51 protein-coding genes (2 of these 51 only partly in view) are annotated in these 56,922 nt (G+C 62.5%); 26 read left to right on the top strand and 25 right to left on the bottom strand.

Going from position 1 to position 56,922, the window contains the following annotated elements:
• The 6 genes from HV822_RS09745 to HV822_RS09770 all read left to right on the top strand — a co-directional run.
• Positions 1-348 carry the 3' portion of a chemotaxis protein CheW gene (locus HV822_RS09745; protein ID WP_238869802.1) on the top strand. 189 nt of this gene lie to the left of the window's left edge, so only the last 348 of its 537 coding nucleotides appear in the window; the start codon falls outside the window, past its left edge; it ends in the stop codon at positions 346-348.
• A gap of 90 nt (positions 349-438) precedes the next feature.
• Complete coding sequence (locus HV822_RS09750) at positions 439-2,478, top strand: methyl-accepting chemotaxis protein (protein ID WP_238869803.1); 2,040 nt, start codon at positions 439-441, stop codon at positions 2,476-2,478.
• 56 nt (positions 2,479-2,534) lie between these two features.
• Positions 2,535-3,416, top strand: coding sequence for a CheR family methyltransferase (locus HV822_RS09755; protein ID WP_275419342.1), 882 nt, complete (start codon positions 2,535-2,537; stop codon positions 3,414-3,416).
• Positions 3,417-3,418: 2 nt separating this feature from the next.
• Entirely contained in the window at positions 3,419-9,874 is a 6,456-nt protein-coding gene (locus tag HV822_RS09760; RefSeq protein WP_238869804.1) for an Hpt domain-containing protein, read from the top strand.
• Positions 9,867-10,838, top strand: a complete 972-nt coding sequence (locus HV822_RS09765; protein WP_238869805.1) for a chemotaxis protein CheB — start codon at positions 9,867-9,869, stop codon at positions 10,836-10,838. The genes HV822_RS09760 and HV822_RS09765 overlap by 8 nt, the downstream gene beginning before the upstream one ends.
• A 32-nt stretch (positions 10,839-10,870) precedes the next feature.
• The gene (locus tag HV822_RS09770) at positions 10,871-11,344 is read left to right on the top strand and encodes a chemotaxis protein CheW (RefSeq protein ID WP_238869806.1); all 474 of its coding nucleotides are present in this window, start codon (positions 10,871-10,873) and stop codon (positions 11,342-11,344) included.
• Position 11,345: 1 nt separating this feature from the next.
• On the opposite strand, the gene HV822_RS09775 is transcribed toward HV822_RS09770, so the two are convergent.
• Together HV822_RS09775 and ompR are read right to left on the bottom strand one after the other, a co-directional pair.
• A complete protein-coding gene (locus tag HV822_RS09775; RefSeq protein ID WP_238873581.1) occupies positions 11,346-12,581 on the bottom strand; it encodes an ATP-binding protein in 1,236 nt (411 codons plus the stop codon).
• 68 nt (positions 12,582-12,649) lie between these two features.
• A complete protein-coding gene (gene ompR / locus HV822_RS09780; RefSeq protein WP_238869807.1) occupies positions 12,650-13,372 on the bottom strand; it encodes an osmolarity response regulator transcription factor OmpR in 723 nt (240 codons plus the stop codon).
• A 193-nt stretch (positions 13,373-13,565) separates the two neighbouring features.
• Between ompR and HV822_RS09785 the strand changes: the two genes are divergently transcribed.
• The 3 genes from HV822_RS09785 to gshA all read left to right on the top strand — a co-directional run bounded on the left by HV822_RS09785 (position 13,566) and on the right by gshA (position 17,956).
• Entirely contained in the window at positions 13,566-15,890 is a 2,325-nt protein-coding gene (locus HV822_RS09785) for a Tex family protein (protein WP_238869808.1), read from the top strand.
• A gap of 4 nt (positions 15,891-15,894) precedes the next feature.
• Entirely contained in the window at positions 15,895-16,299 is a 405-nt protein-coding gene (locus HV822_RS09790) for a PaaI family thioesterase (protein ID WP_238869809.1), read from the top strand.
• 79 nt (positions 16,300-16,378) lie between these two features.
• The gene (gshA, locus tag HV822_RS09795; protein ID WP_238869810.1) at positions 16,379-17,956 is read left to right on the top strand and encodes a glutamate--cysteine ligase; all 1,578 of its coding nucleotides are present in this window, start codon (positions 16,379-16,381) and stop codon (positions 17,954-17,956) included.
• A gap of 32 nt (positions 17,957-17,988) precedes the next feature.
• On the opposite strand, the gene HV822_RS09800 is transcribed toward gshA, so the two are convergent.
• Positions 17,989-18,393 carry a flagellar basal body-associated FliL family protein gene (locus HV822_RS09800; protein WP_238869811.1) on the bottom strand — a complete coding sequence of 135 codons (405 nt, stop codon included), beginning with the start codon at positions 18,391-18,393 and terminating at the stop codon, positions 17,989-17,991.
• Positions 18,394-18,602: 209 nt separating this feature from the next.
• On the opposite strand from HV822_RS09800, the gene HV822_RS09805 reads away from it, so the two are divergent.
• Positions 18,603-19,580: an NADPH:quinone oxidoreductase family protein gene (locus HV822_RS09805; RefSeq protein ID WP_083725006.1), complete on the top strand. Its 978-nt coding sequence runs from the start codon at positions 18,603-18,605 to the stop codon at positions 19,578-19,580.
• A gap of 251 nt (positions 19,581-19,831) precedes the next feature.
• Here HV822_RS09805 and trmL read toward each other — a convergent pair whose 3' ends face one another.
• The 5 genes from trmL to glnA form a co-directional block, all read right to left on the bottom strand.
• Positions 19,832-20,296 (bottom strand): tRNA (uridine(34)/cytosine(34)/5-carboxymethylaminomethyluridine(34)-2'-O)-methyltransferase TrmL, encoded by a 465-nt coding sequence (trmL, locus tag HV822_RS09810; RefSeq protein WP_238869812.1) that lies wholly within the window; start codon positions 20,294-20,296, stop codon positions 19,832-19,834.
• 444 nt (positions 20,297-20,740) lie between these two features.
• Positions 20,741-22,183, bottom strand: coding sequence for a nitrogen regulation protein NR(I) (gene ntrC / locus HV822_RS09815; RefSeq protein ID WP_238869813.1), 1,443 nt, complete (start codon positions 22,181-22,183; stop codon positions 20,741-20,743).
• 109 nt (positions 22,184-22,292) lie between these two features.
• Entirely contained in the window at positions 22,293-23,372 is a 1,080-nt protein-coding gene (gene glnL / locus HV822_RS09820; protein WP_238869814.1) for a nitrogen regulation protein NR(II), read from the bottom strand.
• Positions 23,373-23,673: 301 nt separating this feature from the next.
• A complete protein-coding gene (locus HV822_RS09825; protein WP_238869815.1) occupies positions 23,674-24,354 on the bottom strand; it encodes a DUF4124 domain-containing protein in 681 nt (226 codons plus the stop codon).
• 110 nt (positions 24,355-24,464) lie between these two features.
• The gene (glnA, locus tag HV822_RS09830) at positions 24,465-25,868 is read right to left on the bottom strand and encodes a glutamate--ammonia ligase (protein WP_238869816.1); all 1,404 of its coding nucleotides are present in this window, start codon (positions 25,866-25,868) and stop codon (positions 24,465-24,467) included.
• 311 nt (positions 25,869-26,179) lie between these two features.
• Here glnA and thiI point away from each other — a divergent pair, with 311 nt between their 5' ends.
• From thiI to HV822_RS09850, 4 genes are all read left to right on the top strand, one after another.
• A complete protein-coding gene (gene thiI, locus HV822_RS09835; protein WP_238869817.1) occupies positions 26,180-27,634 on the top strand; it encodes a tRNA uracil 4-sulfurtransferase ThiI in 1,455 nt (484 codons plus the stop codon).
• 479 nt (positions 27,635-28,113) lie between these two features.
• Positions 28,114-29,925 (top strand): translational GTPase TypA, encoded by a 1,812-nt coding sequence (gene typA / locus HV822_RS09840; RefSeq protein WP_238869818.1) that lies wholly within the window; start codon positions 28,114-28,116, stop codon positions 29,923-29,925.
• Between the two features lie 249 nt (positions 29,926-30,174).
• The gene (locus HV822_RS09845; protein WP_238869819.1) at positions 30,175-31,089 is read left to right on the top strand and encodes an alpha/beta hydrolase family protein; all 915 of its coding nucleotides are present in this window, start codon (positions 30,175-30,177) and stop codon (positions 31,087-31,089) included.
• A gap of 385 nt (positions 31,090-31,474) precedes the next feature.
• The gene (locus HV822_RS09850; RefSeq protein WP_238869820.1) at positions 31,475-32,392 is read left to right on the top strand and encodes an alpha/beta hydrolase family protein; all 918 of its coding nucleotides are present in this window, start codon (positions 31,475-31,477) and stop codon (positions 32,390-32,392) included.
• 56 nt (positions 32,393-32,448) lie between these two features.
• On the opposite strand, the gene HV822_RS09855 is transcribed toward HV822_RS09850, so the two are convergent.
• Positions 32,449-32,847 (bottom strand): YkgJ family cysteine cluster protein, encoded by a 399-nt coding sequence (locus tag HV822_RS09855; RefSeq protein WP_238869821.1) that lies wholly within the window; start codon positions 32,845-32,847, stop codon positions 32,449-32,451.
• A 134-nt stretch (positions 32,848-32,981) separates the two neighbouring features.
• Positions 32,982-34,334, bottom strand: coding sequence for a KamA family radical SAM protein (locus HV822_RS09860; protein WP_238869822.1), 1,353 nt, complete (start codon positions 34,332-34,334; stop codon positions 32,982-32,984).
• Positions 34,335-34,652: 318 nt separating this feature from the next.
• Between HV822_RS09860 and HV822_RS09865 the strand changes: the two genes are divergently transcribed.
• The 4 genes from HV822_RS09865 to HV822_RS09880 all read left to right on the top strand — a co-directional run bounded on the left by HV822_RS09865 (position 34,653) and on the right by HV822_RS09880 (position 37,597).
• A complete protein-coding gene (locus HV822_RS09865; protein WP_238869823.1) occupies positions 34,653-35,195 on the top strand; it encodes a DUF924 family protein in 543 nt (180 codons plus the stop codon).
• A gap of 100 nt (positions 35,196-35,295) precedes the next feature.
• A complete protein-coding gene (locus tag HV822_RS09870; RefSeq protein WP_238869824.1) occupies positions 35,296-36,120 on the top strand; it encodes a PhzF family phenazine biosynthesis protein in 825 nt (274 codons plus the stop codon).
• Between the two features lie 43 nt (positions 36,121-36,163).
• Positions 36,164-36,856 carry an META domain-containing protein gene (locus HV822_RS09875; protein ID WP_238869825.1) on the top strand — a complete coding sequence of 231 codons (693 nt, stop codon included), beginning with the start codon at positions 36,164-36,166 and terminating at the stop codon, positions 36,854-36,856.
• Positions 36,857-37,015: 159 nt separating this feature from the next.
• Positions 37,016-37,597 carry an NnrU family protein gene (locus HV822_RS09880; protein WP_238869826.1) on the top strand — a complete coding sequence of 194 codons (582 nt, stop codon included), beginning with the start codon at positions 37,016-37,018 and terminating at the stop codon, positions 37,595-37,597.
• A 477-nt stretch (positions 37,598-38,074) separates the two neighbouring features.
• Here the strand turns inward: HV822_RS09880 and HV822_RS09885 are convergent, their stop codons facing one another.
• The 3 genes from HV822_RS09885 to HV822_RS09895 all read right to left on the bottom strand — a co-directional run bounded on the left by HV822_RS09885 (position 38,075) and on the right by HV822_RS09895 (position 41,410).
• Positions 38,075-39,166 carry a polyamine ABC transporter substrate-binding protein gene (locus HV822_RS09885; RefSeq protein ID WP_238869827.1) on the bottom strand — a complete coding sequence of 364 codons (1,092 nt, stop codon included), beginning with the start codon at positions 39,164-39,166 and terminating at the stop codon, positions 38,075-38,077.
• Positions 39,163-40,215 (bottom strand): histone deacetylase family protein, encoded by a 1,053-nt coding sequence (locus HV822_RS09890; protein ID WP_238869828.1) that lies wholly within the window; start codon positions 40,213-40,215, stop codon positions 39,163-39,165. Before HV822_RS09890 ends, HV822_RS09885 begins: the two co-directional genes overlap by 4 nt.
• A 133-nt stretch (positions 40,216-40,348) precedes the next feature.
• Complete coding sequence (locus tag HV822_RS09895; protein ID WP_238869829.1) at positions 40,349-41,410, bottom strand: AraC family transcriptional regulator; 1,062 nt, start codon at positions 41,408-41,410, stop codon at positions 40,349-40,351.
• Positions 41,411-41,571: 161 nt separating this feature from the next.
• On the opposite strand from HV822_RS09895, the gene HV822_RS09900 reads away from it, so the two are divergent.
• Positions 41,572-42,702 carry an SLAC1 family transporter gene (locus HV822_RS09900; RefSeq protein ID WP_238869830.1) on the top strand — a complete coding sequence of 377 codons (1,131 nt, stop codon included), beginning with the start codon at positions 41,572-41,574 and terminating at the stop codon, positions 42,700-42,702.
• 76 nt (positions 42,703-42,778) lie between these two features.
• Positions 42,779-44,425, top strand: a complete 1,647-nt coding sequence (locus HV822_RS09905) for an FMN-binding glutamate synthase family protein (protein ID WP_238869831.1) — start codon at positions 42,779-42,781, stop codon at positions 44,423-44,425.
• On the opposite strand, the gene HV822_RS09910 is transcribed toward HV822_RS09905, so the two are convergent.
• Both HV822_RS09910 and HV822_RS09915 read right to left on the bottom strand, forming a co-directional pair.
• Positions 44,389-45,396 carry a DUF2891 domain-containing protein gene (locus HV822_RS09910; protein ID WP_238869832.1) on the bottom strand — a complete coding sequence of 336 codons (1,008 nt, stop codon included), beginning with the start codon at positions 45,394-45,396 and terminating at the stop codon, positions 44,389-44,391. The two genes, HV822_RS09905 and HV822_RS09910, sit on opposite strands and share 37 nt — an antisense overlap.
• A 1-nt stretch (position 45,397) precedes the next feature.
• Complete coding sequence (locus tag HV822_RS09915; RefSeq protein WP_238869833.1) at positions 45,398-45,826, bottom strand: hypothetical protein; 429 nt, start codon at positions 45,824-45,826, stop codon at positions 45,398-45,400.
• A gap of 90 nt (positions 45,827-45,916) precedes the next feature.
• Here HV822_RS09915 and pip point away from each other — a divergent pair, with 90 nt between their 5' ends.
• Positions 45,917-46,888 (top strand): prolyl aminopeptidase, encoded by a 972-nt coding sequence (gene pip / locus HV822_RS09920; protein ID WP_238869834.1) that lies wholly within the window; start codon positions 45,917-45,919, stop codon positions 46,886-46,888.
• A gap of 1 nt (position 46,889) precedes the next feature.
• The gene (gene dtd / locus HV822_RS09925; RefSeq protein WP_238869835.1) at positions 46,890-47,327 is read left to right on the top strand and encodes a D-aminoacyl-tRNA deacylase; all 438 of its coding nucleotides are present in this window, start codon (positions 46,890-46,892) and stop codon (positions 47,325-47,327) included.
• Between the two features lie 72 nt (positions 47,328-47,399).
• Here dtd and HV822_RS09930 read toward each other — a convergent pair whose 3' ends face one another.
• From HV822_RS09930 to HV822_RS09940, 3 genes are all read right to left on the bottom strand, one after another.
• A complete protein-coding gene (locus tag HV822_RS09930) occupies positions 47,400-47,744 on the bottom strand; it encodes a GlpM family protein (protein WP_238873582.1) in 345 nt (114 codons plus the stop codon).
• A gap of 179 nt (positions 47,745-47,923) precedes the next feature.
• Positions 47,924-48,511, bottom strand: a complete 588-nt coding sequence (locus tag HV822_RS09935; RefSeq protein ID WP_238869836.1) for a 2-hydroxychromene-2-carboxylate isomerase — start codon at positions 48,509-48,511, stop codon at positions 47,924-47,926.
• A 37-nt stretch (positions 48,512-48,548) separates the two neighbouring features.
• Positions 48,549-49,280 (bottom strand): SDR family oxidoreductase, encoded by a 732-nt coding sequence (locus HV822_RS09940; protein ID WP_238869837.1) that lies wholly within the window; start codon positions 49,278-49,280, stop codon positions 48,549-48,551.
• A gap of 108 nt (positions 49,281-49,388) precedes the next feature.
• On the opposite strand from HV822_RS09940, the gene HV822_RS09945 reads away from it, so the two are divergent.
• Positions 49,389-49,868, top strand: a complete 480-nt coding sequence (locus HV822_RS09945; protein WP_238869838.1) for a winged helix-turn-helix transcriptional regulator — start codon at positions 49,389-49,391, stop codon at positions 49,866-49,868.
• A gap of 1 nt (position 49,869) precedes the next feature.
• Here HV822_RS09945 and HV822_RS09950 read toward each other — a convergent pair whose 3' ends face one another.
• From HV822_RS09950 to HV822_RS09975, 6 genes are all read right to left on the bottom strand, one after another.
• Positions 49,870-50,202 (bottom strand): DMT family transporter, encoded by a 333-nt coding sequence (locus HV822_RS09950; protein ID WP_238869839.1) that lies wholly within the window; start codon positions 50,200-50,202, stop codon positions 49,870-49,872.
• Positions 50,203-50,333: 131 nt separating this feature from the next.
• The gene (locus HV822_RS09955; protein ID WP_238869840.1) at positions 50,334-50,714 is read right to left on the bottom strand and encodes a VOC family protein; all 381 of its coding nucleotides are present in this window, start codon (positions 50,712-50,714) and stop codon (positions 50,334-50,336) included.
• Between the two features lie 106 nt (positions 50,715-50,820).
• Positions 50,821-51,243: a GFA family protein gene (locus tag HV822_RS09960; RefSeq protein WP_238869841.1), complete on the bottom strand. Its 423-nt coding sequence runs from the start codon at positions 51,241-51,243 to the stop codon at positions 50,821-50,823.
• A 57-nt stretch (positions 51,244-51,300) separates the two neighbouring features.
• On the bottom strand, positions 51,301-51,930 hold the full coding sequence (locus HV822_RS09965) for an SDR family oxidoreductase (protein WP_238869842.1): 630 nt from the start codon (positions 51,928-51,930) through the stop codon (positions 51,301-51,303).
• Between the two features lie 47 nt (positions 51,931-51,977).
• Entirely contained in the window at positions 51,978-52,280 is a 303-nt protein-coding gene (locus tag HV822_RS09970; protein WP_238869843.1) for a DUF2845 domain-containing protein, read from the bottom strand.
• Positions 52,281-52,359: 79 nt separating this feature from the next.
• Positions 52,360-53,283, bottom strand: coding sequence for a hypothetical protein (locus tag HV822_RS09975; protein WP_238869844.1), 924 nt, complete (start codon positions 53,281-53,283; stop codon positions 52,360-52,362).
• A gap of 197 nt (positions 53,284-53,480) precedes the next feature.
• On the opposite strand from HV822_RS09975, the gene HV822_RS09980 reads away from it, so the two are divergent.
• The gene (locus tag HV822_RS09980) at positions 53,481-53,825 is read left to right on the top strand and encodes a hypothetical protein (protein WP_238869845.1); all 345 of its coding nucleotides are present in this window, start codon (positions 53,481-53,483) and stop codon (positions 53,823-53,825) included.
• A gap of 62 nt (positions 53,826-53,887) precedes the next feature.
• On the opposite strand, the gene HV822_RS09985 is transcribed toward HV822_RS09980, so the two are convergent.
• Positions 53,888-54,190, bottom strand: coding sequence for an antibiotic biosynthesis monooxygenase family protein (locus HV822_RS09985; RefSeq protein WP_238869846.1), 303 nt, complete (start codon positions 54,188-54,190; stop codon positions 53,888-53,890).
• Between the two features lie 159 nt (positions 54,191-54,349).
• Here HV822_RS09985 and HV822_RS09990 point away from each other — a divergent pair, with 159 nt between their 5' ends.
• Both HV822_RS09990 and HV822_RS09995 read left to right on the top strand, forming a co-directional pair.
• Positions 54,350-55,504 (top strand): helix-turn-helix transcriptional regulator, encoded by a 1,155-nt coding sequence (locus tag HV822_RS09990; RefSeq protein WP_238869847.1) that lies wholly within the window; start codon positions 54,350-54,352, stop codon positions 55,502-55,504.
• Positions 55,505-55,772: 268 nt separating this feature from the next.
• Positions 55,773-56,922 carry the 5' portion of a DUF637 domain-containing protein gene (locus HV822_RS09995; protein WP_275419430.1) on the top strand. 752 nt of this gene lie beyond the right edge of the window, so 1,150 of the gene's 1,902 nt are visible here — the first part of the coding sequence; the start codon lies at positions 55,773-55,775; its stop codon lies off the right edge, out of view.

Consider the following 56,922-nt stretch of genomic DNA (forward strand, 5'->3'; position numbering starts at 1 on the left):
ACCGCATTACCCCGGGTCAAGGCCTGGGTTCGCGGTGTGGCCAACGTGCGTGGCCGTCTTTTGCCGATTGTTGATTTGAGTCGCTTTTTTGGCGTGACCCCCGGTGCTGCACGCAAGCAGCGCCGGGTGTTGGTGCTGGATCGCGACGATCTGTTTGTCGGCTTGCTGGTAGATGAGGTGTTGGGGATGCAGCATCTGCCGGTGAATACCTTCAGCACCGAATTGCCCGAGCTGGAGGCGCAGGTACGACCCTATGTCGTCGGGGCGTACCGGGGAGAGCGCGAGGCGCTGGTGTTTAACTTTCGCGCCCTGGCACACGACCAGCAGTTTCTGGACGTTGCCATCTGATCGACATTGGCGCGGGTGCGGCTTTGCCGCGGCCGCGACGGGAGCATGTAGCCAGTAATAACAGCCGTAGGCCAGGTAGGGGCCAGTCATATGAAGATTATTGATACACAGACGCTGTCTTCCTTGCGCAGCAACCGCACGATACTGGGTCTGGGTGCCGTGCTGCTTATTTCGCTGGCGCTGCTGATCGCCAACTTCTTTTACCTGAACACGCAAAGCTCACGCGATACCGAATACATCGGTCACGCCGGTGAGCTGCGCGTTCTGTCCCAGGAAATTTCCAAGTCAGCGACCGAAGCCGCGACGGGTACGCCGGAGGCCTTCGGCCTGCTGCTGGCCGCGCGGAACGATTTCCAGCAGCGCTGGGATTACCTGGTGAACGGTGATCCGGCGGCCAACCTGCCGCCGATGCCGGCCAGCCTGCAGGCCCAGCAGGCCAAGGTACAGGCTGACTGGGACCGCATGCGAGCCAACGCTGACGCCATTCTGGCCAGCCAGACCACGGTACTGTCGCTGCATGAGGTTGCTACCACCCTGTCCGATACCGTGCCGCAGCTGCAGGTCGAATACGAAGACGTGGTGGACGTGCTGATCGCCAGTGAGTCGCCGGCTGATCAGGTGGCCATTGCCCAGCGTCAGTCACTGCTGGCAGAGCGTATTCTCGGCTCGGTAAACCGGGTACTTGAAGGGGACGAGGACGCGGTCATGGCGGCCGACAGTTTCGGCCGTGACGCCAGTCTGTTCGGCCGCGTGCTGCAGGGCATGCTTGAGGGTAACGCCAGCATTGGTATCACGCGGGTAAGCGACCCGGATGCCGCCAGTCGACTGCAGGAGATTCAATCGCTGTTCCGCTACGTATCGGACTCGGTTGATCAGATTCTGCTGACCTCCCCCGAGCTGTATCAGGTACGTACCGCCGCCAACGAAATCTTCTCTGGCTCCCAGCTCATGCTGGACAACCTGTCAGAGCTGAACCGCGGTTTTGAGGCGCGCGCCGACTCCCGAGTCGCCAACACCCTGTTGGGCTATGTGCTGGCGGCCATTGCTTTTGTTTGTCTGCTGCTGATCGGTATTCAGCTGACCCGCGATACCCGTGAGCGTCTGGCCGAAACCCGCGAAAAGAACGAGCGTAACCAGGCGGCGATTCTGCGTCTGCTCGATGAGATCGGTGACCTGGCCGACGGTGACCTGACCGCCCAGGCAACGGTCACCGAGGATTTCACCGGCGCCATCGCCGACTCCATCAACGAATCCATTGACCAGCTGCGCGCCCTGGTACAGACCATCAACGAGACCGCGCAGGAAGTAGAGCAGGCGGCCCAGGACACCCAGGGCACGGCCATGCATCTGGCCGAGGCCTCCGAGCACCAAGCGCAGGAAATTGCCGGCGCCTCGGCGGCGGTGAACGAAATGGCGGTGTCCATTGACCAGGTATCGGCCAACGCCTCCGAATCGGCGGCGGTAGCGGAGCGCTCGGTAGCCATCGCCAACAAGGGCAACGAGGTGGTACAGAACACCATCGTCGGCATGGATACCATTCGTGAGCAGATTCAGGACACCTCCAAGCGAATCAAGCGTCTGGGCGAATCGTCCCAGGAGATCGGTGACATCGTTAGCCTGATTAACGACATTGCCGACCAGACCAACATTCTGGCTTTGAACGCGGCGATCCAGGCCTCCATGGCCGGTGACGCAGGTCGCGGCTTCGCGGTGGTTGCCGACGAAGTTCAGCGTCTCGCAGAACGTTCATCGGCGGCGACCAAGCAGATCGAGGCGCTGGTTAAAACCATTCAGACCGATACCAACGAAGCGGTTATCTCGATGGAACAGACCACCTCCGAGGTAGTTCGTGGTGCGCGTCTGGCGCAGGACGCCGGTGTGGCACTGGAAGAGATCGAGAAGGTATCGACCAGCCTGGCAGCCTTGATTCAGAACATCTCCAACGCAGCACGGCAACAGGCATCCTCTGCAGGCCACATTTCCAACACCATGAACGTGATTCAGGAAATTACCTCGCAGACCTCCGCCGGTACCACCACCACCGCGCGCAGCATTGGTGAACTGGCGAAACTGGCCGAGGCCATGCGCCAGTCGGTTGACGGCTTCACCCTGCCGCAGCAGGGCGACTAAGCTGAGTCGGGTGGCAGGGAGCTGCCACCCGGAAACGCCGAGTGCGAGGGTCACACGTGCAGACAACGCAAAACTGGTCGCTGCAGCAGCTGCCGGACATGGACACGCAGCAGTTTCGACAGTGGCAGACATTGCTCGAGGCGCGCACTGGCGTGTGCGTCAGCGATCAGCGCAAGACCTTTCTGCAAACCAGCCTGGGCGCGCGTATGCGCGAGCTGAACCTGCGTGACTACCAGGCCTACTACGAGCATGTGACCCAAGGCGCCGCCGGGGCCGTGGAGTGGTCTGCACTGATCGATCACCTGACCGTGCGTGAAACCAGCTTCATGCGCCATCGCCCGTCCTTCGATGCGGTTGGTCGCCACCTCGACCGGCTGCTGGAAGGCCGCCCGGCAGATCGGCCGCTGCAGCTGTGGAGCGTGGGTTGCGCCAGCGGCGAGGAGGCCTACTCGCTGGCGGTGATGGCCGAGCAGAGTCTGCGCAAGGCCAAGGCGTCGGCCAGCTACGGCATTTGGGCCACCGACATCAGTCTCAAGGCGCTGGAGCAGGGGCGTACTGCCATCTATTCCGGGCACCGGCTTGGCGGGCTGAACGAGCGCGAACGACGCGAGTGGTTGCAGCCGCTGGCCAACGACAAACACGAAGTGGCGTACGGTCTACGTGACCGGGTCTGCTTTTCTCGTCTGAACATTCTTGAACTGGCCCAGGCTCCGATTCAGGACCTGGATATCATCTTCTGCCAGAACCTGCTCATCTACTTCCGTCGCTGGCGTCGTCGCGACCTGCTGAACCTGCTGGCCAGACGCCTGGCTCCGGGTGGCATGCTGGTAATCGGACTGGGTGAAATCATGGACTGGAATAATCCCCTGCTCGAGCGTTTGCCTGATGATCAGGTACAGGCCTATGTGCGCCGGGATAGCATTGAACGTCTGGAGTGACTATGGGTGATCGGCATGATTATGTCGCGCTTGACTGGGTTAAGGGCGAGATATCCGAAACGCTAAATCAGGCGCGACAGGCACTTGAAGCCTTTGTCGAAAACCCTGAAGACTCGACTCGTCTGCGCTTCTGCCTGACCTATATTCATCAGGTCCACGGCACACTGCAGATGGTCGAGTTCTACGGTGCAGCGCTGCTGGCCGAGGAAATGGAGCAACTGGCCCAGGCGCTGATGAATGGCAGCGTTGGCCGCGAAGGCGAAGCGCTGGAAATTCTCATGCAGGCGATCCTGCAGATGCCAGCATACCTGGATCGCGTGCAGAGCGGTCGGCGTGATTTGCCGATGGTGCTGCTGCCGCTGCTCAACGATATGCGCACGGCCCGCGGCGACAAGCTGCTGACCGAAAACGCACTGTTCAGCCCTGAGCTGGAGGGGAGCGACAGCCCGGCCGAAAGCGACGACCTGGCCGACCTGAGCGACGAGCACACCGTGCGCCAGCTGCGCAAACTGCGTCAGGCGCTGCAGATGGCGCAGGCCGGCGTAATCCGCGGCCAGGATGTGCCCCTCAATAGCCGCCACCTGCGCAATGTGTTTGCCCGCCTTGAAGCGCTGTGCCAGGGCGCACCCTATGGCCGCCTGTGGGCGATCTTCGCCGGCGTGGCCGAAGGGCTGGAACTGGGGAGTATTGAGAACGGCGCCGCTGTGCGCCAGTTGCTGCGCCAGGCCGACCAGGAACTGCGCCAGCTGATGGGGCGTGGTGCCAGCGCCCTGCAGAGCAACCCGCCGCGCGAACTGTTACGCAACCTGCTGTTTTACGTAGCCAAGAGCGCCGACGGCAGCCCACGGCTGGATGCGCTGAAAGAGCGCTATCAGCTCAAGGGCACCTGGACCGATGAGCAGCGCGCCGCTGGTGACCGCCTGGTTGGTCCGGATCGCGAGGCCATGCAATCGGTAGCGCTGGCGCTCGGTGAAGAGTTACTGCAGGTCAAGGATCAGCTGGACCTGTTTGTGCGCAGCGACCGCACTCAGCTGGAGGGGCTGGAAAACCTGCAGCCGGTCATGAAACGTATCGCCGACACCCTGGCGATGCTTGGCCTGGGACAGCCGCGTCGGGTGCTGCTGGAGCAGATCGATCAGGTCGGCCGCTTGCTCAGTGGCGCGTCCGCCATGACAGACGCCGCGTTGATGGATGTCGCCGGTGGCATGCTCTATGTCGAGGCCAGCCTGCAGGGCATTCTCGGCCTGGAGCGCAACGAGCAGGGCGAGTCGCTGGATGGCGACATGCAGCGCCTGGCTGCCGCACAAGACATAGTCCAGGTGCACCAGCTGGTGGTGCAGGAAGCACGCAACGCGCTGGAAGAGACCCGCGAAGCCGTAAATGCCTTTATCGCCAATCAATGGGATCACAGCCAGCTGGCGCCCATCGATGACCTGCTTAATAGCGTGCGCGGCGGGCTTTCGATGGTGCCGCTGACGCGTGCCGCCGCCGCTGTTGCCGCCTGCCGTCGCTATATCCGTGAGCAACTGGTGGCTCGGCAGCAAGTGCCGGATTGGACCTCGCTGGATGCTCTGGCCGACGTTATCACCTGCGTTGACTACTACCTTGAGCGTCTGGCCGAAGACGATGCCGACCGTGGTGACAGCATTCTGGATGTGGCTGAAGAGCGCCTGCAATTGCTTGGCTATCACCCGGATCAACTGCCGGCGGAGCCCGCCGATGTGGGGCAGGACGACAGCGTGGAGCTGTCCGAGGACGCCGGAACCGAACTGGCAGCATCGCAGGCTGTAGCAGATACTCCCGAGCCCGAGCCCGAGCCCGAGCCCGTCGACGCCGCAGAGCCACCAGCTGCCGAGCCAAGTCGCGCCGCCGCCCTCAGCGATGACAGCGACGATGACGAGCTGGACCCTGAACTGGTCGAGATTTTTGTTGAGGAAGCCGGCGAAGTGCTGGACACCCTCAGCGAGTTTACCCCGCAGTGGCAGGCCGATCTGGATGACGCCAAGGCCTTGGGCGAAGTGCGTCGTGCCTTCCACACCCTCAAGGGCAGCGGGCGGATGGTGCAGGCCGGGGTGTTGGCCGAGTTGGCCTGGTCGGTCGAGAACATGCTCAACCGAGTTATGGATCGCAGCATCACGGCAAGCCCGGCGCTGTTCCGGGTGGTCAACGAAGTCCGCGCCTTGATGCCGCAGCTGGTTGAGGATTTTGCTGCTGGCCAGCAGCGTCCGCTGCCGGATATCGAGCGCCTGGCCGCCGACGCCGACGCGCTGGCGCGTGGAGATACTCCCACGCTTGATGCCTTACCGGTAGAAGCCGGTGAACCGGAACTGCTTGACGCGGCGCCCGCCGAGGACACACTGATTACCGAAGCCGAAGCCGAAGCCGAAGCCGAAGCCGAAGCCGAAGCCGAAGCCGAAGCCGAAGCCGAAGCCGAAGCCGAAGCCGAAGCCGAAGCCGAAGCCGAAGCCGAAGCCGAAGCCGAAGCCGAAGCCGAAGCCGAAGCCGAAGCCGAAGCCGAAGCCGAAGCCGAAGCCGAAGCCGAAGCCGAAGCCGACGGGATGGCGCCGCAGCCGCTGGATGTCGCGGCGCTGGACGATGTGCTGCCGCTCGACAGCGCGCCAGCTGACGAGCCCCTCGGGCAGACGCCGCAGGCCCAGGACTGGAGCGAGGCGTTGCCTGCTGCAGACGAAGACCACCCGCTTGACGTTGCTCCGACCGAGGACACCCTGTCGCCAGAGCCAGAGCCAGAGCCAGAGCCAGAGCCAGAGCCAGAGCCAGAGCCAGAGCCAGAGCCAGAGCCAGAGCCAGAGCCAGAGCTGGCAGCTGCCGGTGGCATGGACCCGGTGCTGCTGGATATCTTCCGCAACGAAACCCGCACGCATATCGACCAGATCAACGCGTATCTGGGCGAGTGCCGCGAGTACGGCCTGCCGCGCGCGCTCAGCGACGCGCTGCAGCGTGCCCTGCATACGCTCAAGGGCAGTGCGCACATGGCTGGGGTACAACCCATCGCCGTATTGGCCAGCCCGCTGGAAAAACTGTGCAAGGAGTTCAAGGCCAATCTGGTGTCAGCCGACGCCGCACTGGTCGATCTGCTGACTGACGCGGTGACCCTGTTCGAACAGGGGCTGCAGCAACTGGCGTACGACCCGCATGCACCCATTGCCGGCACCGACGACTTCCTGCAGCGCCTGCAGCAGCGCCACCAGCAGGGTCTGATGGCGCGAGAAACAGCGCGTGGCGAGCTGGAGGCCGGCGACAGCGCTGACCTGATGTCGATCTTCCTGACCGAGGGCATCGACCTGTTGCTGGACGTCAGTGACGAGCTCTCGATGCGCCAGACCGGGGCATCGCTTGAGCTGGACAGCGACGCTCTGGGCCAGGCGTTGGGCGCGCTGGTGGAGGTTGCCGGCGAGGTGGAGCTTGGCCCGCTGGAACAACTCGCCGACACGTTGCAGCAGGTCCACGAACGCCTGCATGGTGGGCTGTTGCTACTGGACGAGACGGTGCTACTGGCGTTGACTGATGGCCATGAGCGACTGATCAACATGATGGATCAGGTTGCCGCGCACCAGCACCTGTTGCCCGCCAGTCACGAGCTGCAGGCCTTGCAGGCGTTGATCCCTGGCGGCGTCGAAGCCGCCACGGCCCCAGTGTCAGCCAGCATGCTCGATAGCGGCACCTGGAACCCGGCTCAAGCCGGTACCGATGCCGAGCTGGTCGATATCTTCCTGGAAGAGGCGCAGGAAATTATCGACAGTGCCAGCGGCAGCCTGCAGCAGTGGATTGCCGACACCGGTAATACCATCGCAGTCGAGGCGTTGCAGCGTGATCTGCACACCCTCAAGGGCGGCGCGCGGATGGCCGAGATCCGGCCGGTGGGCGATCTGGCCCACGAAATGGAGTTTGTTTACGAAGGTCTGTGTGATCAGCGTTACCAGCCCAGCCCGGGGCTAATCGCCCTGTTGCATGCTTGCCACGATGCGCTGGCAGATATGGTCGAGGGCGTGGTTGCTGGTCGTCCGATCAGTGACGGCGCCGCGCTGATTGCTGCCATCAATGGGTTCCGCAAGAACCCTGGGCAAGAGCCTGCGTTGCCCGGCAGTGGCGTGGAGCCGGAAGCACCTGTGATGGCTGCTGCGCCAGTACCAGCGGCCAGTCCGGTGCTGCCGGGCATGCTGGCGATGTTTGTAGAAGAGGCGCGCGAACTGCTGGCGCCCTGTCAGACGTTGCTGCTGGAGCATGGTGATAATCCGGCCTCGGCAGCAGAGCTGCTGCACCGCGTTGAAACCCTCAAGGGCAGTGCACGCCTGGCGGGTCAGCAAGCCTTGGCCGATCAGGCGAAGCAGTTGGAAAGTGCCTTGCATGGCGGGTTGGCCAGCGCAGCGCAGCTGACAGCGCTGCAGCAAGCCGTAGACGCGCTGGCATTGGGTGCCGACTGGACGGCCCCGGCGCAGCCATCGGTAGCCCTCGCGCCGACACCATTGGTACCGGCCGAGACAGCACCTGCGGCCGCCGTGGTAAGCGATGGCCCCTCGCTGGCCGAGGTGAATGGTCTGTTGCGCGAGGCGATGGAAGCCAGCAGCCCTGGCCGTGCGGATGCCAGCAAGCGCAGCGCCAGCCAGGAAAGCGTCAAGGTATCGGCCAATCTGCTGGAGGAGCTGGTCAACCTGGCCGGTGAAACCTCCATCTTCCGTGGCCGTATCGAGCAGCAGGTGAGCGATGTCGGGCACCTGCTCGAAGACGTTGAAAGCACCATCGAGCGGGTACGTGACCAGTTGCGTCGCCTCGATATGGAAACCCAGGCGCAGATTCTGTCGCGCCACCAGGACGAGATGGGCGCTGGCTACGAAGACTTTGACCCGCTGGAAATGGACCAGTACTCACAGTTGCAGCAGTTGTCGCGCTCGCTGTTCGAGTCTGCCTCCGACTTGCTGGACCTGAAGGAAACCCTGGCGACCAAGAGCCGCGACGCTGAAACCCTGTTGTTGCAGCAGGCGCGGGTCAACACCGAGCTGCAGGAAGGCCTGATGCGCACGCGCATGGTGCCCTTCGAGCGCTTGCTGCCGCGCTTGCGCCGTGTTGTCCGCCAGGTGGCCGGTGAGCTCGGCAAGCAGGTGGAGCTGGTGGTCGGCAACGCCGAGGGCGAAATGGACCGCAGCGTGCTGGAGCGCATGATCGGGCCGCTGGAGCACATGCTGCGCAACTCGGTGGATCATGGTATCGAGCAGCCGCAGGTGCGCGGCCAGGCCGGCAAGGCACCGGAAGGTCGCATCTGGCTGGATCTGGCGCGTGAGGGTGGCGAGATTGTCCTGACCCTCAAGGACGACGGCGCCGGTATTCGTCTGGATGCCGTACGCAGCAAGGCGATCGAGCGTGGCCTGATGGACGCCGACGCGGAGCTGACCGATCAGGAAGTGCTGCAGTTTATTCTCGAAGCCGGTTTTTCCACTGCCGAGAAGGTCACCCAGATTTCCGGCCGCGGGGTCGGTATGGATGTGGTCAACGCCGAGGTCAAGCAGTTGGGCGGCAACATGGTCCTGAGCACAGACCCGGGTGCCGGCACCACCTTTGTTATCCGTCTGCCCTTCACCGTGTCAGTCAACCGCGCATTGATGGTGTACTCCGGTGAAGACCTGTACGCGATTCCGCTGAACACCATTGAAGGGATCGTACGGGTGTCCGGCTACGAGCTGGAAGCCTACTACGCGCCGGATGCACCGCCCTTCGAGTACGCCGGCAAGACCTACGACCTGCGCTATCTGGGAGACCTGCTGGTCACCGGCCAGCAGCCCAAACTGACCGGTCACAGCCTGCCGCTGCCGGTCATTCTGGTACGCGGTACCGAGCATAGTGTGGCGGTGCAGGTTGATGCCCTGGCCGGCTCGCGGGAGATCGTGGTGAAAAACCTCGGCAGGCAGTTCGCCGTGGTGCCGGGTATCTCTGGCGCCACCATCCTCGGCGACGGCCGCGTGGTGGTGATTCTCGATCTGCTGGCGGTGATTCGTGCGCAGCAGGCGCTGCACGCGCAGCAGCAGCTGGCGACTGAGCGTGTGGGTGATAGCGGGCAGTATGAAGAGCAGCGGCCAACGCTGGTGATGGTGGTGGATGATTCCATCACCGTACGCAAGGTGACCACGCGGCTGCTGGAGCGTAACGGCATGGAAGTGGTGACCGCCAAGGATGGGGTTGATGCCATCGCCAAGCTGCAGGACATCACGCCAGACATCATGTTGCTGGACATCGAGATGCCGCGCATGGACGGCTTTGAGGTGGCTACCCTGGTGCGTCACGATGAACAGCTGTCGCAGCTGCCGATCATCATGATCACCTCGCGTACCGGTGAGAAGCACCGTGAGCGCGCGCTGTCTATCGGGGTCAACGAGTACCTTGGCAAGCCCTACCAGGAAGCCCAGTTGCTGGAGGTGATTGCCGAGCTGGTAGCTGCGGGTGACTGAGACCACCCCGGCTATAGCGCTACTGGCTGGGCAGGCCGGCCAGCGCCAGCGCTTGGCGCAGGTGCTGGCGGACTTTGGCTACGCGGTGGTATTTGCCGATGAGCCGGCGAGCCTGGATGCCGGCGCACTGGCGCAGGTGCAGACTGACGCCTGGCTGCTGGAACTGGCTGAAGACTCGCCGTTGACCGACTGGCTGCTGGAGCATAGTGCCGTGCCCGTGTTGCTGGGTGCCGGCGAGATTCCCGCCGAGGAGAGCGAAGACTACCCCCGTTGGCAGCGGCGCCTGTATGGCAAACTGTTGCCGCTGCTGGGCGAGCCAGCGACTGGCCAGGCGCCAGGCCTGCCAAGCCCGCTGGTGCCTGCTGTGCGGCCGCAGCCGGCACCATGCGTCTGGGTGCTGGGCGCCTCGCTGGGCGGGCCGGCCGCGGTCAAGACCTTTCTCGATTGTCTGCCGGCTGACTTGCCGGTCGCTTTTATCTACGCGCAGCATATTGATGCCGGCTTTGAGCAGCAATTACCGCAGATTCTCGGCCGGCAGAACGACTGGCGCATCCTCAATTGCCAGCCGGGTGCGCACCTGCAAGCCGGCGAAGTGCTGGTTGCCCCGATTGCCCGCCGCCTGGCGTTTGGTGTCGATGGTGAGGTGCTGCTCAGCGACGCGCCCTGGCCCGGCCCCTATCGGCCTTCCATCGCGGCGGTGCTGGATGCGGTGTGCGATGGCTTCAGTCCGGCCTGTGGTGCGATTATCTTCAGCGGCATGGGCGAGGATGGGGTTGAGGCCTGCGGGCGCATGCGCCGTCAGGGTATCGAGGTGTGGACCCAGGACGCCGACAGCGCCAGTTGCTCAACCATGCCAGAGGCGGTGCGAGCCGCTGGCTTCAGCCAGCGTCAGGGCAACCCGGCACAGCTGGCGCAGGCGCTGCAGCATTGGCTGCGGCAGGAGTGGTCGGCGTTGGCCGGCTAGCAATCAATCAACGCAGCAAGGGAGTAGGGCGCATGTCTGAGGCGCTGGAGAGTATCAATGGTTTGATCGTGCCGCTGCTGAACGATCCGCTGCTGCTGCCAAACGTGGCGGTGGCCGAGCTGGTTGGCTACCGCCTGAGTCAGGCGGCTAATCAGGGGCCGGAGTGGTTCCTCGGCTGGACCCAGTGGCGCGACCAGCCGGTGCCGATGGTTGATCTTGATGCGTTGCGCGCCCAGGGAGGCGAACCGGCCGACGGCGCCCAGCCGCGCACCTTGATTCTGAACGCCCTGGGCGGCAGTGGTGCGCACTTTATTGGTTTGCGGGTGTGGGGGATTCCCCGTTCACGGCGACTGCTGCGCGAGGAGCTGCAGAGTCTTGAAGGGCCGTCCAGCTACCAGTTGCAGCGCGTCAGCGTAAGTGACGAGCCGCAGCCGCTGCTGATTCCCGATTTGCTGGCCGTGGAGCGGGCGCTGGAGCAGGCGGGCTTGCTGCGCCGTGCGTCCTGAGTCAGGCAGGGACTACAAAGCTCAGCCGTGCCTCGGTACCGCCACCCACCCGGTTGAGCAACTGCACACGGGCGCCGTGGCTGTCGGTAATGCGTTTAACGATGGCCAACCCCAGCCCGGTGCCCTTGGTCGAGCGGGCCTGGTCGCCACGGATGAACGGGCTGAACAGGGCATCGTTTTCCAGCGCTTCAACGCCCGGCCCGCGATCCAGCACACTGACCGTCAGTAGCCGCTGGCCGTCCTGGTTGTGCAGATAGGTGCACACCTCCACACCGCTGCCGCCGTGGACCAGTGCGTTGTCGATCAGGTTGATCAGCACTCGCTTCATCGACAGCCGCCGCAGGTTCAGGCTGGGTACCTCGGCCAGAAACAGGCGCACCACCTCGCCGTTACTATTCAGCGGCGCCACCACCTCACGTATCAGCTCGTTGATATCCGCCTGCTCGCTGGGCTCGGCGCTGCCGTCGCGGATGTAGCTCATGAACTGCTCGAGAATGGCGTCCATGTCTTCGATATCCCGGATCATGCCGTCGGTCAGCTCGGGTTCGGCGTCGGACAGCAGCTCGGTAGACAGGCGCATGCGGGTCAGGGGCGTGCGCAGGTCATGGGACACGCCAGCCAGCAGCATGGTGCGGTCGCGGTTGGCCTGCTCGACGTCCTGCGACATCTGGTTGAACGTGCGGTACACCTCGGAAATCTCCGAGGGGCCGCTGGTATCCAGCAAGCGCACAGTCTGCCCGCGGCCGATGCGCTGGGCGGCGCGCTCCAGCATTTTCAGAGGATGGTTCAGCTGGCGTACCAGCAGCCAGGCTGCTGCGGTCGACAGCATGCCGATCAGCGCCAGCCAGGTCACCACCAGCCAGATCCGCTGACCACGCAGCGGATGCGCGTAGAGTGGCACCTTGAGCCAGTAGTTGCCGTAAATTGGTTGATGAATCCAGATCGCGGGCTGGTTTTGGGTCTGCACCCGGACCTCGGTCTGGTCGCCTAGCTCGTCACGCAGCTGGTGGGTGAAGATGCCGGAGTAGGGCCAGTGCACTTCGCCCTGGGGCACCTGTTCGGGCACCATGATGCGGATACCGGTCATTTCCTCGATATCGTGGCGCGCAGCCGGGCCGCTGGCCCAGTAAGCGCGTACCAGCATGGCGGTGCCATGGCTGTACTGCCGGTCGACCAGCAGGTCTTCGTTGCTCAGCAGGTACAACAGGGTCAACACCTGTGAGAACAGGGTGACCATGAGTACCAACAAGATGGTACGGCCGAAGAAACTGCGTGGCAGCAGTGGGTGCCAGCCGGGGCCGCCCTTCACGTACTCTGGCCGTCCGGCACAAAGACGTAACCCACGCCCCAGACGGTCTGGATATAGCGCGGCTTGGATGGATCGGGCTCCAGCATGCGGCGCAGGCGAGAAATCTGTACGTCGATCGAGCGCTCCAGCGCATCCCACTCACGGCCGCGGGCCAGCTGCATCAGCTTGTCGCGGGTCAGCGGTTCACGCGGGTGGCGTACCAGCGCCTTGAGCACGGCGAACTCCCCGGTGGTCAGCATGTTGACCTCATTGCCTCGGGTCAGCTCGCGGGTGGCCAGATTGAGCGTGAACTCACCAAAGCTGACCTGATCATCGTCGGCGCTGGGCGCACCCGGCACCTGCGGCGCCTGACGGCGCAACACCGCTTTCATGCGCGCGACCAGTTCACGCGGGTTGAAGGGTTTGGGCAGATAGTCGTCAGCGCCGATCTCCAGGCCTTGAATGCGGCTGGTTTCGTCGCCCTTGGCGGTCAGCATGATGATCGGCGTGGTGTTGCCCTCGGCGCGCAGGCGGGCGCAGGCGCTCATGCCGTCTTCGCCGGGCAGCATCAGGTCGAGGACGATCAGTGAGTAGATTTCGCGGGCCAGCAGGCGATCCATCTGGGCGACATCCTCGACAGCCCGAACCCGATAGCCTTGCTCGCCCAAAAAGCGCTCAAGCAGTCGCCGCAGCCGTACGTCGTCATCGACAATCAGGATTTTTTCGCCTTCGCCTGTCATGGATACCTACCTGAATAAATGAGCTGGCATTGTGACCCAGGCCCCGTTACTTGCGGGCTGGCCATTGTTACAAGAGGTTTCTTTTTACCTTGTTATGCAGGCATCATCCAGCCGCTTGATGGAGGCCGACCAGAATGCCCTGTCTCGGTTATACTGCCCGGCCTGTTTTAGCTACCAGTGGAAGTGTCTCACCATGCAGAGTATTGCCGCGCGTATCGCCAGCGAGCTGACGGTCCGTCCCGAGCAGGTCGCCGCAACGGTCGCCCTGCTGGACGAGGGGGCCAGCGTTCCGTTTATCGCCCGTTACCGCAAGGAGGTAACCGGCAGTCTGGACGACACCCAGTTGCGTTATCTGGAAGAGCGCCTGCGTTATCTGCGTGAACTGGAAGACCGCCGCAGCGCGGTGCTGTCGAGCATCGCCGAACAGGGCAAGCTCAGCCCCGAGCTGGAGCGCGATATCCGTGAGGCCGATACCAAGACCCGCCTTGAAGACCTCTACCTGCCCTATAAGCCCAAGCGCCGTACTAAGGGCCAGATTGCCATCGAGGCCGGTCTGGAGCCGCTCGCCGACGCTCTGTTTGATGATCCGACGCTTGATCCCGAGCAGCAGGCCGCGGCCTTTGTCGATGCCGACAAGGGCGTGGCTGACGCCAAGGCGGCGCTGGATGGCGCCAAGTACATCCTCATGGAGCGCTTTGCCGAGAACGCCAGTTTGTTGGAACGCCTGCGCAGCGCCCTGCGCGAAGATGGCCGCGTGGCCTCGCGGGTGGTTGCCGGCAAGGAGCAGGAAGGCGCCAAGTTTGCCGACTACTTCGAGTACGACGAGCCGCTGAAAAAGGTGCCCTCGCACCGTGCGCTGGCGATTTTGCGCGGCCGCAACGAGGGTGTGCTGAGCATTGCCCTGGAGCTGGGTGACGCCGAGCCGGCGCCGGGTAGCCTGCACCCCTGCGAAGGTTTGGTGGCCGAGACCGTGGGCATCAGCAATCAGGGTCGTGCCGCCGACCGCTGGTTGAACGAGGTGGTGCGCTGGACCTGGCGGGTCAAGCTGCTGGGCCATCTGGAAACCGAGCTGCTGGGCGAGCTGCGCGAAGCCGCCGAAGACGAAGCCATTCGCGTGTTTGCCAGCAACCTGAAAGATCTGCTGTTGTCAGCTCCGGCCGGCCAGCGCGTCACCTTGGGGCTGGACCCTGGGCTGCGCACCGGCGTCAAAGTAGTGGTGGTGAATGCCACCGGCAAGTTGCTGGATACCGCAACCATCTTCCCGCATGCGCCGCGCAATGACTGGGATCGCTCCCTCGCGACCCTGGCCGCCCTGTGCAGCAAGCACGAGGTCAGCCTGATCGCGGTGGGCAACGGCACCGCCTCACGTGAGACCGACAAGCTGGCGGCGGACCTGATCAAGCTGTGCAGCGGTCAGAAGATGCAAAAGGTGATGGTCTCCGAGGCGGGCGCCTCGGTGTACTCCGCCTCCGAGCTGGCGGCCCGCGAATTCCCCGATCTGGATGTCACCTACCGTGGCGCGGTATCCATTGCCCGCCGCCTGCAGGACCCGCTGGCCGAGCTGGTGAAGATTGAGCCCAAGGCCATCGGCGTGGGGCAGTACCAGCACGACGTCTCCCAGGTGAAGCTGGCGCGTGGTCTGGACGCCGTGGTGGAAGACTGCGTAAACGCTGTCGGTGTGGACCTGAACACCGCCTCTGCCGCGCTGCTGACGCGGGTCTCCGGCCTCAACCCGAGCATCGCCCAGAACATCGTCGACTATCGCGACAGCAATGGCGCGTTCCGCAATCGCCGGGAGCTGCTCAAGGTCAGCCGCCTGGGCGAGAAAACCTTTGAGCAGGCAGCCGGCTTTTTGCGCGTCATGAGCGGCGATAACCCGCTGGATGCCTCGGCCGTGCACCCTGAAGCCTATCCGCTGGTTGAGCGCATCGCCGGCGACACCGGGCGCGATGTACGCGGTTTGATTGGCGACTCGGCCTTCCTGCGCAAGCTGGAGCCGGCGCGCTACACCGACGAGCGTTTTGGTATCCCGACCATCACCGACGTGCTGCGCGAGCTGGACAAGCCGGGCCGCGACCCGCGCCCCGAATTCAAGGCGGCGGAGTTCCAGGAGGGCGTCGAAAGCCTCAAGGACCTCAAGCCGGGCATGACACTCGAGGGTGTGGTGACCAACGTCGCCAACTTTGGCGCCTTTGTGGATATCGGCGTGCATCAGGACGGTCTGGTGCATATCTCCATGCTCTCGCAGCAGTTCGTCAAGGACCCGCGCGACGTGGTCAAGGCCGGCGACATCGTCAAGGTCAAGGTGCTGGAGGTGGACATCCCGCGTCAGCGCATCAGCCTGACCATGCGCCTGGATGACAAGCCGCAGCCGGCCAGCGAGCGCAGCGCCGGCGAACGGCCGCGCGGGCGCAGCAATGCGCCCCGTGGCAACAGCAACAGCAAACCCGGTCAGGCCAGCAGCAATGGCACCTTTGCCAACCTGTTTGCCAACGCCAAGAACCTGAAGAAGAAGTGACAGCATGAGCGATTTGCATCCAGCGCTGGCGGCCTTTTCCGCGCAGCGTAGCAGTGCCTTCACCGACCTGGTCGGTATCGAGTTCGCGGCGATTGAGCGTGGCCAGTGCAGCCTGCGTCTGGCGATTGAAGACAAGCACTTCAACTCCACCGGGCGGGTGCACGGTGGCGTGGTCTTCACCCTGCTGGATTCGGCCATGGGCGCTGCCGCGTTCAGCGTGCTGGAGCCGCACGAGGTGACAGCCACCATCGAGTGCAAGATCAACTACACCCGCGCAGTCACTGGCGGTGAGCTGGAGTGCACCGGCAAGGTCATGCACGCTGGCACCCGCACCGTAGTGGTGGACGGCGAGGTGTGGCAGGATGGCGCGCTGGTTGCCAAGTGTCTGGGCACCTTTGCCCGCATCTGACGGGCAGGGTTTAACGGCCTTTCTATACTGAACTGCATTGCCGCCTAGCCGGCGGCGACACTGCCAAAGGAGTGACACCTTGTCACCACTGCTGCGAAATCGCCTCGATCTGCTGGCGCAGCCGGCCTCGCACCCCCTGCTGACCGACTGTCTGCACGGTATCGAAAAGGAAAGCCTGCGTGTCACTGCCGACGGCAGTCTGGCCCATACACCGCACCCGGCGGGTCTGGGCTCGGCGCTGACCCATTCGCGCATCACCACCGATTACTCCGAGGCGCTGCTGGAGCTGATTACCCCGGTCAGTCAGCGTGTTGATGGCCTGTTCGCCCAGCTCGATGAGATTCACCGTTTTACCTACAGCCAGCTGGGTGACGAGCTACTGTGGACCGAGTCCATGCCCAGCCGCCTGCCGGCCAGCGACCAGGATATCCCGATTGCCTGGTACGGCACCTCCAATATCGGCACCCTGAAGAACGTCTACCGGCGCGGTCTGGCAGTGCGTTACGGCAAGGCGATGCAGTGCATTGCCGGCATTCACTATAACTTCTCCCTGCCGCCGGGGCTGTGGCAACTGCTGCAAAAGCAGGAGGGCGGGCAGCAGAGTGCGCAGGACAACCAGTCGGCGCGCTACTTTGCGCTGATTCGCAACTTCCGCCGCTATGCCTGGCTGCTGATGTACCTGTTTGGCGCCTCGCCGGCGGTGTGCGCCAGCTTTTTGCAGGGCCGTGATCATCGATTGGAGCCGCTGGGCGAGCGCAGCCTGTATCTGCCCTGGGCGACCAGCCTGCGCATGAGCGACCTGGGCTACAACAACAACGCCCAGTCGGGGTTGAACGTCTGCTACAACAGCCTGGATAACTACATTGCCAGCATGCTCAACGCCATCAGCCTGCCCTATGAGCCTTACGCGCAGCTGGGCACACACGATGCGAACGGCGAGTGGCAGCAGCTCAACACCAATCTGCTGCAGATTGAGAACGAGTTCTACAGCCCGATCCGACCCAAGCGTGTCACCAACAGCGGCGAGAAGCCGGTACATGCCCTGCGCGAGCGCGGCGTGGAGTACATCGAGGTGCGCTGCCTGGACATCGACCCGTTTGTGCCAATGGGTATCGAACCGGCGACGGCCTACTTCCTGGATGCCTTCCTGCTGTTCTGTGCACTGAACGACAGCCCGGATCTGAGTGACAGCGAGTGTGAGCACGCGGCCAGCAACTTCAACCTGACCGTTAAGCGCGGCCGCGAGCCGGGCCTGCGGCTCAACGATGGTGGTAGCGAACGCACGCTGGTCTCCTGGGGCGAAGCGCTGCTGGACGAGATTGCCGGCTGCGCCGCATTGCTGGATCAGGTCAAGGGCGGCAACGCCTGCGTCAGCAGCCTGCAGCAACAGCGTGCCAAGCTGCAGGATGCCAGCCTGACGCCGTCTGCGCGGGTGCTGGCGGCGATTGCCGAGCACGACAACAGCTTCTTCCGCTTTGCCCTGGCCCAGTCGCAGGCCCATGACCGCTACTTCCGTGAGCGTCCGCTCGACCCTGCTGTGCAGGCGGCCATGGCAGATGAGGCGGCCAGTTCACTGGCAGAGCAGGCGGCGTTGGAAGCCGCTGACGCAGTCAGCTTTGACCGCTTTGTGGCCGACTACATGGGCCAGTCGGCCTGAGCTGTCGGGCGGGCGCGCCCAGCGCCCGCCGCTTACTGCACGATCAGATTGGTAAACAGCAGGTCGTCTACCAGCGAGTCTCCCTCTTCCTCTTCCAGCACCTGCTGCACGGCGGCCAGCGCGTCGGCGCGCAGGGTCTCCTTGCCTTCCAGCGTGGACAGGTTTTCCGGCAGTTGTGCGCTGAACAGAAACACCAGGGCATTGCGAATCAGCGCGTCGTGATAGTGCAGCTTGTCGACCGCCGCCGGGTCGTCGGTGCGCAGGGCCACATCGGCCTTGAGATACTGGATGCGCGGTCCGCTGCCAAGGGTGCCGACAAAGGACGGCTTGAGCTCGACGTACTGAGCCTGTGGCGGTGGGGCTTCCTCTTCTTCGGCGTGGGCAGCGGGCAACAGGGCGCTCAGCAGCAGAGCGGCTAACAGGGCTTTGAGGTGCATGGCAGAAGGGCTCCTTGGATTCCGGCACAGCATAGCCGAGCAGCCGCCCCGCGCCAAATGCCCGCACTGCCCGACAAGCGTCGGTGGAAGGCATCAGGGACGATGCCCATGTTATGCGTAGCTATCAGCTCAAACCATGTTCGTTGACCCCTAGCCCGGTGAAGCGACTAGACTGACGCCATTCATGCACGCACACCTGGGAGATAAAAATGAAAGCGGTTCTGTGCAAGGCTTACGGTCCGGCCAGCAGTCTGGTACTGGAAGAAACGACCGATCCGGTCGCCAAGAAGAACGAAGTCGTTATCGACATTCACGCCGCTGGCGTCAACTTCCCCGATACCCTGATCATCGAGGGCAAGTACCAGGTCAAGCCGCCGTTCCCGTTCTCGCCGGGTGGTGAAGCCGCTGGCGTGGTGGCCAGTGTGGGCGAAAGCGTCAAGCACCTGAAAGTGGGCGATCGCGTTATGGGCCTGACCGGCTTCGGCAGCTTTGCCGAGAAGGTTGCCACCGACGCCATGCGCGTGCTGCCGATGCCCGATGACATGGACTATGTCACCGCCGCCGGCTTCAGCATGACCTACGGCACCTCCATGCACGCCCTCAAGCAGCGTGGCGAGCTCAAGCCGGGCGAAACCCTGCTGGTACTGGGCGCTTCGGGTGGCGTGGGTCTGGCTGCGGTTGAAATCGGCAAGGCCATGGGCGCCCGCGTGATCGCCGCCGCCTCCAGTGCCGAAAAGCTGGAAGTAGCCAAGGCCGCCGGCGCCGACGAGCTGATCAACTACAGCGAAGTCAGCCTGAAAGACGCGGTCAAGGAACTGACCAACGGCCAGGGCGCCGACGTGATCTACGATCCGGTGGGTGGCGACCTGTTCGACCAGGCGGTGCGCAGCATCAACTGGAAAGGCCGTCTGCTGGTAGTTGGCTTTGCCAGCGGCCGTATTCCGGAGTTCCCGATCAACCTGGCGCTGCTCAAGGGCTCGTCCATCGTCGGCGTATTCTGGGGCGCCTTTGCCGCCCGCGAGCCGCAGGCCAACCTGGAGAACTTCCAGCAGCTGTTTGCCTGGCACAGCGAAGGCAAGCTCAAGCCGCTGGTCTCCCAGACCTTCGAGCTGAACGAGTACGAAGCCGCGCTGGACATCCTCAGCTCGCGCAAAGCGGTCGGTAAGGTGGTCGTCAAGACCCGTTAAGGCCAGCCGAAGGCTGGCCCTGGCGGCAAGCCACAAGCTTCAAGGAAAACCCGCGCGGTGTTGAATCGCGCGGGTTTTTCTTTGGCTCGGGATTGCACTCAAAATCATGGAAAAGGCTTGACTGCTCCTCAGCCCAACTCACCCTGATGCAGCTTGCAGCTTGCAGCTTGCAGCTTGCAGCTTGCAGCTTGCAGCTTGCAGCTTGCAGCTTGCAGCTTGCAGCTTGCAGCTTGCAGCTTGCAGCTTGCAGCTTAGAGCGCGCCATCGTAGCCGAGTTGCCGCCACGCCTCGTAGATCAGAATCGCTGCGCTGTTCGACAGATTCAGGCTGCGGCTGTCAGGGCGCATGGGAATGCGCAGCACCTGTTCCGCGGGCAACGCCTCGCGCACTTCAACGGGCAGGCCGCGACTCTCCGGGCCGAACAGAAACAGGTCGCCGGCAGCGAACTGCACCTCGCTAAAGTTCTGTGTGCCCTTGGTGCTCAAGGCAAAGACGCGATTGGGCTCTACCGCGTGCAGACAGGCATCGAGGTGGGGATAGGTTTTAACCGCGGCAAACTCGTGGTAATCCAGCCCGGCGCGACGCAGGCGCTTGTCGTCCAGCTCAAAGCCCAGCGGTTCGATCAGATGCAGTTGGCAGCCGGTATTGGCGCACAGACGAATGATATTGCCGGTGTTGGGCGGGATTTCGGGTTCAAGCAGGGCGATATGGAACATGGTGACGGCTACGCAAGGGCGGAGCGCTAGGCTACCCGGTTGAAGCGGCAAGCTTCAAGCCGCAAGCCGCAAGCCGCAAGCCGCAAGCCGCAAGCCGCAAGCCGCAAGTAGTCCGTGGTGTCGCGGGTGTTGGTGTCTGGTTGGGGTGGCTCAAGGCTCAAGGCTGAAGGCTTGAGGCTGGAAGGGTTGGAGCGGCGTGGGTGGTTGGATGGCGTGCAAGCAGCGAAGATACGGCCCACTCCTTGGGTGGCTTCAGATGAAGAGTCCGGCTTCCAGCCTAAAGCCTTCAGCCTTCAGCCAGGGGGGGCTTGCGGCTTGCAGCTTGCCGCTGCTTTTATCGCAGGCATAAAAAAAGGCGACCCCAGCCTGCCTGAACCGAGGTCACCCCAAATACACCCATTAGTCATTTAGCATCAAGCGTGCCAGTTTTGCTGCGGGCGTACTCTATTCGCTTTCATCGTCGTCTGAACCGTCCACATTCATGTCCAGTTCCTTGATCTTGCGGGTCAGCGTATTGCGGCCCCAGCCCAGTAACTGCGCGGCATCGCGGCGTCTGCCGGCGGTGTGCTTGAGGGCGGTTTCGATCATGATGCGCTCGAATGACGGTACGGCAATGTCCAGCAGGTTGGTGACGCCTCGGGCCAGTTCCTGATCGGCCCAGGTGCGCAATCCGTGTTCCCAGTGGCCATCTGGCGCACTGTCCTGGTGCTGGGTGAGCATTTCCGGGGGCAGGTCTTCAATCAGCACCTCGCGACTGGACGCCATCACGGTGATCCAGCGGCAGGTGTTTTCCAGCTGGCGCACGTTGCCCGGCCAGGGCAGGTTGCGCAGGTAGTCCTGGGTCTGAGGCTTGAGTACCTTGGGTTCTACCGCCAGCTCCTGCGCGGCGCGGGCAAGGAAGTGCTGGGCCAGCGCGGGGATGTCTTCGCGCCGTTCCGACAGCTTGGGGATATGGATGCGGATGACGTTTAAACGGTGGAACAGGTCCTCACGAAACTTGCCGGCCTGCACCAGGCCTTCGAGGTTCTGGTGGGTGGCGGCGATGATGCGCACGTCCACCTTGATCGGTGTGTGACCGCCAACCCGGTAGAACTCGCCGTCGGCCAGTACGCGCAGCAGGCGCGTCTGGGTTTCGGCTGGCATGTCACCAATCTCGTCGAGAAACAGGGTGCCGCCGTCGGCCTGCTCAAAGCGGCCACGGCGCTGCACGGCGGCGCCGGTAAAGGCGCCCTTTTCGTGGCCGAACAGCTCGGATTCCATCAGGTCCTTCGGGATCGCGGCCATGTTCAGCGCGATGAAGGGGTTGCGCGCGCGCGGGCTGTGGCGGTGCAGGGCGTGGGCAACCAGCTCTTTACCGGTACCGGACTCGCCATTGATCAGTACGGTGATGTTTGAGTGCGATAGGCGGCCAATGGCGCGAAACACCTCCTGCATGGCCGGCGCCTCACCGATGATCTCGGGAGTGCGGGTCTGCAGGGTTTCCTCGTCCTGGGCGTCCTGCTCGTGGGTGTGTGCCAGGGCGCGGCGCACCAGGGCAACGGCCTCGTCGACGTCAAAGGGTTTGGGCAGGTACTCAAAGGCGCCGCCCTGATAGGAGGCAACCGCGCTATCGAGGTCCGAGTGGGCGGTCATGATGATGACCGGCAGGCGTGGATAGCGTTCGCGTACGGTGGCCAGCAGCTCCAGGCCGCTGGTGCCGGGCATGCGGATGTCACTGATCAGCACGTCCGGGTGTTGGCGCTGCAGGCGCGTGAGCGCGGCGTCTGCGCTGTCGAAGGCGACCGGCTCCAGTCCTTCCTGTTGCAGAGCCTTTTCCAGTACCCAGCGGATGGAGCGGTCGTCATCGACGATCCAGACGTTTTCGGCACGATTCTGTGAGCGGGTCATAAAACGGGTCTCCAGTTCCGGTACTACCGGCAGGCGGGTGTGCCTGCAGGTGTAGGCAGGTTGTCAGGGTGGCGCGCGGCGGGCGCACTACAGGCAATAGGGGGCATGCTCAGTCGCTCCCGTCCAGTTCCAGTGGCAGGAACAGGGTGAATATGGTTTGTCCGGGTTCGCTGTCGCACTCGATCAGGCCCTGATGCTGGCTGATGATGTTCTGCGTGATGGACAGGCCGAGTCCGGTGCCATCTGCACGGCCGCTGACCATCGGATAGAAAATGCTTTCGACGATGTCGGCCGGAATGCCCGGGCCGTTGTCGATCACCTCGACCCGGCAGACCAGTCGATAGCGCGTCTGGCCGATGGTGAACTGGCGCAGCGTTCGAGTGCGCAGGGTGATCTCGCCTTGCTCCAGAGGACCGGCGGAAGCCAGCGCCTGCATGGCGTTGCGCACGATGTTGAGGAGCGCCTGAATCAGCTGTTCGCGGTCGGCCTGTACGTCGGGGATGCTGGGGTCGTAGTCGCGGCGGATGCGCAGCGCACCTTGGGTTTCGGCCTCAATCAGGCTGCAGACGCGCTCGGTGATTTCGTGCACGTTGATGGCGCGCAGGGCGGGCGGTCGATAGGGGCCGAGCATGCTGTCGACCAGATTGCGCAGCCGGTCGGCCTCTTCGATGATGACGTCGGTGTAGTCCTTCAGCGCCTCATCGGGCAGCTCGCGCGACAGCAGCTGCGCTGCGCCGCGAATGCCGCCAAGCGGGTTCTTGATCTCGTGCGCCAGGCCGCGTACCAGCACCTTGGTGACTTCCTGTTTGGACAGCTGGGCCTCTTCCTTGGTGATGCGCAGCAGACGGTCACGCGGATATAGCTCAATCAGCAGCCAGTTGCGATTGGCGGCGATGATCGGCGTGACCGAATAATCGACCATCAGGCTTTGGCCGTTGCTGAGGGTCAGCTGGGCTTCGCGCTTGGTAAAGGGGTGGCCCTGCTCGACGGCGTTGTGCAGTGACTCCAGCGCCGCAGCGGTGTCGGTGAACAGGTCTGCGACCGGCTGCTGATAGACCCGTTGGCCGCTGACTGCCAGCAGCATTTCCGCAGCGGGGTTCATAAAACTCAGGCGCAGCTCGCCGTCCAGCAGCAGGACGGCGGTGGTCAGGTTGTCGAGAATCTGGCGTAAAAATCGGTCGGGCAGCATAGCGGTATCCGTGGTTTGCACAGGGAAATGCAAGAAGCGATCCAATTCAGGGCGCGTTGTTCCGGACCCTGGCAAACAATTGCCCGTTTCTGTGACGGCTTGCCGTTTGCCGCGCCTGTTGAGGGGGCAGGCCCCGTAGTGCGGGGTTCCAGCGCTGCTGACGGCAGCCGGGATAGGGTGCGTTGCTCGGTCAGGGGGGATAGCTGCGCATGGCGATGGTGCGCAAGGCGGTGCGCTCGACGGGCAGTATGCACCATAATGGTGCAAAAAGGCAGCCCGGCGCGCCGGGCTGTAGCAGTGCTCAGGGGGTGGTGGCAGGCGGGCGGGGTACGTTGGGCGCGGTCGGCGCTGCGGGTGCGGTGGGTGCCTGGTTGGCCGCGCCTACACGACCGGGCTGGTTCAGTGAGGTGCGCTGGACATGCAGCGTGATGCCAGTACTGGCGCTGATCTGCTCACCCTTGCTGTTGGTGACGACGGCTTCGACCAGATGTGAGCCGCGATCCAGGTTGGTGACGGTCAGGTTGGCTTCGGCCTGGCCGGCACCGGGCAGTGCCTGCTCGCTCAGACTGCCATCAATACGCGCGCGCAGCAGATGGCCGGCGCGCAGTGGCGGATTCAGCACGACGGTGAGCGTAACGTTGCCATCGTTGGCGCGTACGGCGGTGTCGTTGGCCGGGCTGGTGATTTCCAGTCGGCGGTAGCTGCCGGTGGGCGTGACGCTGTTGCCGGAGCCTGCGCTGCTACTGCTGGCACTGCTGCTCTGATAGGCGGGAATCGGCTTGGGCGCGTCCATGCTGTTGGGCGTGCTGACCTCAATGCGCTTGGCATTGGGGTTGGGTTTGTCGGAATAAACGGTATTGCCGTTGGCGTCTGTCCATGTGTACACATCGGCCCAGGCGGGCGTGGTGCAGAGCAGGGCGCTGCACAGGACGGCGAGTAGGGTGCGCGACATGATGGTGCTCTCCTTGAGACGAGTCTTCATGCTGGCACCGTATGCCGATGCTGGCAACTGCCGGTGTGATGCTGGCGACAGGCGTAAAAAAAGGGCGCCCGAGTGGGCGCCCCTTTTTGCGTGTTGCAACCGCAGCAGGATCAGACGCTGTAGTACAGGTCGTATTCCAGCGGGTGAACGAAGGTGCGAACCTTGATTTCTTCGGCGCTCTTGAGCTCGATGTAGGCGTCGATGAATTCGTTGGTGAACACGTCGCCCTTGGTCAGGAACTCGCGACCGGCGTCCAGGGACTCCAGTGCTTCCTTCAGGCTGCCGCACACCTGCGGGATCTGTGCGGATTCTTCCGGCGGCAGATCGTACAGGTTCTTGTCGGCTGCATCGCCAGGGTGGATCTTGTTCTGGATACCGTCCAGACCCGCCATCAGCAGTGCGGCGAAGCACAGGTAGGGGTTGGCAGCCGGGTCAGGGAAGCGAGCTTCGATGCGGCGTGCTTTCGGGCTGGAAACGTAAGGAATACGGATCGAGGCGGAGCGGTTGCGGGCGGAGTAGGCCAGCATGACCGGTGCTTCGAAGCCCGGGACCAGACGCTTGTAGGAGTTGGTGGACGGGTTGGTGAACGCGTTCAGTGCCTTACCGTGCTTGATGATACCGCCGATGAAGTACAGAGCGGTGTCAGACAGGCCGGAGTAGCCTTCGCCAGCGAAGGTGTTGTTGCCGTCTTTGGCGATGGACATGTGAACGTGCATACCGGAACCGTTGTCGCCGTACAGCGGCTTCGGCATAAAGGTAGCGGTCTTGCCGAACGCGTCAGCTACGTTGTGTACGCAGTACTTCAGGGTTTGTACTTCGTCGGCCTTCTTCACCAGGGTGTTGAACAGCACGCCGATTTCGTTCTGGCCAGCAGTCGCCACTTCGTGGTGGTGAACTTCGATGGTCAGGCCCATTTCTTCCATGGCGTTACACATGGCAGTACGGATTTCGTGGTCGTGGTCGACCGGCGGAACCGGGAAGTAGCCGCCCTTGACGCCCGGACGGTGGCCTTTGTTGCCAGTCTCGAAGTCGCCGTCAGTGTTCCAGGAGGCCTGCTCGGAGAAGATCTTGAACATGGAGCCGGAGATGTCGGACTTGAACTTCACTTCGTCGAAGATGAAGAATTCCGGCTCCGGACCAACGAATACGGTGTCACCGATACCGGTGGACTTCATATACTCTTCTGCGCGCTTGGCGATACCGCGCGGGTCGCGCTCGTAGCCTTGCATGGTGGAAGGCTCGATGATGTCGCACACCAGGATCAGCGTCGGCTCTTCGGTGAAGGGGTCCAGAAGGGCAGTGCTGTCATCGGGCATGAGGATCATGTCGGATGCTTCGATGCCTTTCCAGCCGGCAATGGAGGAGCCGTCGAACATCTTGCCGTCTTCGAAGAAGTCCTCGTTGACGTCACGGGCGGGCATGGTGACGTGCTGCTGCTTGCCCTTGGTGTCGGTGAAGCGCAGGTCTACCCACTTCACGTCATGCTCGTTGATCAGTTGCATCGCTTTCGACATGGTTTCCTCCAAAAGGAATCGTTTGCCAGACAGCAGGTCTGGCGCCTTTATATTACGTCCAGCGGCGGGGCCGCTGCTCGGTTGCATTACAAGTGAGCAAAAGGTGTGCCATTTCGGAGCATGGCCTGTGAACCCCTGTCTCAGGGGCCTTTTGCGGTAAAAGCCGGGGTCGCGCACCAATATCGAGCACCTTGTTGGTGCAGCCTGGTCTGGCTTTGCACTGTTTTGGTGCCTTTGCGTTCGACAGTTACCCAAGCGCGGTGCGCTGGCTGCGGGTATAATGCAGCGCTTTGCGCACCATATACCAGCCCATGAAACTGATCATCAAGTTCTTCCCCGAAATTACCATCAAGAGCCGCCAGGTCCGCAAGCGCTTTATCGCCCAGCTCAAAAGCAACCTGAAGAAGGTGCTGTCGGCGGTTGACCCCCAGGCGCGGGTCAACGGTAACTGGGACAGTCTGGAGGTCAATCTTGGCCCCGATCCGGCGCTGCAGCAGCGGTGTATCGAGCGGCTGCGCAATACACCCGGTATCTCCCACTGTTTTGAGGTGCATGAGTACCCGCTGGGCAGTATCGATGAGCTGATCGAGTTGTGCGTGGCCAACGTGGGCGAGCAACTGCAGGGCAAGACCTTCGCCGTGCGCTGCAAGCGCGTGGGTTCGCATCCGTTCTCTTCGCAGGATGTCGCAATCAAGGTGGGCAGCGCGCTCAATCGCCGCTGCGGGGCGGCCGGGGTGTCGCTGAAGGCGCCGGAGGTTGAGGTGCATGTCGAGATTCGCGATCAGAAGATATATCTGATTCAGGCGCGTCATGAGGGCATGGGTGGCTTCCCCTTGGGCACCATGGAGCCGGTACTGAGTCTGATGTCGGGTGGCTTTGACTCCACCGTCGCCAGCTACCAGATGCTGCAGCGTGGGCTGCTGCCGCACTTTGTATTCTTTAACCTCGGTGGTCGTGCCCATGAGCTGGGCGTGCGTCAGGTTGCGCACTATCTGTGGGAGCGTTATGCCACCAGCCACCGTCTGCGTTTTGTCAGTGTGCCCTTTGAGGGCGTGGTGGCGGAGATTCTGCAGAACGTCGAGAACAGCCAGATGGGCGTGGTGCTCAAGCGCATGATGCTGCGCGCGGCGGACCGGGTGGCTTACCGTCTGGGCATCGACGCGCTGGTCACCGGTGAGGCGATTGCCCAGGTGGCCAGCCAGACCCTGCCCAATCTGAGTGTGATTGATCAGGTCGCCGAGCGCTTTGTGGTGCGTCCGCTGATTACCACCAGCAAACTCGACATCATCGATATCGCGCGCCGTATCGGTACGCTGGAGTTTTCCAGCAGCATGCCGGAATACTGCGGCGTCATCTCCGTCGGACCGGCCATCCGTACCACGGTGCCGCGGGTTGAAGCAGCCGAGGCCAGCTTCAACTTCGAGGTCTTGTCGCAGGCGGTGGAGAACGCTGCGTACTCCGAATGCAGCGAGCTGGGCGAAATGATGGAGGAGGGCTCGCCGGTAGAGATCGTCGAGCAGGCACTGACCGGCCAGATCGTGCTGGACATCCGCCACCCGGATGAGCAGGAAGCCCGCCCGCTGCAGCTGGACGGTATAGAAGTGCAACCTGTGCCCTTCTACACCCTCAACAGCCGCTTCCCCGACCTAGACCCCTCCCGCGCCTACCTGCTGTACTGCGAGAAAGGCGTCATGAGCCAACTGCACGCGCAGTATCTGCTCGATGAGGGGTATGGGAATGTGCGGGTGTTGAGGCCGAAGCGCTAACAGCGCTTGGCTGGAGGCGGAAGGCTGGAGGCTGGAAGGTTCAGCTCACGCGAGCTATGGCCCCGTTGGTTGGCGAAGTTCAGACATGCTCGGAGCATATCTACTGACTTCGGCGTCTGTCTTCCCGCGTTTATCCTCCTTAGCATCCGCAACGCTGATGAGCAGAAAGGCCCGCGCGCTGAAGCTGAACGGTGTCGAAGTACGGCATCGCTTGGCTGGAAGCTGGAGGCTTCAGGCCGGGCGAGCTATGGCCCTCGTCGATTGACGAAGCTCAGGCGTGCTCGATGTTTCTCTGCTGACTCAATAGTTAGCCTTCCAGCCTTTAGCCTCAAGCCTTCAGCGAGCATCTCGCATTAGTCTTGCAGAATCCGCGCTCCGCGCTTGAACAAAAAACACCCACTGTAACCCCCGTCTCTGTATAATGCCCCCCTCTTTTTTTCAGTATGCCGGCTCGCGCCGCGCCACTCAGGACACTCACAGTGATCGAGAATCTCCGCAATATCGCCATCATCGCCCACGTTGACCACGGTAAAACCACGCTGGTTGATGCCCTGCTGCGTCAGTCCGGTACTCTGGATCGCAAGGAGCTGGATTCCGAGCGGATCATGGATTCCAACGACCAGGAGAAGGAGCGCGGCATCACCATTCTGGCGAAGAACACCGCCATTAAATGGAACGGCTACAACATCAACATCGTAGACACCCCCGGCCACGCCGACTTCGGTGGCGAGGTTGAGCGCGTTATGTCCATGGTTGACTCGGTACTGCTGCTGGTCGACGCGGTAGACGGCCCGATGCCGCAAACCCGCTTCGTCACCCAGAAGGCCTTCCAGGCCGGTCTGCGTCCGATTGTCGTGGTGAACAAGATTGACCGTCCGGGCGCGCGCCCTGACTGGGTGATCGATCAGGTGTTCGACCTGTTCGACAGCCTGGGTGCCACCGATGAGCAGCTGGACTTCCCGTTCGTTTACGCATCCGCGATTAACGGCATCGCCGGCATGGACCCGGAAGAAATGTCCGAGGACCTGACCCCGCTGTTCCAGACCATCGTTGACCGTGTTCCGTCTCCAGACGTTGACCTCGACGGTCCCTTCCAGATGCAGATCTCTGCGCTGGACTACAACAGCTTCCTGGGTGTTATCGGCATCGGCCGTATCCGTCGCGGCAAGGTCAAGACCAACACCCCGGTCACCTCCATCGACGCCAGCGGCAAGAAGCGCAACGGCCGTATCCTGAAGATCATGGGTCACCACGGTCTGCAGCGCGTTGAAGTGGAAGAAGCACAGGCGGGCGACATCATCTGCATCAGCGGTTTTGATCCGCTGTTCATCTCCGACACCCTGTGTGACCAGCAGAACGTTGAAGCCATGCCGGCGCTGACCGTCGACGAGCCGACCGTCAGCATGACCTTCCAGGTCAACGACTCGCCGTTCGCCGGGAAAGAAGGCAAGTTCGTTACCAGCCGCAACATCAAGGAGCGTCTGGAGAAAGAACTGCTGCACAACGTGGCTCTGCGCGTTGAAGAAGGCGACAGCGCTGACAAGTTCAAGGTATCCGGGCGTGGCGAGCTGCACCTGTCGGTACTGATCGAAACCATGCGTCGCGAAGGCTTCGAGCTGGGTATTTCCCGTCCTGAGGTAGTGATCAAGGAAATCGACGGCGAGAAGCAGGAGCCGTACGAGAACGTCACCATCGACATCGAAGAGCAGCACCAGGGTCCGATCATGGAGCAGATGGGTCTGCGCAAGGGCGACCTGGGCAACATGGTGCCGGATGGCAAGGGTCGTCTGCGTCTGGAGTACGTTGTTCCGGCGCGTGGCCTGATCGGCTTCCGTAACAGCTTCCTGACCATGACCTCCGGTACCGGCATCATCACCAGCACCTTCAGCCATTACGGCCCGGTCAAGCAGGGTGATGTTGCGCACCGTCAGAACGGCGTACTGGTCTCCATGGCAACCGGCAAGGCGCTGACCTACTCGCTGGAAACCCTGCAGGACCGCGGCAAGCTGTTCCTGGAGCCGGGTCAGGATATCTACGAAGGCCAGCTGGCCGGTATCCACAGCCGTGACAACGATCTGGTCATCAACCCGACCAAGGGCAAGAAGCTCGACAACATGCGCGCGTCCGGCAAGGATGAAACCATCCAGCTGGTACCGCCGGTCAAGTTCACCCTGGAGCAGGCGCTGGAGTTCATCGATGACGATGAGCTGGTTGAAGTAACGCCCAAGTCGATTCGTCTGCGCAAGAAGCTGCTGAACGAAACCGACCGCAAGCGCGCCAGCAAGGGCTAAAAGCCCGCGCGCTGCCTAAAAACCCCCGCCGGGCTTACCCGGCGGGGGTTTTTCTTTGTCTGGGCAAAACAGTTGGCCGGCGCTTTCTAAAGTGTGACAGGGTGCGTGCCACCTCACCTGAATGGGCGCTGGCTGCCGGGTAATGAGTGGATACAGTAGCAGACCCTTCTCGAATAGATTCTATTCGCAGAAATGCATCGCCGTAGTACAAAAACAATATTCGCACGATGATTCACGGAGACTCTACTCATGCCCTTCAACAAGAAAGGCCTTGCGACCCTGCTTGGCGCCAGCGCGCTGATGTTCTCGATGTCGGCCCTGGCCAACAACCCCGCACCAAACCCGGATCCGGGCGACGGCGGCAGCTCTGTCTATCAGCGCGGCCCAGACCCGAGCGTCAGCTTCCTGGAAGCCAGTCGTGGTCAGTACAACGTCGATGATCACCGCGTCTCAGGGCTGGTCAGCGGCTTTGGCGGCGGCACCATCCATTACCCGACTGGCACAACCGGCACCATGGGCGCTGTTGTGGTCATCCCGGGCTTTGTTTCGGCTGAGTCGTCCATTGACTGGTGGGGCCCCAAGCTGGCGTCCTATGGCTTCGTTGTGATGACTATCGACACCAACAGCGGCTTTGACCAGCCGGGTAGCCGCGCAACCCAGATCAACAACGCGCTGGATTATCTGGTTGGCCAGAACACCAGCAGCTCCAGCCCGGTACGCGGCATGATCGACACCGATCGTCTGGGTGTCATTGGTTGGTCCATGGGCGGCGGCGGCACCCTGCGCGTAGCCCGCGAGGGGCGGATCAAGGCGGCTATCCCGCTGGCTCCCTGGGACACCACCAGCTACTACGCAGGCCGTTCGCAGGCGCCGACACTGATCTTTGCCTGTGAGTCGGATGTGATCGCGCCGGTCTATCAGCACGCCTCGCCGTTCTACAATGCGCTGCCGTCCAGCATCGACAAGGCCTTTGTGGAAATTGACGGTGGCAGTCATTACTGCGGTAACGGTGGCAGCATCTACAACGACGTGCTGAGCCGCTTCGGGGTGTCCTGGATGAAGCTGCACCTGGACGAAGATGCGCGCTACAAGCAGTTCCTGTGTGGTCCGAACCACACGTCCGACTCGCAGATTTCTGACTATCGCGGCAACTGCCCGTATTAATAGAGCAGAGCAAAAACACCGGGCCTGATGTCAGGCCCGGTGTTTTTTCTGGCTGGTATTTGATTCAACTGATAATGCTACGTCCGCAAAGTTGTAAGTAGCGGATCACATATTTGGGTGGTTTGGCGTGGCGGTATAGTTGCTTTAATAATGAATGTTCGTTCTTTATTTGGCTGTATTTATAGGTATATCAGCAGCTTAGTTTTAATGATCAACTTGTGAGGCAATGCTGCTCTGTCGCCATCGGCGGCGAGCTTTTGTAGCGTCACATATATGGGTGATTTTTGTGCGTCTGTGAGTTTTGTTTAATCCGGCCTGACCCGTTGTCGATGTTTGCTGATATCGGCGGCGCAATAACAACAACGGAACAGGATGGATAATAACAATGAACTCCAAGCCCAAGTTTGCCCTGCGTTCAGCGCTTGCCGGTGCGGCGTTGCTCTGCGCACTGCCGGCCCTTGCCAATAACCCTGCACCAAACCCAGACCCGGGTGATGGCGGCAGCTCTGCCTACCAGCGCGGCCCGGATCCGAGCGTCAGCTTCCTGGAAGCCGACCGTGGTCAATACAGCGTGCGTACCAGTCGCGTATCCAGCCTGGTCAGCGGCTTTGGTGGCGGCACCATTCACTACCCGACAGGCACCACCGGCACCATGGCGGCGATTGTCGTGATCCCGGGCTTTGTTTCTGCCGAATCGTCAATCGACTGGTGGGGCCCTAAACTGGCGTCCTACGGTTTTGTGGTGATGACCATCGATACCAACAGTGGTTTTGATCAGCCGGGCAGCCGCGGGCGCCAGATCAACAATGCCCTGGATTACCTGATCGGTCAGAACAGCAGCAGCTCCAGCCCGGTGCGCGGCATGATCGACACCGATCGCCTGGGTGTGATCGGCTGGTCCATGGGCGGCGGTGGCACCCTGCGCGTTGCTCGCGAGGGCCGCATCAAGGCAGCCATTCCGCTGGCGCCGTGGGATACCACCAGCTACTACGCAGGCCGCTCGCAGGCGCCGACGCTGATCTTTGCTTGTGAGTCTGACGTGATTGCACCGGTCTACCAGCACGCTTCGCCGTTCTACAACGCGCTGCCATCGAGCATCGACAAGGCGTTTGTCGAGATCAACAACGGCAGCCACTATTGCGGCAACGGCGGCAGCATCTACAACGATGTGCTGAGTCGCTTCGGGGTGTCCTGGATGAAGCTGCACCTGGATGAGGATGCGCGCTACAAGCAGTTCCTGTGTGGCCCGAACCACACCTCCGACTCGCAGATTTCCGACTATCGCGGTAACTGCCCGTACTAATCCGTTGAGGTAAAAGCTGCATCGCAAGCGCCGCCCTTGGGGCGGCGTTTTGCATTTCAGGTCGGCTGCCCCTGATAGGCGCAGTAACCTGGGCGCGGGCCAATCTGCGGATGGTTGCGGCAGGTGGCGGGCCGGCGTTCGTAGACCGTGCAGCGACGGCTGCGGGTATCCAGATAGAGGCAGTCGCTATTGCTCATGCGACTGAGGGTAAAGACGCCGCTCTTGTGGTGAAAGCGCTCAACCACGCCGGCCTTTTGCAGGCGTTTGGCGATCTGCTTGAGTGGCTCGCCGCGCTCGAACTCATCCACCAGCTCCAGACGGATCAGGTCTTCCAGGTGAACTTCTACCGGCAGCGTGCAGCAGGTGGCGCGGCAGCTGTCGCACAGGCCCTTGCGGTATTTTTGCCAGGTATCGAGACGATCAACGTCTGCGGTGGGGATCAGTTGGGGCTTCATGCACGGACCTCGGGGGTGAGGTGCGCAGTATAAAAGAGCCCGGAGGCATGCTGAACCACCGGGCGCATTGCGTGAGGTGCGCAGATCAACGCCACAGGCCGCGCAGAGGCCGGCGGGGTTGATCGATGCTGGCCTCAGTCGTCGAAGAAGAAGCGTTCCTCGCCAAAGGCGGGCTCAAGGTGATTGAGCCAGGTGGCGTCTTCGTTGTACTTGGCAAAGAAGGGGCGCTGTACCCAGTCCGGGTTGCGGCCTTGAATCATGCGCAGCGCAATCACCTTCTCACCGTTGATTTCGGTGACGCCCTGGATTTCTACCTTGCCCGGATGTGAACTCATGGAGGGGCCGCGCGCGGTGCGGGCGATGCCCGAGACCTGCTGCATGGCGTCACGGTAGATCTGCCAAGCCTTGACCAGCGGCACCTCGAAGTAGTGGCGGGCGCCGGTGTCGCGCTCGACGAACATGTAGTACGGGATGATGCCCAACTCCACCTGGGTCTGCCACAGGCGTGCCCAGACCTCAGCATCGTCGTTGATGTGCGCCAGCAGCGGGCCCTGGGCGCGGATTTGCGCGCCGGTCTCGCGGATACGGCGAATAGCTTCACGGGCGATGGCCGGCTCCAGCTCCTGCCAGTGGTTGTAGTGGGCCATCAGCGCCAGGTGCTTGCCGGCGGCCTGAATCTCGCGGAACAGGGCGAGCAGGTCCTCGGCGTCGTCATCGGTAACCACGCGCTGGGGCCAGAAGGTCAGCGCCTTGGAGCCGATACGAATGGTGCGAATATGATCGAACTCCTCGCTCAACAGCGGCTCCAGGTAGGCGCGCAGGTTGCGGGTTTTCATCACCAGCGGGTCGCCGCCGGTGACCAGTACGTCGGTGACTTCCGGGTGGGCGCGCAGGTAGTCCTGCAACTGGTTGGATTCGCGGGCGGCGATCTTCAGGTCCTTGTCGCCGACAAACTGTGCCCAGCGAAAGCAGAAGGTGCAGTAGCTGTGGCAGACCTGACCGGAGCTGGGGAAGAACAGCACGGTCTCGCGGTATTTGTGCTGCAGACCCTCGACGACTTCGCCGTCCAGCATCGGGATGTTGTGTTCCAGCTGCCCGGCCGGGTGCGGGTTGAGCTCGGCGCGGATTTCACTGATCAGTACCTTGAGCTCGGCGGCCGGCAGCTCGCTGCGCATGGCCTCGGCCACGCGATCGTAGTGCTCCGGCTTGAGCATGCCACGCTGCGGGAAGGTGAGCTGAAAGATCGGGTCGGCCGGTACCTGGTGCCAGTCGATCAACTCGTCGATGACGTACTGGTTGACCCGGAACGGCAGCACGTTGGCCACCACCTGCATTTCAAAGCGCTGTTCGGCGCTCAGCTGTTGTAGCTGCGGAATCTGGTCCAGCTGCTTGGCGGTGTAGACCTTGAAGCGCTGGTGGCGTACCGCGTCGGCATCAAACTCGGACGCGGGGGGGGAAGCAATGGCGATGATATTGGATTTTGACATAGAGGCTATTCACACATTTATTGTCGAAAGCATTATGGCGCGCCAGCGGACGGGCCATGATCTGCAGCATGCCTGCAGTAAAAAACGCGATTAACGTCTGGAGTTAATGCATAAAAGTGCCGATCAGAGGTTCATCCTGAGCGGGCAATGTGATGGGCTGATGACTCAGCAGGCGCGCATAATACCCAAGATTTGAATTGATGTCTAAAAAGTGAACAGCGCGCCAGCTGTGGTTTATGCTGGCGGCAGGCGGCTGATAGGGCGTCTCCGGCTGCGGTTTGCCCGGGCCTGTAGTGAAAATGCCCAAGGGGGATGTGAGTGACGGCGGTGGAAGAGGTGATCGAGTTCTGGTTTGGTGAGCTCAAGCCGGTGCAGTGGTGGCGGGTAGACCCTGGCCTGGATCGTTTTATGCGCGAGCGATTTGCGTCGTTGCATGGGCGCGCCGAGCGTGGCGAGCTGATGAACTGGCGTGGTACGGCGCTGGGGCGGTTGGCCGAGATCATTGTGCTTGACCAGTTTTCGCGCAATATCTGGCGTGACACCCCACGTGCCTTTGCCAGCGATGGCATCGCTCTGGTACTGGCCCAGGAGGCGGTTGCTGCCGGCTATGACCAGCAACTGCCAATCAAGCTGCGCGCGTTTATGTACATGCCCTTCATGCACAGTGAGTCTCTGGTCATTCACGAGCAGGCGCTGATGCTGTTCAGTGCACCGGGTCTGGAGGACAACCTGCGATCGGAGCGTCAGCACCTGGAAATCCTGAAGCGCTTCGGCCGCTATCCGCATCGTAACGAGGTGCTGCTGCGACCCTCCACGGCCGCAGAGTCGGCCTTCCTGCGCACCGAAGGGCGCGGCTTCTGACCGGGGCGGCGCAACTGTACTCCTCTCTTCACCCTCGACTGTGCCGCTGCCCTGTGGCCCAGCCGGGGTAGGTTGACCCTTTTGCCGCTGGAGCTGCACGATGAAACTACCTCTTTATCAAGTCGACGCGTTTACCGATCGCCTGTTTGGCGGCAACTATGCGGCGGTTGTGCCGCTGTCATGCTGGCTGCCCGATACCCTGCTCCAGGCCATCGCGGCCGAGAACAATGTCTCGGAGACCGCTTTTCTGGTCGAGCAGCAGCCTGGCCACTTTGCGATTCGCTGGTTTTCACCGCTGGCTGAAATCGACTTCTGCGGCCACGCGACCCTGGCCAGTGCGCATGTTGTGTTCAGCCGTGACCCGGCTTGCCAGCAGCTGACCTTCAGCGCGCCAGCGGTGGGTGAGCTGGAGCTGCGCCGCGGCGAAGGTGGCTTGATTCAGATGTCCGCTCCGCGGCTGCCGCCGGTCGCGGTCTCGCAGGTGCCACCGGAGCTGCTGGCGGGGCTGTCGCTGCCGCCGGAGGAGGTGCTGGTCAGTGATCAGGCCTGGTTTGCGGTATACGCAGACGAACGCGCGGTGCGTTCACTGCAGGCTGACCCGCAGCTGCTGACGCGTCTGGCGCCGCGGGACGTGGTTGTTACGGCGCCAGGACGTGAGGTGGATTTTGTCTCGCGTTATTTCTGGCCCGCCAATGGTGGGCTGGAGGATATGGTTACCGGCTCCATCCATGCGGGGCTGGCACCGCTGTGGGCTGAGCGCCTGGGCCGGCGCACGCTGCGTGCCTATCAGGCCTCGGCGCGTGGCGGGTATCTGTACTGCGAGGTGGCGGATGAGCGGGTGCTGATCAGCGGGCACACGGTGCTCTATCTGGAGGGCGTCATTCACCTGCCAGACGGATTGCAGGGTGCTCAGAACGCCGGCTGAGGCTATGCTTGGACGGTATTCACCTTCATCAAGGAGTTAAACGATGATTCAACGCCAAGGTTTGGCGGCGACGCTGCTGCTGACTGGCCTGCTGGCTGGTTGTGCGGGCCTGTACGAGACCGACCAGTCCCCGCCTCCACCGCCCCCGGCTGAGCAGGGGTTGCCCAGCAACGGAGTGATGATCCTGCAGTGCGGCGGTATTCCGCTGCGGGTCACCCTGCACGATGAAGAGGCGCTGATCGAGGCCATGCAGGGGCAGTACATTCTTAAGCGCGTAGCCAGCGCGTCGGGCGCCCGCTATGTGGCACCGGATGACAGCACGACCAGTTTCTGGAACCAGGGAGCCAAGGGCATGCTTACTATCAAGGGCGAAACCTTTCCCGAATGCGAACCGGCCAGTGCGCTGGTGTTGCAGGCCGGTGAATGGGTGGTTGAGGACATCAATCGTCAGGGCATCATCGACAGCTCGCGGATGACGCTGCGCTTCGGTAACGACGGCCGTGTTTCCGGGCTGGCCAGCTGCAACAACTACGTAGGCGCCTATGAGCTCAATGGTCAGCAGCTTGGCTTCAGCCAACTGACCAGTACCCGCAAGGCCTGTGCACCAGCGCTGAACGGGCAGGAGACCAAGTTCCTGAAAGCACTGGAGAACGTCACTCGCTTCCACCTGGATAACACCGGCGCCCTGGTGCTGGAAACCAGCGACGGGGGGACGGTGACCGCACGTTTGCAGTAACCATAGGGGCTCTGCCATTTTGTTCGCCCGCCTGCCGCTGGCAGGTGGGTAAACGAAACCGCCCAGACCCTGGCGCCGTAGCCCGAACCCCGGGCTGCTGCCGGGATAAAGATAAAGGGACGCTGATAGATCCCTGACAATAATGAATGGAGTTCCGTGATGCTGTTGCTGATACTGGGTCTGCTGCTGTTTCTGGGCATGCACTCTGCCCGCCTGTTTGCCGCTGACAAGCGCGCCTCGTTCATTGCCAGCAACGGGCCGCTGGCCTGGAAAGGGCTGTACGCGCTGGTGTCGATTGTCGGTTTTGTGTTGATCATCTACGGTTACGGCCAGGCCCGTATGAGCCCGACCTGGCTGTGGATCTCGCCGGTCTGGACGCGCCATCTGGCCGCGCTGCTGACCATTCCCGCGTTTATTCTGATCGTTGCGACCTACATTCCCGGTTCCTGCATCAAGGCGCGCATCGGTCATCCGATGCTGCTGGGCGTGAAGTTCTGGGCGCTGGCGCATCTGATTGCCAACGGTTCGCTGGCCGACCTGTTGCTGTTTGGCGGCTTTCTTGCCTGGGCGACCGCGTTGTTCGTGGTTTCACGCAAGCGTGACCGGGCCGCCGGTGTCAGCTACGGCAAGGGCAAGCCGGTGATGGATGCGGTGGTGGTTGTGGTCGGCCTGGTCGCCTGGGCGGCTTTTGCCTTCTACCTGCATGGCGCCTGGATCGGGGTCAAACCGATGGGGGTGTGATTCCGTCAGACACGAAAAACCCGCAGTGATGCGGGTTTTTTGTTGGTTGATCGGGGGTTTTTGAGGTGATCTTCACTTTCGGTTGACTGCTTTCTGTACCGGGCTGTTGTCGAGCCAGCTTTTCGCCTTCCCGGCGAGCCAAGGGGGCTGCTTGCCCAGCCCCCCTTGGCGATCCCCCGGGGCACCCGACTACGCGGCCCTGCGGGTTCGCTGCGTTGCTCGATTTATCGGGGTGGCCGGCGAGGTGAGCCACAAAACTCGGGGGCTCCGCCCCCTCAGACATCCTGTGGCTCTTTTTCCCGACAAATCTGCGCTACTCGCCCGCGTAAACGGGACGAACCCCGGTGCCCACTCCACCATGCGAGCATGTGGCAAAACGCTCTGGATTTGTACTACGGCGTATCTCCTGTGCCTGATCGGAAAATCAACAAAAAACCGCATCACTGCGGTTTTTTGTTGGCTAGGACAGCTCCGGTCTTACTGCCCGGTCTTGATCCGGTTCCAGGCACGTGTGCGCACGCGCTCTGCAGACAATGGCAGCGGCTTGAGGGTGAACAGGCGAGCCTGTACCTCAGCCGGCGGGTAGGCGCCAGGGTTGTTGCGCAGGCTGTCGTTGACCAGTTCGGTGGCTGCCGCGTTGGGGTTGGCGTAGCCCACCAGGTTGCTGATCTCAGCTACTACCTCCGGCTTGAGCAGATAGTTGATAAAGGCGTGGGCGGCTGCCGGGTTGGGTGCGTCCTGCGGAATCGCCATCAGGTCGAACCAGACCTGTGCCCCTTCTTTCGGAATGCGGTACTCGACGTGCACGCCGTTGTCGGCTTCCTGTGCGCGGGCGTTGGCCTGCAGGATGCTGCCAGACCAGGCAACCGCAACGCAGATCTCGCCGTTAGCCAGATCGTTGAGGAAGCGCGAAGAGTTGAAGTAGCGCACGTAGGGCTGGATTTTGCTCATCATGGCGACGGCTGCGTCGTAGTCCTCGCGCTTGGTGCTGTTCGGGTCCAGGCCCAGGTAGTGCAGGGCGCCGGGCAGAATCTCTGAGGGCGAGTCGAGGAAGGCAACGCCGCATTCGGCCAGCTTCTCCATGTTCGCGGGGTCGAAGACCAGCGCCCAGGAGTCGACCGGGGCGTCCTCACCGAGCACCGCGCGCACCTTCTCCGGGTTGTAGCCGATACCGTTGGTGCCCCACATGTAGGGCACGGCGTACTGGTTGCCCGGGTCGCTGCCTTCGAGCACCTTCATCAGGTCGGCATTGAGGTTGCCGAGGTTCGGCAGCAGGCTCTTGTCCAGCGGCTGAAAGGCACCGGCCTGACGTTGCTTGGCGAGGAAGCTGTCGCTGGGCACCACCACGTCATAGCCCGACTGGCCTGACAGCAGCTTGGCTTCCAGCACCTCGTTGGAGTCGAAGGTGTCCAGTGTCGGGGCGATGCCGGTTTCGGTCTGGAAGCCGTCCAGCGTGGCCTGCGGGGTGTAGTCGAACCAGTTGTAGATCTTCACCTGGTCGGCGGCCAACGCACTGAACGACAGTGCGGCCAGCGGGGCGATCAGTCCCCATTTGTTTGCCAGTTTCATTGGGCTTCTCCCTGGGTGGTGACAGTCGCGTCAAAAGCGGTGAGGACGTTGACGGCGTTGATGCCGATTTCTTCCACGGCGTAGCCGCCCTCCATGACAAACAGCGTGGGCAGCCCGAGCCCGGCGATCAGCTCGCCCATTTTCAGGTAGTCGGGGCTGTCGAGCTTGAAGCTGGAAATCGGGTCGGCCAGGTAGGTGTCTACGCCGAGCGAGACGATCAGGTAATCGGCGCCGAACCCGGCGATCTGCCGCAGCGCATCGCGCAGCGCCTGCGACCAGGCACGCCAGTCGCTGCCGGCGGGCAACGGGTAGTTGTGGTTGTAGCCAAGGCCGGTGCCTTCGCCGCGCTCGTCGGCGTAGCCGGCAAAGCACGGGTACTCGTTGCGCGGATCGCCGTGAATCGAGGTGAATAGCACGTCAGGGCGCTGGTAGAAGATGTCCTGGGTGCCGTTGCCGTGGTGGAAGTCGACATCAAGGATGGCGACCTTACTGGCGCCTTGATCCAGCATGGCCTGCGCGGCGATGGCCGCGTTGTTCAGGTAGCAGTAGCCGCCCATGTAGTCGATACCGGCGTGGTGACCGGGCGGACGGCATAGGGCAAAGGCGCTGTGAGCCCCTGCACACAGGTGTGCCTGGGCGCTGAGCGCGACCTGCGCGCTGCTGTAGATCGCCTGCCAGCTGCCGGCGGTCAGCGGCGCACCGGCATCAAAGCTGTAGTAGCCAAGCTGGCCGTCGATGTCCTCTGGGCAGCGGGCTGGCATGCGGCGTGGCGGCCAGGCCAGTGGCAGCATGTCGTGCTCTCGGCCCAGTGCGCTCCAGCGCTCCCAGGCGTGCTGGATAAAGTCGACAAAATCCGGGCTGTGGATGCGCTTGATCGGTGCCAGGCCAAAGTCCTGTGGCCCGTTGATCGGCCCCAATCCGGTTCGTTTTACCTGCTCCAGCACCATATCGGCGCGTGAGGGCTTCTCGAAGCAGGGCATAAGCTGGCCGTTGTTCAGCTCGGCGTTGGCGTGGTGCTGACGATGGTCGTCGCTGTAGAACGTCTGCATGTGAAATCCTGTGGTTGGTGGCTCGGTTGCCATTGATCATGGAGCGCACTCGGGCCGCAGGAAATGCTGCAGAGGGACAGAAAAGGGATCGAAACGGACAGGCGTTTGACCGCCGAAATCCGTTTCGCTCAGCTCAGAACGGGGCGTGCCGGTGTTGCTGACTCTGCCGCCAGGCACGCGGCGTGGTGCCGGACCAGCGCTGAAACGCGTGGCGGAAACTGGCCGTTTCACTAAAGCCCAGCTGCTCGGCGATGGCGTAGACCGGTAGCTGTTCCCTGTTGAGCAGCAGCTTGGCGCGCTGAAAGCGCAGCCGGTCCAGCAACTGCTGGTAACCGCATCCGGAGCGCCGCAGGTGGCGCCGCAGGGTACGGGTGGTGCAGTGCAGCTGCGTTGCCAATTGCTCCAGCGTGGGGGGGGACTCCAGTTGCTGTTCCAGCTGGGCGCTGAGCTGGCTGACCAGGGGTGACGGCTCCGGGCGGAAGCTGTCCTGCACACTCTGGCAGTAGCGCCTGGCCTCAAGGTGCGTAACCGGCTCGGCGAGCGGCAACGGTGCGTTCAGGGTGCCCGACGCGAATACCAGGCGCTCGGCGTCCGCATTGCTCACTACGGGGCATTTGCCAAAGTAACGTGCATAGTCGGCGCTGTGTTCCGGCGCCTTGCTGCTCAGGTGCACCGCACTGAGCTGCAAATGCGCTCCCAGTGCGTCATCCAGCATGGCCTTGATCGATGACAGGCACAGCTCCACGTTGAACAGTTGCAGCGCCGGTGAGGCGTGATAGTCGTCAGCGCGCAGGGCCAACTGGCCGTCAGGTAGCGTTTCCAGCTGCAGGCGAAAGTAGCTGCCCAGCAGCACCGGAAAGGCCAGCATCACCTGCAGCGCATCAAGCAGGGTGGGGGCCGAGAGCATGGCGTAGCCCAGCTGCCCATAGGCCGAAACGCGCATGCGCTGGCCCAGTTTCAGGCCGACCAGCGGGTCGCCGGCCAGGGCCACGGTGTTGGCGAAGACCTGTTGCTCCTGCTCCGGTGTAATCAGCCGCGCGGGTGTTTGCAGATCGTTCGGGCAGAGCCCGGAGCCAGCCAGTAGCGGCTCGATGGGTTGCTGCTGCTCCTGCAGCCAGACTGCGATCAGGCAGGTGCTTTGCAGGCTGATCAGTCGGTGGTCTGGCGCCTGACAGGCAAGATCGGAAGGCGTCATGGTGTTGTTCTCGTGTGACTGCTTACTCTAGTCAAGCACAAAGAGTGCCAGCCGATGTGCCTCCTTTATTCGGTAAAGCCGATAACGAATACAGGAAATACGCGCTTATATCGATTTTAAAGGTGCTTAGAATGGTTTTGCATTTCGACCGGAGAGCCACCATGCCACGTCTGTATCCCAACCCCGCGCAGTTGCGCCCGCTGCATCAACTGGATAGCCCGCGCGAAGTCATCCGCCAATTCACGCCCAACTGGTTTGCTGTGGTTATGGGTACCGGCATTCTGGCTCTGGCCTTGCCGCAGCTGGGTGCTCCGGCACTGGGGCAGGGGCTGTGGGTGGCCAATCTGTTGCTATTCGCCTTGTTCTGCGTGCTCTACGCATTGCGCTGGCTGTGCTACTTCGACCAGGCGCGGCGCATCTTTGGTCATGCGACGGTGTCGATGTTCATCGGCACCATCCCCATGGCGCTGGCAACGCTGCTGAACGGGTTGCCGAGCTACGGTGTGGCGCTGTGGGGCGAGGAGGTGCTGGCGTTGATGCTACCGGTCTGGTGGCTGGACGTGGCGCTGGCACTGGCTTGTGGGGTAGGGATTCCGTATCTGATGTTTACCCGTCAGGAGCACAGCATCGATCAGATGACAGCGGTCTGGCTGCTGCCGGTGGTTGCCGCCGAGGTGGCCGCGGCCAGCGGCGGACTGATGATTCCCTTGTTGCCGCCGACCGACGCCTATGTGGTGCTGATTACCAGCTATGTGCTTTGGGCCTGTTCGGTGCCGGTGGCTCTGAGCATCCTGGTGATCCTGTTGCTGCGCATGGCGGTGCACAAGTTGCCGACACCCAATATGGCGGCGTCCAGCCTGTTGGCGCTGGGGCCGCTCGGTACCGGCGCATTGGGTCTGTTGCTGCTGGGAGATGACGCCAGCACGGTGTTTGCTGCCCAGGGGCTGGCTGGGGTGGGCGCCGTGGCGCAGGGGCTTGGTGTGATGGGTGGCCTGCTGCTATGGGGGCTGGGGTTGTGGTGGTTGTTGCTGGCGCTACTGATTCTGGGGCGCTATCTGCGCGACGGCATCCCGTTCAACCTGGGCTGGTGGGCCTTTACCTTCCCGCTGGGGGTCTATGCGCTGGCCACGCTGAAGTTGGCCGAGGTGCTGGAGCTGGTGTTTTTCAGCCTGTTTGGGCAGGTGCTGGTGGTCGCCCTGACGCTGCTCTGGCTGCTGGTGATGAGCAGCACCCTGCGCGGTGCCTGGCGTGGCGAGTTGTTTAATGCGCCTTGCCTTGAGGCGGTGCGGTAACGCACCGACCGTGCAGCCATGTCGGGTATATGCTATCAATCGTCAGGCCTGATGTACCGACGATAAGGACGGCTGCATGCGCCTCACTGCATTACCGCTACGTTTTCTCACCTGGCTGCTCTGCGTGCTGGGTGCCCTGTTTACTCTGGCCCTGACCCTGCTGTCGCCACTCTGGTGGCTGCTGGCCGCGCCGCTGCTGGCGCTGGCCCTGCTGGGGCTCTGGGATGTCTGTCAGCGGCGCCATACCATCAGCCGCAACTACCCGGTGCTGGCGCATTTTCGTTATTTTCTGGAATCCATCGGCCCGGAACTGCGTCAGTATTTCATTCAGTCCGATACCGACGAGTTGCCGTTCTCCCGCGAGCAGCGCAGTGTGATTTATCAGCGCGCCAAGAATGTGCTCGACAAGAAGCCCTTTGGTTCGCTCAACCGCATGAACGAAGAGGGCTACGAGTGGCTCAACCACTCGTTGGCGCCGGTGCGTATTGCCGACAGCAACTTCCGTGTGCGGGTAGGTAGCCACCCCGACACCACCCAGCCCTACGATGTCAGCGTGTTCAATATCTCCGCCATGAGCTTCGGCTCGCTGTCGGCCAACGCCATTCTGGCCCTTAACACCGGTGCCCGAAAAGGCGGCTTCTACCACGACACCGGCGAAGGTTCGATCTCCCGTTATCACCTGCGCCCGGGCGGCGACCTGGTCTGGGAGATCGGTTCTGGCTACTTTGGCTGCCGCAGCGCCGAGGGCGGCTTTGATGCGGAGCTGTTCGAGCGCAATGCGCGGTTGCCGCAGGTCAAGATGATCGAGATCAAGCTGTCGCAGGGCGCCAAGCCGGGCCACGGCGGTATCCTGCCAGGGGCCAAGGTGTCGCCGGAGATTGCCGAGGCCCGCGGCGTGCCCGTGGGCGAAGATGTGGTGTCGCCGGCCAGCCATTCTGCATTTTCCACACCGCTGGAGTTGATGGACTTTATCGGCCAGCTGCGGGCGCTGTCTGGCGGCAAGCCGGTGGGTTTCAAACTGGCGATTGGTCATCCGTGGGAATGGTTTGGCATCGTTAAAGCGATGCTGGAAACCGGTCAGCATCCGGACTTTATTGTGGTCGATGGCGGTGAGGGTGGCACCGGTGCGGCGCCGCTGGAGTTCATCAACCGCCTGGGTACGCCGATGACCGACGGCCTGCTGCTGGTGCACAACACCCTGGTTGGCGCCAACCTGCGCGAGAAGATTCACCTGGGCGCTGCCGGCAAAATCACCACCGCCTTCAATATCGCCCGCACCCTGGCGGTTGGCGCCGATTGGTGCAACGCGGCGCGTGGCTATATGTTTGCCCTCGGTTGTATCCAGAGCCTGAGCTGCCACAGCGACAAGTGCCCGAGCGGGGTCGCCACCCAGGACCCGAGCCGCAGTGCGCGGCTGGATGTGGCCGACAAGAGCGAGCGGGTTTATCACTTCCATCGCAATACCGTGCTGGCGCTGTCGCACATGCTGGAGGCGGCTGGTTTGCAGCACCCGAGCGAGCTGGGGCCGGAGCATGTTATTCGCCGCGTCTCGCGCTACGAGGTGCGCCCTTACAGCGAGCTGTTCGAGTTTCTCGAGCCGGGTGTGCTGCTCGATGGCCGCGCCGGGCTGCACCTGTTCAAGAAGTATTGGGCGCAGGCCCGCGCCGACAGCTTTGCGCCGCCGGATTACATGCTCAGGTTGCGCGAGACCAAGCTGCGCTGAGCCTGCTGCGCCAGCAGGGCAAAAGTGGCCAGCCAGTGGCTGCCCATGTAGTCGTCCTGCAGGTGATTCAGCGCCGCGTGCAGGTGCGCCTCGGCGGTGGCCTGCAGCTGCGGCACGCTCTGCGCCAGCAGAAACCAGCACCAGGCGCGGCTGAGGTTGAGGCCGTCCAGATGCGCCAGCTTGCCGTCGCTGCGCTCAACCACGCTGACGGGCTGGAACAGGGTGGCGGGCTGCCCGCTCGCCAGCTGCGGCAAGAACGCCGCCAGCCAGGGGCCGAAGGCCTCTGACGACATCAGCCGCTGCATCAGCACCGCCTGCTGCAGGCTGGGGGAGAGAAAGTCTTCACCACCGGGTTCGCCCCAGGCCGGGCAGGCCACGTCATTGGCAAACCACTCCAGACTACGTTGGTGCAGCAGCTCCGCCAGCGCCGGGTCCTGCGCGCTGCTGGCGTAGTCCAGGGCCAGCAGCAGGGCGAAGGCGGTGTTGTTGTGCTGACCGCTGCGAATCGGATAGGGCAGGCGCGGCAGGTAGTCCATCAGCCGCTCACGCACTAGCATCGCCAGCGGCTGCAGAGTGCGCGCCGCGTGGCTTGCCGCCGGCTCGTTGCTGATCAGCAGCTCTGCCTGTAGTTTCAGTAACCAGGCCCAGCCGTAGGGCCGCTCGAAGCCTGCGCCCTGACGTTCAAACGTCGCTATCTCGGCCGCGACGGCGGCGCTGTTGAACTGCTGCAGTCGCTGGCGGATGGCCTCTGCCTCGGCCAGCTGCGGCGCGGCGTTGAGCGCCTGCACCAGCAGCCAGTGGCTGTGCACGCAGGAGTGCCAGTCGTAGCTTCCGCAAAACAGCGGGTGGGCCTGCTCCGGGGGGAGCCAGTCGCTGGCGCTTTTGAGTTTTTGCGGGCCGCTATGGGGGTAGACCTGGGTGATATGCCCCAGAGCGATGCGCGCCAGCGCAGCGTAATCGGGCGTGTGCATCTCAGCGAACCGGCTGCCAGTCGAGGCTGCGCAGCAGCCACTCGCCGTCGTCGTCCAGCCACACCAACTTGAGATCGTACTGGCCGGCGCTATTGGGGATAAAACGCTCGGCGCCGGTCAGGGTGACACGGGCGCTACTGTCGGCGCGCTCCGGGTAGCCGGGATCGATGTCGGTTTGCTGGCTGGTCACCAGCACGCCGATGCGCTGGTTGCGCAAGAACATCAGCTGCAGAGTGCGCCCTGCCCATTCAGTGTCGTACTCGTCCTGGGCGCTGAATTCGGGGTGCAGTAGCGCCAGCACGGCGCTGCGGTCGCGCTCTTCAATAGCGCTCTGGAAGTCTTCAATGGCCTGATTCAGGCGTGCATCCGGGCTGGATGGGCCGCAGCCGGCGAGGCCGAGCAGCAGGGTCAGTGCAAGCAGCAAACGCATAGGTGACAGCGGCCTCGCGGGTCAGTAATGTGGGGCTTTCCAACGTGAGGTGAGCGGCGCCGGCGCCTGCTCAGGCCAGGGAGCCCCATCATGCAGCTGTTGTACCCGGAGATCAAACCCTACGCCCGCCACGAGCTGGCGGTAACACCACCCCATGTGCTCTACGCCGATGAAAGCGGTCAGCCGGACGGGCTGCCAGTGGTGTTTATCCACGGTGGGCCGGGTGCCGGTTGTGATGCCCTGAGTCGGCGCTTCTTCGACCCGTCGCTGTACCGCATAGTGACCTTTGATCAGCGCGGCTGTGGCCGCTCCACACCGCACGGCAGCCTGGAGCACAACACCACCGCTGACCTGGTGGCGGACATGGAAGCGCTGCGTGAGCACCTGGGCATCGACAAGTGGGTTCTGTTTGGTGGCTCCTGGGGCTCTACCCTGGCGCTGGCCTATGCCCAGGCGCACCCTGAGCGGGTAGTGGGCATGGTGCTGCGCGGCATCTTCCTGTGCCGTGAGCAGGACATTCACTGGTTCTACCAGGAGGGCGCCAGCCACGTGTTCCCGGACTACTGGGAAGACTACCTGAGCCTGATTCCGCAGGAAGAACGGCACGACATGGTTGCGGCCTACTATCGGCGCTTGACCGGCGACGATGAAATCTGCCGCATGCACGCCGCCAAGGCCTGGTCTGTCTGGGAGGGGCGCTGCGCCACCTTGCGTCCGAGCCCACAGGTGATCGAGCGCTTCAGCGATGCCCGCCGCGCCTACGCCATCGCCCGCATCGAATGCCATTACTTCGCCAACAAGACCTTCCTGGAGCCGGACCAGTTGCTCAACAACATGGAGCGTATTGCGCATATTCCGGGCATCATCGTGCATGGCCGCTACGACATGGTCTGCCCTTTGGACAACGCCCATGCCCTGCATCAGCGCTGGCCCGGCAGTGAGCTGAATATCATCCGCGACGCGGGCCACGCCGCTTCCGAACCCGGCATTGCCGATGCGCTGGTACGTGCCACGGGCGATATGGCGCGCCAGCTGCTCAACCTGACACCGCAGGCCGAGTGAGATGAAAGGATTGCTGCAACGGGTCAGTCAGGCCCGGGTTGAGGTGGACGGGGAGATTGTCGGCTCGATTGATCAGGGGCTGCTGGTGCTGGTCGGTATCGAGCCGCAGGACTTTGAGGCCACTGCCGACAAGCTGCTCAAGCGGCTGCTCGAATACCGTGTGTTCACCGATGCTGACGGGCGCATGAACGATTCCCTGACCGACGTGCAGGGTGGGCTGCTGCTGGTGTCCCAGTTCACGCTGGCCGCCGACACCCGCAAGGGGCGTCGCCCCGGCTTCTCTACCGCCGCGCCACCGGATCGCGCCGAGGCGCTGTTCGATTATCTGGTTGCACAGGCCCGCGCTCTGCACCCGCAAGTGGCAACCGGCCGCTTTGGTGCCGATATGCAGGTGCATCTGGTCAACGATGGTCCGGTCACCTTCCTGCTTGAAGTCTGAATCATCGCCTAGCGTAAGGTGGACACCGCTAAAGGCGTGTCCACCGACGAGTGCGGCGCAGACACTGCCTGCTCAGACAGCCGGATACATTCGCGTCCACACGCCCAGCAGCAGCCCGGCCGCGACCGCCCAGGCCAGCGCGCCAACAGCCAGCGTCACCACTAGCGTGAAGCGTTCACTTAGCACCACAATCGACAACAGATACGCCGCATAGGGCAGCAACGACCAGAGACCGAAAATCGCAGTGCTGCGCAGGTCGCTGGCCAGTCGCTCGCTGCCCACAATGTAGTGGGCAATGATGGCGAACGTCGGGAACAGCGGCACCAGCCCGGCAATATAGAAACTTCTGGTTTTTGCCAGCAGTGCAATCATCAGCACGGCGAGCGCACCCAGCACACACTTGAGCGCAAGGGACAGCATTCGAGTATCCAGAGGAAAGGGTGGGACAGGGAATCCCTGAGCAGGGGCAGGACGCCGGAACACTGCTCATCGCTGGAGAATGTAGGCTTCGCCGGGTTGGTCGTCAATGGCTTTCAGTGGGCCTGTTCGGGCCAGACGACTGACGGCAGCGGCGGGCTGCCGTCAGCCTTGTTTCTTCAACCGCGTGCGGCTGCCTCGACCCAGTCCAGACGGTCCTGGCCGAAGAACATTTCACCCTCGACAAAGCAGGTTGGTGCGCCGAACACACCACGGCCAATCGCTTCCTCTGTCGCCTGTTTTAGTTGCTCCTTGACGGCCGGGTCGCTGGCCTTGGCCATCACCTCGGCCGGGTCAAAGCCGGCTTCTACCAGCACCTGGCCCACCACCTGCGGTTCACCCATGTTCAGCTCGCGGACCCACATAGCCTCGAAAATGGCCTTCAGCAGGCGGTCGAACTCGGCGCTGCCCTGATACGCGGTGATGCCGCGCATCAGTTGCAGGGTGTTGATCGGAAAGAAGGGGTTTTGATTCAGGGTGACGCCGTAGCGGTTGGCGAAGCGCTGCATATCGATACGCGAGTAGGCGCCCTTGGCCGGCACGGTGGCCGGAGAGCTGTTGCCGGTCGCCATAAAGACGCCGCCCAGCAGCATTGGCTTGAGCACCAGGGTGGCGCCGGTGCGCTCGGCGATGACGGGCAGCTGACGCCAGGCCAGATAGCTGGCGGGGCTGCCGACGTCGAAGTAGAACTCGATGGTTTTGCTCATGGGTTTCTCTCTTGGCAGGGGATTAATCGGCGCTTCCTTAAAAGGTTTCCAGCCAGGGCCGCAGATCCAGTTCATGGGTCCAGCTGTCGCGCGGCTGGGCGTGAATCGCCCAATACTGGTCGGCGATATGATCGGGGTTGAGGATGCCATCCTGGTCTTTCAGGGCATAGCGCTCGGGAAAGTTGTCGCGAATAAAGGCGGTGTCGATTGCCCCGTCGATGATTGGGTGGGCAACGTGAATGCCCTGCGGGCCGAGTTCGCGAGCCATGCTCTGGGCCAGCGCGCGCAGTGCAAACTTGGCGCCGGCAAAGGCCGAGAAGCCCGAGCCGCCGCGCAGCGAGGCGGTGGCACCGGTGAAGATGATGGTGCCCTTGCCACGCGGTAGCATCACCTTGGCGGCCTCGCGCCCGGTGAGAAAGCCGGCAAAGCCTGCCATTTCCCAGACCTTGCGATAGACGCGCGCGGTGGTTTCGGTAATGCCAAAGCGCACGTTGGCGCCAATGTTGAAGATGGCAACCTCCACCGGGCCAATCTCACGCTCGATCTGCTCGAACAGCCCCACCATTTCCTCTTCGCTGCGGGCGTCACAGCCAAAGGCATGGGCCTTGCCGCCGTCAGCTTCGATTTGGTTGACCAGTTCGGTCAGGCTTTCGGCGTTGCGGCGGGTCACGCAGAGGGTAAAGCCTTCACGGGCAAAGCGGCGGGCTATAGCGCCACCGGTGGCGTCACCGGCGCCGATGACAACGGCTACAGGGGCGGGTGTGGTCATGGCAAAGTCCTCAGTTATCTATGGTTCTTTTTTGGAACTGACTCGATAGTGGGTTTCATTTTGGAACTTGTCAAACTATTCTTGCGTTCTGACTCGGAGGATTTATTCATGCGCTGGGAAGAACTTGGCGACCAACCCTGCTCCATGTCCCGCACGCTTGCTGTGGTTGGCGACCGCTGGACGCTGCTGATTCTGCGCGACTGCTTTTTAGGTGTGCGGCGCTTCGATGCCTTTGAGCGGCGTATCGGCCTGACCCGCCACCTGCTGGCTGACCGTTTGAAAAAACTGGTCGAACATGAGGTGCTGGTCAAGGTGCCCTACCAGCAAAAACCGCTGCGTGAGGAATATCGGCTGACCGATAAGGGGCTGGCCCTGCATCCGGTGATTCTCTCGCTGGTCAGCTGGGGCGACACCTGGATGGCCGATGAGCGTGGCGCGCCCATCGAGCATTACCACAAGGGCTGTGGTCAGCGCATGAAACCGGTAATGGTGTGCTCTGAATGCGCCGAGTCGGTGGGTGCGCGGGATATCGAAGCACGGCCCGCCGCGGCCTTTGGTGAGGATGCACAGCGGCTGGTGGCGGGCTGAGTCAGTGCCCGGCGGTGTTAGAAAACAGGTTGATGACCATAACGCCGCTGATGATCAGGCCCATGCCGATCAGTGCAGGTAGGTCGAGCTTCTGGCCGTACAGTAGCCAGGCCACAACCGATATGAGTACCACGCCCACCCCGGACCAGATGGCATAGGCAATGCCCACCGGAATGGTCTTTAGCGTTAACGACAGAAAGTAGAACGAGACCAGATAGTCAACTATTACAACCACCGATGGCAGCGGTTTGGTGAAGCCTGTGCTGGCTTTCAGGGCGGAAGTGGCAATCACTTCGGACACAATGGCTATGATCAGGTAGACCCAGTGGTTCATGCGTATCGCCTCGGTTGGTCAGGCGATGTTACGCAGGCTGCTGACGCAGGAACAGACTGTTTTTCTGCGGCGGGTTGTGCGCAATCCGGCGGCTGCGAAAGCCGCCGAACTGCTCAAGGCAAGGACTTGCCTCAGGGCATGCGGTACATGGCGCAGAGCTTGTTGCCGGCCGGGTCACGCAGATAGGCCAGATACAGCTTCATGCCGTTGCCCTCACGGACACCCGGCGGATCCTCACAGTCGGTGCCGCCGTTGGCCAGGCCGGCTGCGTGCCAGGCGTCGGCCTGTTCCGGGCTTTCCATGGCAAAGCCGATGGTGCTGCCGTTGCCGCAGGATGCGGGCTGGCCGTCGATCGGTTTGGTGATGGCAAATACGCCGGTGGGCGTCATGTAGAAGATACGGCCCTTGGGGTCAGCAAAGCCGGGTTTGCAGCCGGTAACGCCCAGAGTGGCATCGTAGAACGCCTTGGACTTTTCGAGGTCATCGGCGCCAAGCATGATGTGACTGAACATCGGGTGATCCTTCTTGTTGTGTTGTTTTGGTGTATCCAAGAGTCCAGCGAAGCGCGCGTGCCGTCAATGCCTCCGAAGGGGGAGATTGACGGGCCATAAGGATGACTTATTCGGCGCCGTGCAGGGCAAACAGCTCCTCGCCGGTGAGTTGCAGGGTCGGCTGGGCAAAACCGTAGTAGCTCGGCTTCTGATCGATAAAGACCTCGCGATTCAAATCCCAGCCTTGCTGTTCGTCAAACAGCCCGACCGGTATGGCGTAGAAAGCTTGCTCGCGCAGCCGATAGAACAGGTGCGTGCCGCAAACCTTGCAGAAGCCCCGCTCGGCCCAGTCTGATGAAGCGTAAACGCCAATCTGGGCTTCGCCGTTGAAGGTGACCTGATCCTCGCACTCCACCGCCAGCAGCGGCCCGCCGCCCCAGCGTCGGCAGGTGGTGCAGTGGCAGGCACCCACATCGCGTTGCGCGAGCTTGGTACTCACAGTGACCGCGCCGCACAGGCAGTGGCCGCTCAGGCTGATTTGACTGGACATGGGAGACTCCGCTGGTGGCTGTTGTATTACCTTAGCAGGCGTCGGGCATCCCGCCTGTCAGGCGATCAGCTCAGCGAACGGCGTCGCACCTTGATACAGCTCGTAGACCGTGTTCTTGCTTTGCCCGCTCTTGAGCACATGGGCAATGATGCGCGCGGTGTCGGCGCGGGTGATGTGTTGTTGCTGCGGATCTTCCGGGCGGCGGGTGGTGATGCAGCCGGTGGCACTGTCATCGGTCAGCCGGCCTGGGCGCAGGATGGTGTAGGGCACGCAGGAGCGTTGCAGGTACTCATCGGCAAAGCACTTGGCGACCAGGTAGGGTTTGATTGGCGAGTTGCCGCGGTCCGGGTTATCGGCGCCGCGCGTGCTGACCATGACAAAGTGCTTCACGTGGTGCTTGAGCGCGTAGTCGACCGCTTTGCGGGCGGCCCACAGATCGATCAGCAGGGTCTTGTCCGGGCCGGTGCTGGCGCCCGAGCCGGCGGTAAAGACCACCCGGTCGCAACCGGCAAACGCCTGCTCGAAGTTGCCTTCCAGGTCACCCTCAATAATCTCGATACCCTTGAGGTCGGCCAGCTTGGCTGGGTTGCGTGCCAAGGCCGCTGTCTCCAGGCCCGCTTGCTGCAAGAGTGGGAGCAATTGGCGGCCAATCTGGCCGGTGCTGCCGATTACCAGTGTCTTGCCCATCTGGGTATATCCTCGTCTGTTATTTGGTGCGCATGTTGTTATTGAGTTCAGCGAATGCGGGTGATGCGCTGCAAACGATTGCCCTCGAACTCCAGACTGTAGTGGTTGCGGTTGATCTTGTAGATCCACTCTTCGATGTTCATGACCCGAATGCGGTCGCCGTAGACCAGGCTGTCTACGTAGCCTATGACCTGACGCGATAGCGGCGGGCCGCAGGCCTGTTCAACCTCAAACATCAGATCGTCTTCATCGACAATATCGGTGCCGCAGCGCAACGCGTGCGCTGGCAGGCTGACGGCCATCAGTGCGCCGACAAGTGCCAGAGTGCGGCAGGGGAAGGTGGAGGGCATGTAGTGGTCCTGGGGAGCGGCGGAACCTTGATAGTCCCACCGCTTTTGGTCCGCATGCAAGGCCCGCTGGCGATCTGTCTCAGAGCGCGGCGGCCTCTGCCTCGTAGTTGGCGTAGGAGTGCTTGAGGGTGGCGTGATTGAGCAGCATTTCAGCTTTGAGCACCTCGCCGCTGGCGTCATAAATGCGCGACAGCACCCAGTAGGATTCGGTGCGCTTGCTCTCGGACAGGGCAACCACTTCACGGCGGATCAGGTAGTCTTCGCCGACCAGCAACGGGCCGTCGATCATGCGGATTTCCTGGTCTGCGAACAGGCCGATGACCGGTTGTTTGACCGGAAACTCGGCCTCTTTGCTGGTGTATTCGGCCAGTACGCTAACCATCTCGGTCGGGATGATAGCGCGGCCCCAGGGGGAGCTTGCCGGGTCGGAGTACCAGTCACTGTTCTCGGTGATGCCGGCCAGCTTCTGATTCAGCGAGAAGGGGTACAGGTCGCCCATGTGCTGATCCGGGTCCATGCGCACCTTTTCTTCGGCCGCGCCTTTCATGCCGACCTGCAAGTCCGAGAGAATGACCAGCTTCTCCGGCGCCCGCAGCTTGGCCATGCGCTCGTACAGCAGGCTCTCACCGGGTGCTGCGCCCAGGCTGGCGCTGGCTTCCAGCACCGGCGTGCCATCGGCCTTTTCGGCCCAGCAGCGCACGCGGGTCTGGCCCGGCGCCGGGCGCTCGACAAAGGCGCGCACCTGCTCGCCTTCAACCACCATGTTCTGGAAGTGCGACGAGAAGCAGCCGCGCTCAAACCAGGCCTGTCCCCAAATCTCGACCAGCAGCGGAGCGAACTGGCTGAAGTGGGTTGGACCTTCGATTGGGCCGGCACGAAAGCCTAGTTTCTCGGCCATGCTGTCGTCGTGAATGGACGTGTGGCCGCTGTACTGCTGATCGGCCAGCATCTGCTTGGGCTCGCGCAGCGGGCCGCAGAGGTAAAGAGGGGTATCGAAGCTCATGAGTGGTGTCCCTGCTGGTGGTAATCGCTGAATCAACGAGTTTAGGCAGGTCGGGCGAAGCTCGGCAAACCCGCTGTGGACTGCTATTCATGGGGGTTATAGAGGCTGACCGGCTGGTCACGCAGCGGCTGGGGCAAGCCATGTATCATGGTGATAGCGTCGACCGGCGGCGCGGACTCAAACGGGGAGCATTGATAATGAATCGACGGTTGGCAGCCTTGGCGGCGGTGTGCCTGTTACTGGTGGCCTGTGGCGGCCATAATTTTGAGGGCGTTTATGAAAGCCGGGCCGGCTCTGACAACGACCTGCTGGCGGCTTTTGCTGAGCTGGCCGGCGGCGGGCGTATCGAGATAGGCGCGGATTACATCGAGAGTCAGGGTAAGCGCACCACCTTCGATGATATTTTCGAGCGCGAGTCGGCGGGCGAGCGTTATCTGGTATTCAAGCGCGGCGAGACCGAGGAGGTCTGGCGCATTGTCGATGCCAACACGCTGATGCAGGGTAATGCGCTGGTTAATATCAAGCTGGTGCGAGTGCCCTAACGATGCCCGGTCAGGCTGACGTAGCCCCTCCGCTGAGGGCGCCGCACCGTCTGGCTACCGTTTTACAGCGCGACCTCAAAACACTCCAGCTGCGGCGGACCGAGGTAGATTTCACGACGGCTGCCGGCGTTGGCGTGGGCGGCACGGAAGGCCTCGGAGCGCGTCCAGTCCTCGAAGGCGCTGCGCGACGCCCAAGTCGCGTGGGAGGCAAACAGGGTGTACTCCTCGGTGCTTGGCCCCTGTAGCAGGTTGAAGTTCTTGAACCCCGGCACGCTGGCCAGCAGGCTGTCGCGGTTCTTCCAGATGTCGATAAAGTCCTGCTCGTGGCCTGGCTTGATCTTAAAGCGGTTCATTGCGATGAACATGGTCTGGCTCCAGCGTTGGTCATAAACGAGCGCCATTATGTGTGCCGGCGAGGCTGGCCGGTCAACCGGCCGCAGCTGCGCTGATGGTAACCCGCCGCCGCCCAGTGAATAATGGCTGCGTCGCTGGGCCAATGCCCGAAGTAGCAAAAGGAACCCTGTATGGCGAGTCAGCAATCCGCCCAACCCGCACCAGTTCTGAGCGCCCAGGCGCTGGAGGCCTACAACAAGCTGGTCAGCACGCTGTATCGTTGCCTGCAGGATAGTGCCGGCTTCGCACCTTTTTTTCACGCCTTTCAACAGCAGTTCAAGGCCTTGCAGGGCGGTATTCTGGGCGTCTCGCAGCAATCCCGGCGACTGATCTACGGTTGGACCTTTGGCTACCCCGATGGCTTTGAAGAGTGGTACATGAACAGCGACCTGCCCGAGCGCGATGAGGCTCTCATCCGCTATCAGAGTCTGCCGCCGCGCCAGTTCGACTCCTTTATGCGCGGCCGCAACGAGGGCAGCATTCTTGACTTGCTGGCGCCGGAAAGCAGGGCCTGGGCAGAGGGTGTGGGCATGGGCGACAGCGCCGGCATGCTGATTTGCCGCGACGCCAGCAGCAGCGTGGTCTTCGTCGCCAACCGACACAGGGACTACGGGCCCTACACCGAGACCGACCTGTTGCAGATGAACCTGCTGGCGCCGCACATTGAAAATGCCGTTGCTTTGTATCTGAAGCTGTATCAATCGAGCAACGACAATGAAAACCTGGCATTGGCCCTTAACCATGTGAAAAAGCCACTGGTGGTGTTCAATGCCCTGGGCAACGTCGCCCAGGCCAATGACGCCGCGCGAGACCTGCTGGCGCGCAGCGGTGAGCTCTACATTGCGGATGACCACCGCCTGCACTGCCGCGAAGCGCAGATGAGCCGCAAGGTGGCCAATGCGATCAGCACCAGCATCGTGCACTCGCATCAGGGCAAGCTGGAAACCCGCACGCTCTTCATTCAAACCGCTGCCGAGCGCCTTGCCTTGTGTTTGACCCCGCTGGTGGCCGAGCGCGCGGAGAACAACGGCGTACTCGCCGAGCTGTTCAGCTTTACCGATCAGCAAGCCCCCGACCTTGCCCGCCTGCAGAGCTTGTTCGACTGCACCCGGGCTGAGGCTGGCATCGCCGGCGACCTAGTCCAGGGCCTTAGCGCCAGCGACATCGCCGAGCGTCGCCACATCTCCGTCCACACCGCCCGCCAGCACATCAAAAACCTGCTTGGCAAAAACGGCTACCGCAAGCAGACCGAACTGGTCTCAATGCTGGTGCGAGCGCTGGGATAAATCGCGCTGAATGTGACCCATGTCGCGTCTGCTGATAAAAATAGCCGGACATGGCGTCACGAACAGGAACAGTATTCGCGCTTGAGTTTTAAGGTTCGGTGCTAAACCCCTTTTGTAGCTATGGCGTCAGGGGGCATGGCACAGACCTGCTCATTCGCCCCAGGAAGCACGACCGACATGACGCCATTGGCCGTATGCCCTAGCCATTAGTTGTTGCGGGTTTTCCGGGAAACATAAGTCCCCGGAGCCCGGCAGCCACTTGGCGCTGGTGTCAGCGGAAAACCTCGACCACTACTTCTACGAAAGACGGTCCGAAGGCTCCTTCGGGCGCAAATCGTTTCGTAGCGACACCGTCACCCGCGTAACCCAGCAGGGCACCGAGATCGAAACCGGCGGCGACCTCACGCTGGTCAGCGGCAGCGACCAGCTGCACCAGGCCAGCCAGCTCACCAGTGGCGCCGACCTCACGCTCAGTAGCGGCGGCAGCGTCGTCTTTGAAGGCGTGCTGGACCTGCACCAGGAGTCCCACGAGAAGAGCAAGAGCAGCTGGGCCTGGCAATCGGCCAAAGGCCAGGGCAATACCGACCAGACCCTGATCCAGAGCCAACTGCAGGCCCAGGGCGAGTTGATCATCCGCGCCGCCGAAGGCGTGCAGATCGATGTTCGCGAGATCCACCAGCAGACCGTCAGCCAGACCATCGACGCCATGGTCGCCGCCGAGCCCGGCCTGGCCTGGCTCAAGGAAATGGAAGTCCGCGGCGACGTGGACTGGCGCCACGTCAAGGAAGTACACGACAGCTTCAGCTACAGCCACTCCGGGCTGGGCGCTGGTGCGCAATTGGTGATTGCCATTGTAGTGGCAGCCATGGTCGGCCCAGGCGCCAGCGCCCTGGCAGGCGGGGGTACAGCCGGGGCGGTAACCGGCGCCGTCGCCACCAGCGCCGCCACCAATGCGGTCGTCAGCACCGTCAACAATCGCGGAGACCTGGGGGCTGTATTTGACGACATTACCTCCAGCGACGCCGTGAAAGGCTATGTCGTGGCCGGCGCCACGGCGGGTCTCACCGCTGGCGTATACGACAACCTGCTGGGGACCAAGACAAACCCTGTTACCGGACAGGTAGTTGTTGACTTGAGCACGGTAGAAGGGGTTGGCCGCTTTGCTGCCAATCAGGCACTGCAAGGGACTACCAGTACCGCGCTGTACCGCGCCCTGGGCGAAGACAGCGATTTTAGTCAGGTACTGGGTAACGCCCTGGTCAACACCTTTGCCGCCTACGGTTTCAATCTGGTGGGTGATCTGGGCGATCGCTACCAGCTGCCCAGCGGCAGTGCCGAGAAAGTAGTACTGCACGCCCTGATGGGCGGCCTGGCCGCTGAAGCTTATGGCGGCGACTTTGCCAGTGGCGCGCTGGTGG

Origin of the sequence: Halopseudomonas maritima, from assembly GCF_021545785.1 — a bacterium.
Taxonomy (GTDB): Bacteria; Pseudomonadota; Gammaproteobacteria; order Pseudomonadales; family Pseudomonadaceae; genus Halopseudomonas; species Halopseudomonas maritima.

Bases quoted from the DNA above. Each gene is read 5' to 3' on its own strand.
- HV822_RS09750 (WP_238869803.1), top strand. From the start codon at position 439: ATGAAGATTATTGATACACAGACGCTGTCTTCCTTGCGCAGCAACCGC.
- HV822_RS09760 (WP_238869804.1), top strand. From the start codon at position 3,419: ATGGGTGATCGGCATGATTATGTCGCGCTTGACTGGGTTAAGGGCGAG.
- HV822_RS09770 (WP_238869806.1), top strand. From the start codon at position 10,871: ATGTCTGAGGCGCTGGAGAGTATCAATGGTTTGATCGTGCCGCTGCTG.
- HV822_RS09775 (WP_238873581.1), bottom strand. From the start codon at position 12,581: ATGGTCACCCTGTTCTCACAGGTGTTGACCCTGTTGTACCTGCTGAGC.
- ompR (WP_238869807.1), bottom strand. From the start codon at position 13,372: ATGACAGGCGAAGGCGAAAAAATCCTGATTGTCGATGACGACGTACGG.
- HV822_RS09785 (WP_238869808.1), top strand. From the start codon at position 13,566: ATGCAGAGTATTGCCGCGCGTATCGCCAGCGAGCTGACGGTCCGTCCC.
- HV822_RS09790 (WP_238869809.1), top strand. From the start codon at position 15,895: ATGAGCGATTTGCATCCAGCGCTGGCGGCCTTTTCCGCGCAGCGTAGC.
- HV822_RS09800 (WP_238869811.1), bottom strand. From the start codon at position 18,393: ATGCACCTCAAAGCCCTGTTAGCCGCTCTGCTGCTGAGCGCCCTGTTG.
- HV822_RS09805 (WP_083725006.1), top strand. From the start codon at position 18,603: ATGAAAGCGGTTCTGTGCAAGGCTTACGGTCCGGCCAGCAGTCTGGTA.
- trmL (WP_238869812.1), bottom strand. From the start codon at position 20,296: ATGTTCCATATCGCCCTGCTTGAACCCGAAATCCCGCCCAACACCGGC.
- ntrC (WP_238869813.1), bottom strand. From the start codon at position 22,183: ATGACCCGCTCACAGAATCGTGCCGAAAACGTCTGGATCGTCGATGAC.
- glnL (WP_238869814.1), bottom strand. From the start codon at position 23,372: ATGCTGCCCGACCGATTTTTACGCCAGATTCTCGACAACCTGACCACC.
- HV822_RS09825 (WP_238869815.1), bottom strand. From the start codon at position 24,354: ATGAAGACTCGTCTCAAGGAGAGCACCATCATGTCGCGCACCCTACTC.
- glnA (WP_238869816.1), bottom strand. From the start codon at position 25,868: ATGTCGAAAGCGATGCAACTGATCAACGAGCATGACGTGAAGTGGGTA.
- thiI (WP_238869817.1), top strand. From the start codon at position 26,180: ATGAAACTGATCATCAAGTTCTTCCCCGAAATTACCATCAAGAGCCGC.
- HV822_RS09845 (WP_238869819.1), top strand. From the start codon at position 30,175: ATGCCCTTCAACAAGAAAGGCCTTGCGACCCTGCTTGGCGCCAGCGCG.
- HV822_RS09850 (WP_238869820.1), top strand. From the start codon at position 31,475: ATGAACTCCAAGCCCAAGTTTGCCCTGCGTTCAGCGCTTGCCGGTGCG.
- HV822_RS09855 (WP_238869821.1), bottom strand. From the start codon at position 32,847: ATGAAGCCCCAACTGATCCCCACCGCAGACGTTGATCGTCTCGATACC.
- HV822_RS09860 (WP_238869822.1), bottom strand. From the start codon at position 34,334: ATGTCAAAATCCAATATCATCGCCATTGCTTCCCCCCCCGCGTCCGAG.
- HV822_RS09870 (WP_238869824.1), top strand. From the start codon at position 35,296: ATGAAACTACCTCTTTATCAAGTCGACGCGTTTACCGATCGCCTGTTT.
- HV822_RS09875 (WP_238869825.1), top strand. From the start codon at position 36,164: ATGATTCAACGCCAAGGTTTGGCGGCGACGCTGCTGCTGACTGGCCTG.
- HV822_RS09880 (WP_238869826.1), top strand. From the start codon at position 37,016: ATGCTGTTGCTGATACTGGGTCTGCTGCTGTTTCTGGGCATGCACTCT.
- HV822_RS09885 (WP_238869827.1), bottom strand. From the start codon at position 39,166: ATGAAACTGGCAAACAAATGGGGACTGATCGCCCCGCTGGCCGCACTG.
- HV822_RS09890 (WP_238869828.1), bottom strand. From the start codon at position 40,215: ATGCAGACGTTCTACAGCGACGACCATCGTCAGCACCACGCCAACGCC.
- HV822_RS09895 (WP_238869829.1), bottom strand. From the start codon at position 41,410: ATGACGCCTTCCGATCTTGCCTGTCAGGCGCCAGACCACCGACTGATC.
- HV822_RS09900 (WP_238869830.1), top strand. From the start codon at position 41,572: ATGCCACGTCTGTATCCCAACCCCGCGCAGTTGCGCCCGCTGCATCAA.
- HV822_RS09905 (WP_238869831.1), top strand. From the start codon at position 42,779: ATGCGCCTCACTGCATTACCGCTACGTTTTCTCACCTGGCTGCTCTGC.
- HV822_RS09910 (WP_238869832.1), bottom strand. From the start codon at position 45,396: ATGCACACGCCCGATTACGCTGCGCTGGCGCGCATCGCTCTGGGGCAT.
- HV822_RS09915 (WP_238869833.1), bottom strand. From the start codon at position 45,826: ATGCGTTTGCTGCTTGCACTGACCCTGCTGCTCGGCCTCGCCGGCTGC.
- pip (WP_238869834.1), top strand. From the start codon at position 45,917: ATGCAGCTGTTGTACCCGGAGATCAAACCCTACGCCCGCCACGAGCTG.
- dtd (WP_238869835.1), top strand. From the start codon at position 46,890: ATGAAAGGATTGCTGCAACGGGTCAGTCAGGCCCGGGTTGAGGTGGAC.
- HV822_RS09935 (WP_238869836.1), bottom strand. From the start codon at position 48,511: ATGAGCAAAACCATCGAGTTCTACTTCGACGTCGGCAGCCCCGCCAGC.
- HV822_RS09940 (WP_238869837.1), bottom strand. From the start codon at position 49,280: ATGACCACACCCGCCCCTGTAGCCGTTGTCATCGGCGCCGGTGACGCC.
- HV822_RS09945 (WP_238869838.1), top strand. From the start codon at position 49,389: ATGCGCTGGGAAGAACTTGGCGACCAACCCTGCTCCATGTCCCGCACG.
- HV822_RS09950 (WP_238869839.1), bottom strand. From the start codon at position 50,202: ATGAACCACTGGGTCTACCTGATCATAGCCATTGTGTCCGAAGTGATT.
- HV822_RS09955 (WP_238869840.1), bottom strand. From the start codon at position 50,714: ATGTTCAGTCACATCATGCTTGGCGCCGATGACCTCGAAAAGTCCAAG.
- HV822_RS09960 (WP_238869841.1), bottom strand. From the start codon at position 51,243: ATGTCCAGTCAAATCAGCCTGAGCGGCCACTGCCTGTGCGGCGCGGTC.
- HV822_RS09965 (WP_238869842.1), bottom strand. From the start codon at position 51,930: ATGGGCAAGACACTGGTAATCGGCAGCACCGGCCAGATTGGCCGCCAA.
- HV822_RS09970 (WP_238869843.1), bottom strand. From the start codon at position 52,280: ATGCCCTCCACCTTCCCCTGCCGCACTCTGGCACTTGTCGGCGCACTG.
- HV822_RS09975 (WP_238869844.1), bottom strand. From the start codon at position 53,283: ATGAGCTTCGATACCCCTCTTTACCTCTGCGGCCCGCTGCGCGAGCCC.
- HV822_RS09980 (WP_238869845.1), top strand. From the start codon at position 53,481: ATGAATCGACGGTTGGCAGCCTTGGCGGCGGTGTGCCTGTTACTGGTG.
- HV822_RS09985 (WP_238869846.1), bottom strand. From the start codon at position 54,190: ATGTTCATCGCAATGAACCGCTTTAAGATCAAGCCAGGCCACGAGCAG.
- HV822_RS09990 (WP_238869847.1), top strand. From the start codon at position 54,350: ATGGCGAGTCAGCAATCCGCCCAACCCGCACCAGTTCTGAGCGCCCAG.